The 49,237-nt window shown below is 70.2% G+C and carries 37 protein-coding genes and 4 pseudogenes; 32 read left to right on the plus strand and 9 right to left on the minus strand.

What is annotated here, in order from left to right; translation table 11 throughout:
* Positions 1 to 1,824: 1,824 nt before the first annotated feature.
* Complete coding sequence (locus ACZ60B_RS26475) at positions 1,825 to 2,367, plus strand: DUF6882 domain-containing protein (protein ID WP_469391046.1); 543 nt, start codon at positions 1,825 to 1,827, stop codon at positions 2,365 to 2,367.
* Here ACZ60B_RS26475 and ACZ60B_RS26480 read toward each other — a convergent pair.
* From ACZ60B_RS26480 to fxsT (ACZ60B_RS26495), 4 genes and pseudogenes are all read right to left on the minus strand, one after another.
* Complete coding sequence (locus tag ACZ60B_RS26480; RefSeq protein WP_469391115.1) at positions 2,364 to 3,674, minus strand: IS701 family transposase; 1,311 nt, start codon at positions 3,672 to 3,674, stop codon at positions 2,364 to 2,366. The two genes, ACZ60B_RS26475 and ACZ60B_RS26480, sit on opposite strands and share 4 nt — an antisense overlap.
* Positions 3,675 to 3,792: 118 nt before the next feature.
* Entirely contained in the window at positions 3,793 to 4,230 is a 438-nt protein-coding gene (locus ACZ60B_RS26485) for a hypothetical protein (RefSeq protein ID WP_469391048.1), read from the minus strand.
* Positions 4,231 to 4,502: 272 nt separating this feature from the next.
* Positions 4,503 to 4,757, minus strand: a pseudogene (locus ACZ60B_RS26490) (YdcF family protein); the annotation flags it as partial.
* 535 nt (positions 4,758 to 5,292) lie between these two features.
* On the minus strand, positions 5,293 to 8,319 hold the full coding sequence (gene fxsT, locus ACZ60B_RS26495; protein ID WP_469391050.1) for an FxSxx-COOH system tetratricopeptide repeat protein: 3,027 nt from the start codon (positions 8,317 to 8,319) through the stop codon (positions 5,293 to 5,295).
* Between the two features lie 115 nt (positions 8,320 to 8,434).
* Between fxsT (ACZ60B_RS26495) and ACZ60B_RS26500 the strand changes: the two genes are divergently transcribed.
* Positions 8,435 to 8,968 carry a hypothetical protein gene (locus ACZ60B_RS26500; RefSeq protein ID WP_469391053.1) on the plus strand — a complete coding sequence of 178 codons (534 nt, stop codon included), beginning with the start codon at positions 8,435 to 8,437 and terminating at the stop codon, positions 8,966 to 8,968.
* A gap of 505 nt (positions 8,969 to 9,473) precedes the next feature.
* Positions 9,474 to 12,164 (plus strand): FxSxx-COOH system tetratricopeptide repeat protein, encoded by a 2,691-nt coding sequence (gene fxsT, locus ACZ60B_RS26505; RefSeq protein ID WP_469391055.1) that lies wholly within the window; start codon positions 9,474 to 9,476, stop codon positions 12,162 to 12,164.
* A 179-nt stretch (positions 12,165 to 12,343) separates the two neighbouring features.
* On the opposite strand, the pseudogene ACZ60B_RS26510 reads toward fxsT (ACZ60B_RS26505), so the two are convergent.
* A pseudogene (locus tag ACZ60B_RS26510) lies at positions 12,344 to 12,784 on the minus strand (SAM-dependent methyltransferase); the annotation flags it as partial.
* 9 nt (positions 12,785 to 12,793) lie between these two features.
* On the opposite strand from ACZ60B_RS26510, the pseudogene ACZ60B_RS26515 reads away from it, so the two are divergent.
* Positions 12,794 to 13,087, plus strand: a pseudogene (locus ACZ60B_RS26515) (tyrosine-type recombinase/integrase); the annotation flags it as partial.
* A 31-nt stretch (positions 13,088 to 13,118) separates the two neighbouring features.
* Here ACZ60B_RS26515 and ACZ60B_RS26520 read toward each other — a convergent pair.
* Positions 13,119 to 14,453 (minus strand): CAP domain-containing protein, encoded by a 1,335-nt coding sequence (locus ACZ60B_RS26520; RefSeq protein ID WP_469391117.1) that lies wholly within the window; start codon positions 14,451 to 14,453, stop codon positions 13,119 to 13,121.
* A gap of 334 nt (positions 14,454 to 14,787) precedes the next feature.
* On the opposite strand from ACZ60B_RS26520, the gene ACZ60B_RS26525 reads away from it, so the two are divergent.
* The 4 genes from ACZ60B_RS26525 to ACZ60B_RS26540 all read left to right on the plus strand — a co-directional run bounded on the left by ACZ60B_RS26525 (position 14,788) and on the right by ACZ60B_RS26540 (position 21,162).
* A complete protein-coding gene (locus ACZ60B_RS26525) occupies positions 14,788 to 15,069 on the plus strand; it encodes an acylphosphatase (protein WP_469391057.1) in 282 nt (93 codons plus the stop codon).
* A gap of 380 nt (positions 15,070 to 15,449) precedes the next feature.
* Positions 15,450 to 15,653, plus strand: coding sequence for a hypothetical protein (locus tag ACZ60B_RS26530; protein WP_020942469.1), 204 nt, complete (start codon positions 15,450 to 15,452; stop codon positions 15,651 to 15,653).
* Between the two features lie 243 nt (positions 15,654 to 15,896).
* A complete protein-coding gene (gene smc, locus ACZ60B_RS26535; RefSeq protein ID WP_469391059.1) occupies positions 15,897 to 19,493 on the plus strand; it encodes a chromosome segregation protein SMC in 3,597 nt (1,198 codons plus the stop codon).
* Between the two features lie 250 nt (positions 19,494 to 19,743).
* The gene (locus tag ACZ60B_RS26540; RefSeq protein ID WP_469391062.1) at positions 19,744 to 21,162 is read left to right on the plus strand and encodes a sugar porter family MFS transporter; all 1,419 of its coding nucleotides are present in this window, start codon (positions 19,744 to 19,746) and stop codon (positions 21,160 to 21,162) included.
* Between the two features lie 84 nt (positions 21,163 to 21,246).
* On the opposite strand, the gene ACZ60B_RS26545 is transcribed toward ACZ60B_RS26540, so the two are convergent.
* Positions 21,247 to 22,218 (minus strand): LLM class flavin-dependent oxidoreductase, encoded by a 972-nt coding sequence (locus ACZ60B_RS26545; RefSeq protein WP_469391064.1) that lies wholly within the window; start codon positions 22,216 to 22,218, stop codon positions 21,247 to 21,249.
* Between the two features lie 156 nt (positions 22,219 to 22,374).
* Here ACZ60B_RS26545 and ftsY point away from each other — a divergent pair, with 156 nt between their 5' ends.
* The gene (ftsY, locus tag ACZ60B_RS26550) at positions 22,375 to 23,574 is read left to right on the plus strand and encodes a signal recognition particle-docking protein FtsY (RefSeq protein ID WP_469391066.1); all 1,200 of its coding nucleotides are present in this window, start codon (positions 22,375 to 22,377) and stop codon (positions 23,572 to 23,574) included.
* Between the two features lie 242 nt (positions 23,575 to 23,816).
* Here ftsY and ACZ60B_RS26555 read toward each other — a convergent pair whose 3' ends face one another.
* Positions 23,817 to 24,482: a bifunctional DNA primase/polymerase gene (locus tag ACZ60B_RS26555; protein WP_469391068.1), complete on the minus strand. Its 666-nt coding sequence runs from the start codon at positions 24,480 to 24,482 to the stop codon at positions 23,817 to 23,819.
* Between the two features lie 455 nt (positions 24,483 to 24,937).
* Between ACZ60B_RS26555 and nsdA the strand changes: the two genes are divergently transcribed.
* The 5 genes from nsdA (at position 24,938) to ffh (ending at position 32,825) form a co-directional block, all read left to right on the plus strand.
* Complete coding sequence (gene nsdA, locus ACZ60B_RS26560; RefSeq protein WP_469391071.1) at positions 24,938 to 26,419, plus strand: transcriptional repressor NsdA; 1,482 nt, start codon at positions 24,938 to 24,940, stop codon at positions 26,417 to 26,419.
* Between the two features lie 313 nt (positions 26,420 to 26,732).
* Positions 26,733 to 28,076 (plus strand): ammonium transporter, encoded by a 1,344-nt coding sequence (locus tag ACZ60B_RS26565; protein ID WP_469391073.1) that lies wholly within the window; start codon positions 26,733 to 26,735, stop codon positions 28,074 to 28,076.
* Positions 28,073 to 28,411 (plus strand): P-II family nitrogen regulator, encoded by a 339-nt coding sequence (locus ACZ60B_RS26570; protein ID WP_450661906.1) that lies wholly within the window; start codon positions 28,073 to 28,075, stop codon positions 28,409 to 28,411. Before ACZ60B_RS26565 ends, ACZ60B_RS26570 begins: the two co-directional genes overlap by 4 nt.
* A 26-nt stretch (positions 28,412 to 28,437) precedes the next feature.
* A complete protein-coding gene (locus ACZ60B_RS26575) occupies positions 28,438 to 30,891 on the plus strand; it encodes a [protein-PII] uridylyltransferase (protein ID WP_469391076.1) in 2,454 nt (817 codons plus the stop codon).
* Positions 30,892 to 31,274: 383 nt separating this feature from the next.
* Positions 31,275 to 32,825 (plus strand): signal recognition particle protein, encoded by a 1,551-nt coding sequence (gene ffh / locus ACZ60B_RS26580; protein ID WP_450661908.1) that lies wholly within the window; start codon positions 31,275 to 31,277, stop codon positions 32,823 to 32,825.
* A 95-nt stretch (positions 32,826 to 32,920) separates the two neighbouring features.
* On the opposite strand, the gene ACZ60B_RS26585 is transcribed toward ffh, so the two are convergent.
* Positions 32,921 to 33,784, minus strand: a complete 864-nt coding sequence (locus ACZ60B_RS26585) for an SAM-dependent methyltransferase (RefSeq protein WP_469391079.1) — start codon at positions 33,782 to 33,784, stop codon at positions 32,921 to 32,923.
* 198 nt (positions 33,785 to 33,982) lie between these two features.
* Here ACZ60B_RS26585 and proS point away from each other — a divergent pair, with 198 nt between their 5' ends.
* The 18 genes and pseudogenes from proS (at position 33,983) to ACZ60B_RS26675 (ending at position 48,786) form a co-directional block, all read left to right on the plus strand.
* Positions 33,983 to 35,398, plus strand: coding sequence for a proline--tRNA ligase (gene proS, locus ACZ60B_RS26590; protein WP_469391081.1), 1,416 nt, complete (start codon positions 33,983 to 33,985; stop codon positions 35,396 to 35,398).
* Positions 35,399 to 35,658: 260 nt separating this feature from the next.
* Entirely contained in the window at positions 35,659 to 36,258 is a 600-nt protein-coding gene (locus ACZ60B_RS26595; RefSeq protein WP_469391083.1) for a hypothetical protein, read from the plus strand.
* A gap of 273 nt (positions 36,259 to 36,531) precedes the next feature.
* Positions 36,532 to 36,951 (plus strand): 30S ribosomal protein S16, encoded by a 420-nt coding sequence (gene rpsP, locus ACZ60B_RS26600; protein WP_469391085.1) that lies wholly within the window; start codon positions 36,532 to 36,534, stop codon positions 36,949 to 36,951.
* 2 nt (positions 36,952 to 36,953) lie between these two features.
* Positions 36,954 to 37,193 (plus strand): RNA-binding protein, encoded by a 240-nt coding sequence (locus tag ACZ60B_RS26605; RefSeq protein WP_095579114.1) that lies wholly within the window; start codon positions 36,954 to 36,956, stop codon positions 37,191 to 37,193.
* A 141-nt stretch (positions 37,194 to 37,334) separates the two neighbouring features.
* Positions 37,335 to 37,892 (plus strand): ribosome maturation factor RimM, encoded by a 558-nt coding sequence (rimM, locus tag ACZ60B_RS26610; protein WP_469391088.1) that lies wholly within the window; start codon positions 37,335 to 37,337, stop codon positions 37,890 to 37,892.
* Positions 37,889 to 38,722, plus strand: a complete 834-nt coding sequence (gene trmD, locus ACZ60B_RS26615) for a tRNA (guanosine(37)-N1)-methyltransferase TrmD (RefSeq protein WP_469391090.1) — start codon at positions 37,889 to 37,891, stop codon at positions 38,720 to 38,722. The genes rimM and trmD overlap by 4 nt, the downstream gene beginning before the upstream one ends.
* Before the next feature lie 134 nt (positions 38,723 to 38,856).
* Positions 38,857 to 39,207: a 50S ribosomal protein L19 gene (gene rplS, locus ACZ60B_RS26620; protein ID WP_152892233.1), complete on the plus strand. Its 351-nt coding sequence runs from the start codon at positions 38,857 to 38,859 to the stop codon at positions 39,205 to 39,207.
* A gap of 45 nt (positions 39,208 to 39,252) precedes the next feature.
* Positions 39,253 to 39,969: a signal peptidase I gene (gene lepB / locus ACZ60B_RS26625; protein ID WP_469391092.1), complete on the plus strand. Its 717-nt coding sequence runs from the start codon at positions 39,253 to 39,255 to the stop codon at positions 39,967 to 39,969.
* Entirely contained in the window at positions 39,962 to 41,062 is a 1,101-nt protein-coding gene (lepB, locus tag ACZ60B_RS26630) for a signal peptidase I (protein WP_469391095.1), read from the plus strand. The genes lepB (ACZ60B_RS26625) and lepB (ACZ60B_RS26630) overlap by 8 nt, the downstream gene beginning before the upstream one ends.
* Entirely contained in the window at positions 40,950 to 41,942 is a 993-nt protein-coding gene (gene lepB, locus ACZ60B_RS26635; protein WP_469391097.1) for a signal peptidase I, read from the plus strand. The genes lepB (ACZ60B_RS26630) and lepB (ACZ60B_RS26635) overlap by 113 nt, the downstream gene beginning before the upstream one ends.
* Positions 41,943 to 42,060: 118 nt before the next feature.
* Positions 42,061 to 42,837 carry a signal peptidase I gene (gene lepB, locus ACZ60B_RS26640; RefSeq protein ID WP_469391099.1) on the plus strand — a complete coding sequence of 259 codons (777 nt, stop codon included), beginning with the start codon at positions 42,061 to 42,063 and terminating at the stop codon, positions 42,835 to 42,837.
* The gene (locus ACZ60B_RS26645; protein ID WP_469391101.1) at positions 42,827 to 43,336 is read left to right on the plus strand and encodes an NUDIX hydrolase; all 510 of its coding nucleotides are present in this window, start codon (positions 42,827 to 42,829) and stop codon (positions 43,334 to 43,336) included. Before lepB (ACZ60B_RS26640) ends, ACZ60B_RS26645 begins: the two co-directional genes overlap by 11 nt.
* A gap of 56 nt (positions 43,337 to 43,392) precedes the next feature.
* Positions 43,393 to 43,701, plus strand: coding sequence for a DUF2469 domain-containing protein (locus ACZ60B_RS26650; RefSeq protein WP_003965949.1), 309 nt, complete (start codon positions 43,393 to 43,395; stop codon positions 43,699 to 43,701).
* 77 nt (positions 43,702 to 43,778) lie between these two features.
* A pseudogene (locus tag ACZ60B_RS26655) lies at positions 43,779 to 44,177 on the plus strand (YraN family protein); the annotation flags it as partial.
* A 5-nt stretch (positions 44,178 to 44,182) separates the two neighbouring features.
* Positions 44,183 to 45,805, plus strand: a complete 1,623-nt coding sequence (locus ACZ60B_RS26660; RefSeq protein ID WP_469391104.1) for a YifB family Mg chelatase-like AAA ATPase — start codon at positions 44,183 to 44,185, stop codon at positions 45,803 to 45,805.
* Positions 45,802 to 46,992, plus strand: coding sequence for a DNA-processing protein DprA (dprA, locus tag ACZ60B_RS26665; RefSeq protein WP_469391106.1), 1,191 nt, complete (start codon positions 45,802 to 45,804; stop codon positions 46,990 to 46,992). Before ACZ60B_RS26660 ends, dprA begins: the two co-directional genes overlap by 4 nt.
* A 279-nt stretch (positions 46,993 to 47,271) precedes the next feature.
* Positions 47,272 to 48,114 carry an RNA polymerase sigma factor WhiG gene (whiG, locus tag ACZ60B_RS26670; RefSeq protein ID WP_351604635.1) on the plus strand — a complete coding sequence of 281 codons (843 nt, stop codon included), beginning with the start codon at positions 47,272 to 47,274 and terminating at the stop codon, positions 48,112 to 48,114.
* 114 nt (positions 48,115 to 48,228) lie between these two features.
* Entirely contained in the window at positions 48,229 to 48,786 is a 558-nt protein-coding gene (locus ACZ60B_RS26675; protein WP_469391119.1) for a TetR/AcrR family transcriptional regulator, read from the plus strand.
* Positions 48,787 to 49,237: the final 451 nt, after the last annotated feature.

Genomic DNA, 49,237 nt, shown 5'->3' on the forward strand with positions numbered 1-49,237 from the left:
GCCAAGTGATGTGGGGCACCTCTACGAGTGTGGAGATTGGGGCAGCCATCCAACCGCAAGACACCAAGGCGAGCATTACGACGCGCCCTGCTCGCCCAGGGAACCGGGACACATCCGCCATACCGTCCTCCATGCCTTGCGTCTCGGGCCGCGAGCGGCAGTGTACGCGCGGTCGGCGGAACGGCTTCAAGGTCTGACTTCATCCTTATCAGGTCAATCGCAAGAGACCGTCGACGTCGGCCTATCGGTCCTACGCTTCGACTGACTGTCCGTTGTGATCCAGCATCAACCGCCGCTGTTCGCGCTTGTTGGTGTCAGCCGCTGATGTCAGCTGCCGTACGCGGCCTTGGTGGAATGGACGGCCCCGCTAATCGCTGGCGGACGCAGAGCGGGTACGGATCGACTTCCTTGATCGACGGTAGCGGCGCCACCGTGGGCCGAGCTCCCCGAACGCCATCGCGAACAAGGCGAAGCACGCAGATTCCGTCCAGCCCTGCGGTTCGTCGGTCACCTTCCCCAGCAACCAGAAGGCCAAGGTACTCATGACCCATCCAGCGAGCCACGCACCACTTTGCGTTATCCAGGGAGTTTTCACGCGCGTGACCATACATCTTGCGCCCTGGGCGCCTCGGTCGGCGGCGTCTCTATGAGCGAGTCAAGCCGCACACGGTCTTGAAAACCGTCGTGGCAGCGATGTCACCGTGGGCTCAAATCCCACCACCTCCGCTCTGTGAGCAGTGAGAATGGCCCCCGACCTGGGTGTTTGGTCGGGGGCCACTCTCATGTCCAGTTGCCGTGACTGCCCGGTGTTCCCCGCGGCTTCCCGCCGGACCGGGCACGCGGAGGGCACGGGCCCGTCAACCGCCGCATTAGGAGCGAGGTTGGGCGATCATGGGCGTGGCCTGGGGATTCCCTGCCTTGGGGGCGTGGGTCGGTGCGCACCCGGCGAACTCCGATTCCCCGTGAGTCCCCGTCCGTTCTGGCACGGGAGTGGCACGACACCTTGCCGCGTCATCAGGGCCCGTACAGGAAGAGCGTGATCACCTTCGCGAAGAACCAGATAGAGAACACCAGACACGCAAGCCACAGCCCCCACAAGACCCAGCGAGCCTCTCGTCGTATTCGCATGAGCGGATCATCCCTCGTCGCGTCCTGGCCTGTCACCGGCCCAGTCTTCCCATCCCACCACTCACCCCGGCTCCCATCCCGTCTGCCGTCGACCCACACGTCTGTGGAGCGGGCGTGGTTCAGGGCGTCCAAGTGGAGCGCGCCGCTGTACGAATGATCTTGACGCCCTGGGCCGCGTCTGCTCGGCTCTGCCTGGGGCGACGGCAGACGGGATGGAAGCACCCACGCACGCCACTGACTCGTCGGCACCCGCGAACGGCGCCCCCGCCATCTCGGAGCCTGAGCGCCCCCGCCGGAGGCACGTTCTGACCCAGGCGCTCCATGCCGCGGGTCTCTACTCGTGGGCCGTAGCCTGCTGCGGCCCCAGGGTCCCGGCCCCGGCGTCGAAGGCGTAGAGGGGTCGGGCCCCAGGGGCCAGCCCGCGCTCCCGCGGGCACTTGATGAGGTAGAGAAATCTGTAACAACTTGCCTGGGACTACGGGGTCACTGCGGTAGCCGCACCGCCGTGTGGTCCAGCGAATCAGGCATCCAAGGGGCGGCGCCGACTCGGTCTTGCTGGGATCGGTGGACGCGTTGTGGACGATCACGCAATTCCCCGGCCCAGCGGTCACGCAATTCCCCACCCTGTCGGTCGCGAGGTGTCAGGTGTGAGGGGCCATCGTCGGCTAGCCAGTGGCCCCTGGCAGACTCCGCGGCATGGGAATGTTCAAGCGGGCAAAGAAGACGGAGAGTGCTGGTCAGTCTGCAGAGCCGGCTGACCTGAGTGTGCTGATCCTGCAGGGCGAAGACATGATCGAACAGCTAGGTCGTGCGCACATGTCCTGGGGTCTGGGATCAGCGGACCGTTGGGATCTCGACCAGACGACAGGCATGATCACCTGGACCTTCCCCGACAAGACAGCCACGGCACCGGCACAGATCCTCGGCAGCTTCAGCCCAGGCTCGAGCTCGTGGCTGTGGGCCTGGGCCAATCAGAGCCTCCTTCCCAATATGAGCCGAGACGCGCGCCTCTTCCGGGACTGGGCAGAAGCCAACGGGCATCCCGCTCTCGCGCAGCCGAGGATGGAGGCCGATGAGACGGCCGCTTCGACGATCGTGGCCTTGGCTGTTCGGGTAACCGAGGCGACCGGCTATTACCGGGGAACGGGAGGCAACTCCGCCGTGATCATCACGTTCGGCCCGGTCACCCTGACTGCCGCGGACGGCAGTGTCTCCGACTTCAACATCAGTGTCGGCTAGTACTCCAGTGCATCTTCGTGATCTATGCGATGGAGGGGGGCGGAAAGTCGGCGCCGGTAGTGGCTGCGACGGGCTGTGGCCTGGTGCTGCCGACGCCAGGCTGACCAGGCCAGTAACATGCTCGCGGCTGTTCTGGGCGGGTTGAGCAGTGCCCCGAGCAGGCGGCGGATCTCGGGGACGGTCAGGTCGATGGGGTCGCTGCTGCGTGCGGGACGGTTCGCCTGGGCGGGTCTTGATGGTGTCGCGTCGGCGGCCAGGACGGCGAGAAAGGCCAGCGCGAGCATGGCCAGGGTGATGTGCCGGTGCCAGGCGGTCCAGTGGCGGACTTGGTAGTGGTCCAGGCAGACCTGGCCCTTCGCGGCCTGGAAGCATTCTTCGATGCACCACCTCGTGCCTGCGACCCGAACCAGCTCCGACAGCGGCACCCGTTGTGGGGACCAGCACAGGTAGAAGGCGAGCTCGCCGCTGGCGGGGCTCCGGCGGATCAGCAGGTGCCGGTGGCTGTCCGTGTCGGTCTCGATCCAGGCCCAGTCGTAGTAGCGGGGCCCCTTCGCCCCGGCTCCGGCGCTTTGCCGGTGCCAGGCGACATCGGGCAGATGGTCAGCAACGGTGTCCGCTCGGACAGGAGTGCGCCCGTGGTTGATCCGCACCCGGGTGCTGTAGGCGACGGCCAGGACGTAGCCGATCCCGCGGGACACCAACAGGACTCGTAGAAACGGGTCTTGGCCGTAGGCCTCGTCGCCGGTCGCCCACAAGGCGGTGACCCCGGCATCCAGTGCTGCCGCGATCATCTGCCCGGCCAGCGTGGGCTTGGTCGCGAACTCCGCCTGGTCGGGGACGCCCGCGCGGGTGCGAAGCTCGGCGTCCTCGCACCAGGCCTGCTCTGGAAGATAGAGCCGGCGATCGATCAGGGCCCGCCCGTGGTGGGAGGCGTAGGCGAGGAACACGCCGACCTGGCTGTTCTCGATCCGTCCGGCCGTGCCGGTGTACTGCCGCTGGACGCCCGCCGAACCGCGGCCCTTCTTCAAGAACCCGGTCTCATCGACAATCAGCACGCCGTTGTCGGCGCCCAGGTGCTCGACGACGTAGGCACGGACGTCGTCGCGGACGTCATCAGCGTTCCAGCGTGCGGTTCGCAGCAGCCGCTGCATCGGCCCGGGACGGGTGTGGCCGGCCTGTTCGGCCAGCTGCCAGCAGTTCTTCCGCTCGACGGCGGAGAGTAGTCCGAACAGGTAGGCACGGGCCGTCGCCTGGGGCTCGACCCGGCGGAACCTGCCAGCGATTCTCGACACCGCTTGGTCGAACATCGCCCGCCATCGGGCGGCGTCTATGCTGAGGCTCGCGGCCACCGCACGATCATCATGAGTCCACACAACCCTTGATGATCACGCGGCGGCCGTTCCGTTCCCGCCATCGGACCGCATCTCAACCCCGCCATCTGTCACGGAGCAGCCAGAGCAATCGCTGGCCGGCGTGATGGCACGAAAGCCACCACGGCAGCAGCCGGTGGTCCACGAAAGACCACAGGTCATCGTCGGCTTCGTTGCCACGAGGGAAGCCGCGCAGCAGATTGAGGCACCGCTGATCCACGCAACGGTGCAGCCGGGCTACGTGGGCGAGGGCGACAACGCCCTGGCGGCGGATCTCCGGATCATCAGCTGCCATCGCCCGAGCGACTTGCGGCAAGATCGCATCGGCGTTGTCGTGGTTCAGCGCCAGAGTGACGGCCACCCCGACGAGGGGCTCGCCCCGGCGGAAGGCGGCGTCGACGTCCTCGGGCCGCTCGACCCATCGCAACGTCGACGCGTCCTGCCAGTTCAGAGCAGGTGCCACGTCGGCGGAGCCACTCTCGTCGGTGTTCATGATCCGACCCTACCGAGCGCTGTTCAGCCAGACTCCCAGCTCGCCGTCGCTCCCGTAGATCCATCGCAGACCAACAAGATCGCAAAGTCACACTGGAGTACTAGAGCCGACGAGCCGGACCCGAGCCCGGCGCCGGGATTGGTGCCTTCAGCCCCTGTCCGCGGTCGCTGTCCCCTTGGGGAATCGTGATCGCGGGGTGGGGAATTACGTGACGCTGAAACCGCACAGAGCGGGGAATTGCGTGATCGCTGACACGCGTTAGCGCGCGGCACTTCCAGTGCGACCAGGCGACCGGTGAACCCTTCGCGGCACAACCGCTCATAGGCGTCCATGACGTCCGGCGGTATGGGCTGGCTGATCATGAACCCTTGCTCCGGGTAGATCAGCAAGCGCTGAAGCGCGCCCACGAGCATGTCGATGACCAGACGCACGTCCTGGACACTCTCCACGTACTGCTCAAAGGTCACGGGCGTCGACGCGCTGACGAACTCCACCTCCGGCCAAAGCTTGCAGGCCGTGGCGTACGCTGCGGACGTACACCCACCTGATGCCGTCGAGCGGTACCCGCACCCGGGCCGCCGTGGACCGCGTCCTCCCGTATGAACCTACGGCTGACGGCCCGGGACGGCCCCAGACGGTTTCTAGGCCCCTGAACTGCGGTTATCTCAGTAGCCGAAGAAGTGATGACCTGGCTCGGCTACCTCAGTGGATTCCCAGCAGTACGTGTCTGACCAGCAAGGATGCCGTTGTTACCCGTCGTCGTTGGTCGTTGCAGGCTCCCCTCGGACGGCCCGTGGGCGGCCCCGTACTGGTGCGTCGTTCGTGGGGTGGCGCCAGTAATGCAAGCGGACAGAGCAGGCCCGGCAGATTTACAGACCGCGCGTGCGCCTGTCTCCGGCCAGAGATTTGAGTCACTGCTGGGTGAAGCTGTCCCACGCTCGCCCCATCAAGCCGAGATCTGTAAGCGCCGTCAACTTTCATGCTCTGTCCGTCTGTGCCGGGGGCTGATTACGGCGTGAGCACGATCCTGCATTGCGCATTGGAGACACTAGCCATGCTTTGCTAACGGCGTTTGCGGCCAAATCGGCGTTTGCCCTTGTTCGGTTTCCGACTAGTGAGCTGCTGCGCTTCATGTGCCCGTCCCATCGAGGTCAGTGCAGCGGCGAGATTCCGGGTAGCGCGCTCAGTGTCGGGATGCGTCGCGCCGAAGAGACGTACATAGCTGGTATGTACATGCTTCAAGAGTTCGACCGCCTCCGGGTATTGACGGAGAGCGTGCAGGGTGTTGGCGAGGTTGCCGGCGGAAGCGAGGGTGTCGGGATGGTCCTTACCCAGTACACGGCCGCGACGCGTAAAAACATCCTCATGTATGCGGCGGGCCTCCGCGTGCTCCCCCAAGGAGTTCAGGGTGGTGGCGAGATTACTGGCGAAACTGAGGGTGTGGGGATGGTCCTTACCCAGTACACGGCCGCGACGCGCAAGAACATTCTCATGCATGCGGCGAGCCTCCGCATACTCCCCCAAGGAGTGCAGGGTGCTGGCGAGGTTGCCAACGGAACTGAGGGTGTCGGGATGGTCCTTACCCAGTACACGGCCGCGACGCGCAAGAACATCCTCATGCATGCGGCGGGCCTCCGCGTGCTCCCCCAAGGAGTTCAGGGTGGTGGCGAGATTGTTGGCGGAAGTGAGGGTGTCGGGATGGTCCTTACCCAGTACACGGCCGCGACGCGCAAGAACGTCCTCCTCCATGCGGCGGGCCTCGGCGTGCTCCCCCAAGGAGTTCAGGGTGCTGGCGAGGTTGCCGGCGGAAGCGAGGGTGTCGGGATGGTCTTCACCCAGTACACGGCCGCGACGCGCAAGAACATTCTCATGCATGCGGCGGGCCTCGGCGTGCTCCCCCAAGGAGTTCAGGGTGGTGGCGAGGTTGCCGGCGGAAGTGAGGGTGTCGGGATGGTCTTCACCCAGTACACGGCCGCGACGCGCAAGAACATTCTCATGCATGCGGCGGGCCTCCGCATACTCCCCCAAGGAGTGCTGGGTGCTGGCGAGATTGTTGGCGGAAGTGAGGGTGTCGGGATGGTCTTCACCCAGTACACGGCCGCGACGCGCAAGAACATCCTCCTTCATGCGGCGGGCCTCCACATGCTCCCCCGTGTAAGTCATGGTGATGGACGCATCGTTGGCTGACTGGAGGGTGTCGGGATGATCCTCACCCAGAACACGGCGGCGACGGACAAGGGTGTCCTCGACGATGAGGTGGCCTTTGACGTAGTCGCCGAGCCCGACGGTCGCGTGCCCCAGGAACTGTGCGCAGGTAAGGGTGTCGGGGTGATCTGGCCCCACATCGGTGCTCCATGCCTGATGCAGTACTGCGCTGAGGTCATGGGCGGCGCGCGGCAGGCCGCTGCAGATGAGAAAGTGAGCCGCTTTCGAGAGGGTGGGGCGCAGTGCAGGCCGGTTGGTGATCGCGGTGGTGACGTGGGGGGTGGTGAGGTGGGCGGTGAGAGAGGCCCACGCTGGCCAGTCAGCTGGAGATTGCGGGTCACCCGGGCTGATTGCTGCTAGGACAGCGGTGACGTCGTCGCGGATTGCTGCGACCAGTTCGGGACTGGTCTGGGTACGGAGGATGGCCTGGGTTACTCGGTGGATCTGGAATGTGTCGAAGTCGGTGCGGGCCAGTCCGAAGCGACCGAGGGGCTGGAGGGCGTTGCGCAGCCACATCGGGTCGTCAGGGTCGCCGGGAATGGTGGCCAGTCGGGGGCGGGCCGTTTCCAGCCAGGCGGTAGGGATGGGTTCGGGGCCGAGGAACGCGCCGAGACGGAGCATGGCGGTGGCATCGGGGTGGCCGTCGTCCACGAGGCGCGTAACGGCGATGTTGACCGCCGCGGCCAGCGACGCGGGATAGTCGCGCACGTCACTCTCCTGCAGGAGGCGTGCAGTGTCGCTGTTGAGAAGTTGACGGTAGCGGTCCAGGGTCATACCGCTGCGCAGAACTCCCGCAGCCTGGGCGAGCGCAAGGGGTAGGTCGCCGAGATCCTGCGCCAAGAGGTCGGCGTGCTCGGTAGTCATTCCCGAGATACGACTTTTGAGGTAGGCCAAGGAGTCGGTGCGGGTGAACACGTCCAGGTCACTCTGGTGAGCGATCCCGTGCCAGTCGGGGTTGCGTGAGGTGATCAGAACATGGCCTGGCCCCTCGGGGAGCCAGGGCTCGATCTGATCAGGGTGTTCAGCGTTGTCGAGAATGAGAAGCCAGCGGTGCCGCGTCCGCAGATGCTGGAGAAGAGCATGGGCGTTGGGCTCGGAGCCGGCGTCGGATTTGGCAATGCCGAGGCGGTCGGCGAGTTCGGTATAGCGGACGGGCAACTGGTCGGCCTGCTCGGCATCGACCCACCACACGAGGTCGTACTGGCTGGCGAAGCGGTGAGCGTACTCCAAGGCAACCTGGGTCTTTCCGATGCCGCCCATGCCGTGGAGCGCCTGGACCACTGCTTGGTGTCCGCTGAGCAAACCGGTACGAAGCTGCCCCATAACAGCCTCGCGGCCGGAAAAGTCGGGGTTGCGGCGACGGACATTCCACACCTCAGGAAGACCGACGCTGCTGGGCAGCCGAGGACGCTGTGTATCAGGTTCCGTAGTCGTATCGGCGGAGGCGGCGCCGGGGAAGGTAACCGGACCGGCAGGGGGAACCGGTCCATGAACGGCTTCGAGCAGGGCAGCAGTAGCGGCGGTCTCGTCCAGACCGTAAACGCCTGTGCGCAGCATCCCGACCAAGAGGGCGGGGATGTCGTCGTCGGCCAGTTGCTCGATCGCCACCGGAACGAGGCGTCCCCGCAGCGCCAGGGTGGCCGACCACTCCTCCTGAGTCCACCGTTTAAGGGCGAAGTATTGCCTGGAGAACAGGGCCACCACCGCGTCGGCCCTGTCGAGAGCCAAGTTCATCTTCTGGATGAAGTCGTCCCCGGTGCGCCAGTGCCACCGGTCCAGCTCAACCTGGTGCCCAGCCTGCTGAAGCTGCCAGCTGACCCACTCCGCCCAGGCCCGGTCCGGACCTGCATAGCTGACAAAAATTCGTTGCGCGATGTCGGTCACCGTTGACCCCCGAATCCACTGACGCTCGTAATGTGGAGCACCGGCCATGATCTCGTGTATAGCGTGGGACAGGGCGGAGAACGCCGAGATCTCATAGGTAGGAAGGGGCAGGGGCATGGCCCAGGCGCCGAAGAACGTGGAAGTCAGACTGAAGCTGCCGATGCTTGAGATCGCAGGCAGCTGGGAGCCAAACGACGCGGAGCGACGAGCTGCCTGGGAGCTGTATGTAGAGCTGATCACCCGAGTGTCTGTTGTGCCGCTGCGGGAGGACGAGGGCCTGCTGCGAGAGGCGCTGACGAGCCTGTACTCGCTGTTTGGCACCACTCGTGAGATCCTGCGCCGTCACGGGCCACAGGTCGCCGAACCGAAACGGAACGGCGAGTACAACTTCGGGTACCTGGCGGTGGCAATGCTCAACTACGGCGTACGCCCGCTCCTTGCCGCCTGGCACCCTGCGTTGGAGGACTGGGAGAGCCGCCGCCCTGCGGACCGCTCCCGTCGCGACCATGAGCGCGCTTGGCCCCAGTCGGTTCAGCTGCGAGCCGCCTTGAACGACACCCGTCCCATCCTTGCCGCGTACGCCGACCTCCTAGCCAGCGCCTGCGGCGTGCCCAACCTCCTCGGCGCCTATCCAAACCCCGGATCCTGACGCACCACGAGGCGAGAGGCGGGCGTTCTTCGCGGTCGCGGAATCGCGGGTGAGGATGGCACCCGTTGCCCTCGGCTCGGCAGCACATTTACAGCGGGCTAGGTCCAGCATCTGTGACCTGCGGATTCACCCCTTCCCACCGGCCTTGGGGGACACCTGGAGGTCGTGGCGGCGTCACCGAGGGGCTATATGCGACCACACGCCGCTGCGGCCATAAGCAGCGGGCACGGAAGAGGGAGTAACGCTAAGATCCTGTCCTACGTGGCATCAGCATGCGACCGAGGCCCGCAGAAAGGGACTTCGGCCGACGAGCCCGCAGACCACGCCATCGACTACTGCCGAGGCGGGCTGTCTACAAAGATCCATTCCTGCCTTCGTCGCTTGTGGTCGGCGTGGTCGGGGATCGTGGCTGTTTCCTGGCTTGTGTGGGTGAACGCGGGTCGGTTGGGGGCGGGGGGTTCTAGGCTCGGAGGCTCAGTGCGGTGACTGGTCTCGGGGGATCGGTATGGGCGGCGTTGAGGTGTCTGACGGGGCGTGGTTCGTCAGTCATGCGGGGGCGGATCGGGCCTGGGCGGAGTGGGCGGCGTGGCAGTTGCTCGACGCCGGCTTTCACGTGGAGTTGGACTACTGGGACTGGGGTGCGGGTGACAACTTCGTCCTGAAGATGGACGCCGCTTTGGAACGGGGGCGTTTACTGGCGTTGTTCTCCCCGGCCTACTTCGAGCCGGACCGGTTCACCACGCCCGAGTGGACCTCCATCGTGGCGATGAAGGAGAAGATCACCCCGGTTCGTGTGTCCGAGGTCGTCTCGCCGGCGATCCTGCGCCCCGTCCTCGCCCGGGATTTGTTCGGGCTGGGCGAGGAGGAGGCCCGCCAGGTCCTGCTGGAGGCGGTCAGCGGCCCGCGTCGGCCGACCGTTGCGCCGGCCTTTCCCGGGGCGTTGCGGCAGCTGGGTGGCAGCGGCCCGCGTCTGCCCGGGTCGCTGCCGCGGGTGTGGAACGTGCCTGCCCGTAACGCCTCCTTCACCGGCCGGGACACTCTCCTGGTCCGGCTGCGTCAGACACTGATGGTCAGTAGTTGCGTGACGGTCCAGGCGCTGCACGGACGGGGCGGGGTCGGCAAGACCCAGCTCGCCGTCGAGTACGCGCACCGCTTCGCCGGCGAATACGAACTGGCCTGGTGGATCGCCGCCGAGGATCCCGCCCTCATCCCCGATCAGCTCGCCACCCTCGCCACCCGCACCGGCGCCGCGCCTGCCGGCGCGCCCCCCACCGACGCCGTCGACGCGCTGCTGGCCGAGCTGCGCACCCGTTCCCGCTGGCTGCTGGTCTTCGACAACACCGAAGACCAAGCGGTCCTGGCCCCCTATCTGCCGGGGGGCGGTGGCCACGTACTCGTCACCTCCCGCAGCCCTCGCTGGCACGCCCACGCCAGCCCGCTGAACGTCGACGTCTTTACCCGTGCCGAATCGGTCGCCCTGCTGCATGCCCACGGCGCCGTTCTGAGTGAGACCGACGCCGACCAGCTCGCCCGCGCCCTCGACGACCTCCCCCTCGGCCTCGCCCAGGCCGCCGCCCTGCTCACCGACGGTCTGTCCGCCGCCGACCTGACCGCCGAACTGGCCCGCAACACCGCCGAGGTCCTGGCCCAGAGCCACCCCGCCGACTACCCCGTCTCCCTGGCCGCGCAGGTCCGTCTCACTACCACCCGCCTGAAATCCGACCATCCCGGCGCAGCCGCCCTGCTCTCCGCCCTGACCCTGCTGGCTCCCGAACCCTTCCCCGTTACCACCTGTGCCGGCCACCTCCCCCCAAGCGCCTCCACGCCCCTGGCGGAGGCCCTGGCCACCCGGCTGACCGGCACTACAGCGCTGCGCGCCATCACCCGGCACAGCCTGGCCCGAGTCCAGGACGGCACCATTCAGCTCCATCGCCTTACCCAGACCGTGGTACGTGACCAGCTCACGCAAGACCAACGCGAGCAGGCGGGCCCGAACGCTGAAGCGCTCCTGACTGCGGCCCGTCCCGGAGACGTCAAAGATCCCTCAACGTGGCCCGCATGGCGAGTGCTGCTGCCCCATCTCCTTGCCGTGGAACCAGCCCTCATCACCAGCGAAGCGGGACGGAATGTAGTCCGCAGTGCCTGCTGGTACCTGATGGACCGCGGCCAGGCCCGCACCGCTCGAGACCGCCTCCAGCGGCTGCACCACACCTGGTCCCGGCAACTCGGTCCAGACCACGAAGGCACCCTCTGGACCGCCCAGTACCTCGCCCGCGCCCACGACGACACCCAGAACCACGAGGGCGCCCGCGTCCTGGACGAGGACACTCTCCAGCGCCGCCGCCGCCTTCTGGGCGAAGACCACCCCCACACCCTGTCCATCGCCTCCAACCTGGCCATCCGTCTGGCGGCGCTGGGACGAACGGAGGAGGCCTACGCCCTGGGCGAAGACACCCTGACCCGACGGCGCCGGATACTGGGCGAAGACCACCCAGACACCCTGAACACCGCCTCCAACCTGGCCATCGATCTGGCGGCGCTGGGACGAACGGAGGAGGCCTACGCCCTGGGCGAAGACACCCTGACCCGACTACGCCGAGTACTGGGCGAAGACCACCCCAACACCCTGAACACCGCCTCCAACCTGGCCACCGATCTGGCGGCGCTGGGACGAACGGAGGAGGCCTACGCCCTGGGCGAAGACACCCTGACCCGACGGCGCCGGATACTGGGCGAAGACGACCCAGACAGTCTGACCACTGCCTCCAACCTGGCCATCCGTCTGGCGGCGCTGGGACGAACGGAGGAGGCGTGCGCCTTGGGTGAAGACACCCTGACCCGACGGCGCCGGGTACTGGGCGAAGACCACCCCAACACCCTGAACACCGCCTCCAACCTGACCATCGATCTGGCGGCGCTGGGACGAACGGAGGAGGCCTACGCCCTGGGCGAAGACACCCTGACCCGACTACGCCGAGTACTGGGCGAAGACCACCCCCACACCCTCAACACCGCCTCCAACCTGACCATCGATCTGGCGGCGCTGGGACGAACGGAGGAGGCCTACGCCCTGGGCGAAGACACCCTGACCCGACGGCGCCGGGTACTGGGCGAAGACCACCCAGACACCCTGAGCGCCGTCAGGTTCTTGGAGCAGTTGGATGCGGCACGAAACGATGCCGATATCGGTGAATGATCAGTCAGCACACCAGCGACCCTCGCTACGAGCTGTCCGGGCTTGCTCCGCAGTGGTCCGGGAACATCCACCAACGGGTTCGCTGCGCAGGTCAGGCGACGTGCTGAACGCCCACGGACACATACGCACCGCACCGGATTGAGCAGCAATCGAGACTGGCCCATGTTGGCCCGTTGGTGTCAGTCGTTGATGTCAGCGGGATTCCTACCGACCGCCAACAGATGCGAGCTGGCGGCGAGCAGTTCCGGGTACGGCTCCGCCATGCGCGCTGCGTCCAGAGCAGAGGCAATCAGCTCCTCCGTGGGGCCCTCGCCCGGCTGTTGTTCAGCCGCCTTCACGAGGGACCAGGCGGGCCCCTCGATGCCGAAGACCTGGACGTCCGTCAGTCCGGAAGCCTCCAGCTCCGCCACAAGCTCTGCGGCACGGTGTAAGTACGACAAGGCGAAGCCTCGGGCACTGCCATAGACAGCCGTATCAAGAATCTTGGAGACGGAGTTATCAATCCGTTCGGTATGGAGGTGGGCGTACGTGACGTGCTCGAAGAGTGATGCGTAGCGGTTGATTGCGGCCGCAGCGACCAGACCACCCGGCTTCACCACGCGGAAGGCTTCCGACAGGGCGCGGGACGGCCGCTCGACCGTAACCGCTTCAACGACCGGGTATGGCGGCCGGCGCTCCGGGCGGCCGAGGTCGAGACAGGGCGGGACAACGGGATGCACGCGCTGAGGCACTTCTACGCCTCGGTGCTCCTGGACGCGGGGGAGAGCATCAAGGCACTCAGTGAGTACCTCGGTCACCACGACCCTGGGTTCACGCTGCGGACGTACACCCACCTGATGCCGTCGAGCGGTACCCGCACCCGGGCCGCCGTGGACCGCGTCCTCCCGTATGAACCTACGGCTGACGGCCCGGGACGGCCCCAGACGGTTTCTAGGCCCCTGACCTGCGGTTATCTCAGTAGCCGAAGTCCTGGGTCCACCAGGGGCCGCCCTCGCCGAGGTGCACCCCCACGCCCAGCGTGTTGAAGTCGCAGTTCAGGATGTTGGCCCGGTGGCCGGGGCTGTTCATCCAGGCTTCCATGACGGCTTCGGCGTCCGCCTGGCCCCGTGCGATGTTCTCGCCGCCGAGGTTGCTGATGCCCGCCTTCGCCGCCCGGTCCCACGGCGTGGCGCCGTCCGGGTCGGTGTGGTCGAAGAAGTTGCGCTGGGCCATGTCCTCACTGAAGGCCTCGGCCAGCTTCGTCAGATCGCCGCTCGCCGTCACGGCGCTGCAGCCGACCTTCGCCCGCTCCTCGTTGACGAGCCTCAGCACCTCCGCCTCGGCCTGCGCCTCGGCGGACACCGTCACCGCGGAGCTGGACTCCTTAGGCGCCTTGGTGGCCGTCGTCGGCTCCTGCGACGGGGTGGTCTCGGCGGTGCCGGGGTCCGCCGTCGGCGTCTTCGAGGGCGTGGTGCTCGGCGTCGCGCTGGGCTTCGGGGCGGCCGGCGTCGTCGGGGCGGACGCCGACGGCGTGCTCGCCCGCTGGGAGTCGCGGCTGGTCGCCGTGGAGTCGTCGCGCTCGGCCGCGGTGCCGGACGTGCCGCCCTGCTCCGTCGCGGAGTTGGACGGGGAGCCGGCGGCCTGCACGTTGTCGCTGCCGCTGGTGCCACCGCCGAGCCGGTAGTTCTCCAGGCCGGGCACCACGCCGGTGGCGACCGCGACGGTACCCAGGGCCACCGCGGCCGAGACGCCGAGCAGCCCACTGCGCACCGGGGTCGCGGCGCGCTTCTTGCGGCGGCGCCCGGAGCGTCGTACGCCCTCGTCGGGCGTGAAGCCGTCGGACAGGAAGCTGCGGGTGAAGGCGGCGTCGCGGGGGAAGCGGGGGTCGCGGACCTGGCGGCCTTCGGGGGCGAGGCGCTCCTCGTGGACGGGGCGCTCGTCGCGGACGGGACGGTCCTCGTGGACCGGACGGCCGGCGTGGGCGACGCGTTCGTCCAGGACGGGGTGGCTGTACGTGTTCCCGTACGTGTTTCCGTACCCGTACTCGGGCCCGTACCCGTACTCGGGCCCGTACCCGTACCCGTGCCCGTTCCCGTCAGAGGTGCCCGACGGGAACGTCATGGTTTCGCCGGGCCACGCGCCACCGTCCTGCGGCCCGTAGGAATAGGCGTCGCCGTGGGCGGTGGTCTCGGTGTAGGAGGTGGGGTTCAGGTAGGGCGCCGTGCCCGTCGCGGCCGGGGCGCCCCCGTAGGAGTCGTACGAGCCGTACGAGTCGTACGTGTCACGGCCGAGGTAGGGCGCCGTGCCCATGGTCGTCGGGGCGTCACCGTACGAGGCCTGCGGGCCGCGGTCGCCCCAGCCGGCTATGGAGGGGTCGTGCGCCTCCATGACCTCCGCGGCGTGGCCCGGGGCGGAGCGTCCGTGGCGTCCCATGTCCTAGCCTTCCTCGTCCTTGCTCGTCCATCCGGCCGACCCGAGCCTGTCCCGAGTCCAGGCGGCCGACCTGGCGGTTTCCCGCAGTTCCTGGACGGCCAGACTCACTCCAACGAGTGAGTTTCATATGAGATTCATTGGGTGGGGACGGTACCGCATGACGCGAGGGGAGGAAGTGCCCCCAGGGACATTGGCCGGTTAGGTTGCAGTCATGAGCGAGGACGTGCGGCTGGTCGCCTGGGTGCGTGGGCGGGTACAAGGTGTGGGTTTCCGATGGTTCACCCGGGCCAAGGCCCTGGAGATCGGCGGTCTGAGTGGCTTTGCTCTCAATTTGGGCGACGGACGGGTGCAGGTCGTGGCGGAAGGGTCGCGTCCGGGGTGCGAGGGACTCCTCGACTGGCTCCGCGGAGACGACACGCCCGGGAAGGTCACCGGTGTCACCGAGATCTGGGACACACCCCGCGGCGGCTACGACGGTTTCGCCATCCGCTGACTCCGCTCACACGGAAGCCCAGGTGGAAGCGGAGTGATATGCCACGGGCACCTGCCCGAAGCAGAAAGCTCCTGGTGGTTGCCAAGAACGGCTTGTGGTGGCAAGCTCCGCACCTAAGGATGATCGCCACGCCCCGAGGGGCCCGCAGGAGTCGCAGCGCCGCCGTTCCCAGGCCGCCTGCCGCCGGGATGCCCGCCAATACGGGGCGTGATCGTGTTGACCGTCAAACTTTTTGGTGAGACGCTGAAAGCCCCGCGCACCTTAGCTGTTTGGCATGGATGAACGGCAGCACCAACTCAAGAGTGCCAAGCACCGCGGGTGCGAATCCCTCACGACCCACACCGCTTCGGTCGGTCACTCAGTGTGGAGGACCATCCATCATGGCAAAGGCGCTTCTCGGTTACGTCGGCGGCTCCGACCCTCGACTCCTCGCCGAGATGCGACGGCTCCAGCAGCGCGTACAGGACCTGGAATCCGAGCTCGGACGGATCCAGGCCGAGAACGAGGCGCTGACGGCTGCCGCTTCTCACGACAGGATCATGGAGAGCATCGACGCACACCAGGCGGAGCCTGCGCTCACCTGATCGCTGCACTGCTCCACAAAAGCGCACGCAGTGGTTGGGCTGCCCGTATCAACCGCTAAGTTGTCAGAGTTTGCAAGGGACGCTTCGGCGTCCCTTCTTTCTTCCCCCGGTCCCTGCCTGCCCCCGCATCCCTGCCCCCGCGCATCCTTTCACCGTCTTTAACGTCTGGTGTGCCCTGCACGTTCATGGGTGAAACCGCGGGTTCATGGAGTGAGACATCACCGGAAGGTAGAGTCCAGCGGCGTGCACCTCAAGGCGCTGACCCTCCGCGGCTTCAAGTCGTTCGCCTCGGCGACCACGCTCCGGTTCGAGCCGGGCATCACGTGCGTCGTGGGGCCGAACGGCTCGGGCAAGTCCAATGTCGTGGACGCGCTGAGCTGGGTCATGGGCGAGCAGGGCGCCAAGTCGCTGCGCGGCGGCAAGATGGAGGACGTCATCTTCGCCGGCACCACCGGCCGCCCGCCGCTGGGCCGTGCCGAGGTGTCCCTGACCATCGACAACTCCGACGGCGCGCTGCCCATCGAGTACGCCGAGGTCACCATCACGCGGATCATGTTCCGCAACGGCGGCAGCGAGTACCAGATCAACGGCGACACCTGCCGTCTCCTCGACATCCAGGACCTGCTGTCCGACTCCGGCATCGGTCGTGAGATGCACGTCATCGTCGGCCAGGGCCAGCTCGACTCCGTCCTGCACGCCGACCCCATGGGCCGCCGGGCCTTCATCGAGGAGGCCGCGGGCGTCCTCAAGCACCGCAAGCGCAAGGAGAAGGCGCTGCGGAAACTGGACGCGATGCAGGCCAACCTCGCGCGCGTGCAGGACCTGACGGACGAACTGCGCAGGCAGCTCAAGCCCCTGGGCCGGCAGGCCGCGGTCGCGCGCCGGGCCGCGGTGATCCAGGCGGACCTGCGCGACGCGCGCCTTCGGCTGCTGGCCGACGATCTCGTACGGATGCGTGAGGCGCTCGACGCCGAGGTCGCCGACGAGGCGGCGCTGAAGGAACGCAAGGAGGCCGCCGAGCACGAGCTGAAGAAGGCGCTCCAGCGCGAGGCCCTGCTGGAGGACGAGGTACGGCGACTCTCGCCACGGCTCCAGCGCGCGCAGCAGACCTGGTACGAACTCTCCCAGCTGGCCGAGCGGGTACGCGGCACCGTCTCCCTGGCCGACGCGCGCGTGAAGAGCGCGACCTCCGCGCCCCCGGACGAACGGCGCGGCCGCGACCCCGAGGACATGGAGCGCGAGGCCGCCCGGATCCGCGAGCAGGAGGCCGAGCTGGAGGCCTTCCTGGAGGCGGCGCAGCACGCCCTGGACGACACCGTGGCCCACCGCGCGGAACTGGAACGCGAACTCGCGGTCGAGGAACGGCGCCTGAAGGACGTCGCGCGCGCCATCGCGGACCGCAGGGAGGGGCTGGCCCGGCTGAACGGCCAGGTCAACGCGGCCCGTTCGCGTGCCGCCTCGGCCCAGGCCGAGATCGACCGGCTCGCCGCCGCGCGGGACGAGGCGCAGGAACGGGCCGTCACCGCGCAGGAGGAGTACGAGGCGCTCAAGGCGGAGGTGGACGGGCTCGACGCCGACGACGCCGAACTCGCCGGTCGGCACGACGCGGCGAAGGAGCAGCTCGCGGGAGCCGAGGCCGCCCTGACCGAGGCCCGCGAGGCGGCCGGCGCGGCGGAACGCAGCCGGGCCGCGACCCGGGCCCGCCACGAGGCGCTCGCCCTGGGGCTGCGCCGCAAGGACGGCACCGGCGCGCTGCTGGGGGCGAAGGACCGGCTGACCGGCCTGCTGGGCCCGGCCGCCGAACTGCTGACGGTCGCCCCGGGACACGAGGTCGCGCTCGCCGCCGCCCTCGGCGCCGCCGCCGACGCCCTCGCGGCGAGCGGCCCCGCCGCGGCCGCCGACGCCATCCGCCTGCTGCGCGAGCAGGACGCGGGACGGGCCGCGCTGCTGCTCGGCGGCGCCCCCGACGACGTACCACCGCCCCACGACGACGTACCGACGGCCGCCGACGACGTACCACCGTCCCCCGCCACGGACCGGCCGCCCTTCGCCGCCGACCTCGTCCGCGCCCCCGCGGACCTCATGCCCGCCGTACGGCGGCTGCTGCGCGGGATCGTCGTCGTCGCCGGCCTCGACGAGGCCGTGGACCTGGTCGGCGCCCACCCCGCACTCACCGCCGTCACCGCCGAGGGCGACCTGCTGGGCGCGCACTTCGCGCACGGCGGGTCGGCCGGCGCGCCCAGTCTGCTGGAGGTGCAGGCGTCGGTGGACGAGGCGGCCGCCGAACTGGAGGTGCTGGCCGTACGGTGCGAGGAGCTGACCGGGGCGCAGCGGACGGCCGTCGCCCGGCGCGCGGAGTGCGCCGCGCTCGTCGAGGAGCTGGGGGAGCGGCGCCGGGCCGCCGACCGGGAGAAGTCGGCCGTGGCGCAGCAGCTAGGCCGGCTGGCCGGCCAGGCCCGGGGCGCCGCCGGGGAGGCCGAGCGGTCCACGGCGGCCGCGGCCCGGGCGCAGGACGCGCTCGACAAGGCCGTACTGGAGGCGGAGGAGCTCGCCGAACGGCTCGCCGTGGCGGAGGAGATGCCGGTCGAGGAGGAACCGGACACCTCCGTGCGCGACCGGCTCGCCGCGGACGGGGCCAACGCCCGGCAGACCGAGATGGAGGCGCGGCTCCAGGTCCGTACGCACGAGGAGCGGGTCAAGTCGCTCGCCGGGCGGGCCGACTCCCTGGACCGGGCGGCCCGCGCCGAACGCGAGGCACGCGCGCGTGCGGAGCAGCGGCGCGCCCGGCTGCGGCACGAGGCGGCCGTCGCGGAGGCCGTCGCCTCGGGCGCCCGGCAGCTCCTGGAGCACGTCGAGGTCTCGCTGCGGCGGGCGGACGAGGAGCGCATCGCGGCCGAGGCCGCCAAGGCCGAGCGCGAGCAGGAACTGGTCGCCGCCCGCGCCGCCGGACGTGACCTCAAGGCGGAGCTCGACAAACTGACGGATTCAGTTCACCGGGGTGAGGTACTCGGCGCCGAGAAGCGGCTGCGGATCGAGCAGCTGGAGACCAAGGCGCTGGAGGAACTGGGTGTGGAACCGGCGGGACTCATGTCCGAGTACGGCCCGCACCAACCGGTGCCGCCCTCGCCCGCCGCCGAGGGCGAGGAGCTGCCGGACGATCCGGAGCACCCGCGCAACCGGCCCAGGCCGTTCGTCCGGGCGGAGCAGGAGAAGCGGCTGAAGGCCGCCGAGCGGGCCTACCAGCAGCTCGGCAAGGTCAATCCGCTCGCCCTGGAGGAGTTCGCGGCGCTGGAGGAGCGGCACAAGTTCCTCAGCGAGCAGCTCGAGGACCTGAAGAAGACCCGTGCCGACCTCCTCCAGGTGGTGAAGGAGGTCGACGAGCGGGTCGAGCAGGTCTTCACCGAGGCGTACCGGGACACCGCACGGGAGTTTGAAGGCGTCTTCGGCCGGCTGTTCCCGGGCGGCGAGGGACGGCTGCTGCTCACCGACCCCGACAACATGCTCACCACGGGTGTGGACGTCGAGGCACGGCCGCCGGGCAAGAAGGTCAAGCGGCTGTCGCTGCTGTCCGGCGGTGAGCGGTCGCTGACGGCCGTCGCGCTGCTGGTGTCGATCTTCAAGGCGCGGCCGAGTCCGTTCTACGTGATGGACGAGGTCGAGGCCGCGCTGGACGACACCAACCTCCAGCGTCTGATCCGGATCATGCAGGAGCTCCAGGAGGCTTCGCAGCTGATCGTGATCACGCACCAGAAGCGCACGATGGAGGTCGCCGACGCGCTCTACGGCGTGTCCATGCAGGGCGACGGTGTCTCGAAGGTCATCTCCCAGCGCCTTCGCTAGTTGCGTGCACGCTACATCAGCGTACCCTGGTATCCCCAATCAGTTCACTACTTGAACACTTGGTGGGTACGCCTTGTCCATAAGCTCACACTCTCAGGATTATTAACTTCGAAACTTGAAGGCATAGTCTCTGCGACATTGCTTTTACCTTCAGGTGGTGGCAGGCGTGAACTTGTGCGCCACTGGAACCATCACCCAAGGGCTTGCCCCCACATCCCGGCAGCGAGGCCGGTGGCCCGAGGAGTCAGACGTGACCAGCACAGCGCAGGTGCCCCCACCCGGAGCCAGAACGGCTCACCCCGATCATCTCGGGCATGTCATCTTCATCGCGGCCGCCGCCGCGATGGGCGGCTTCCTCTTCGGCTACGACAGCGCCGTGATCAACGGTGCCGTCGAGGCCATCCGCAGCCGTTACGACATCGGCTCCGCGGCGCTGGCCCAGGTCATCGCCATCGCCCTGATCGGCTGCGCCATCGGCGCGGCGACCGCGGGCCGGATAGCCGACCGCATCGGGCGTATCCGCTGCATGCAGATCTCCGCCGCCCTGTTCACGGTCAGCGCGGTCGGTTCCGCACTGCCGTTCGCGCTGTGGGACCTCGCCCTCTGGCGGATCGTCGGCGGCTTCGCCATCGGCATGGCCTCCGTCATCGGCCCCGCCTACATCGCCGAGGTCTCCCCGGCCGCGTACCGCGGTCGGCTCGGCTCCTTCCAGCAGGCCGCGATCGTCGTCGGCATCGCCATCTCGCAGCTGGTGAACTGGGGCATCCTGAACGCCGCGGGCGGCGACCAGCGCGGTGAGCTGCTGGGCGTGGAGGCCTGGCAGGTCATGCTCGGCGTCATGGTCGTCCCGGCCGCCCTGTACGGCCTGCTCTCCTTCGCGATCCCCGAGTCGCCGCGCTTCCTGATCTCCGTGGGCAAGGAGGAGCGCGCCCTTGAGGTCCTCAGGGAGGTCGAGGGCGACAGGAGCGACCTGAAGGCCCGCGTCGCCGAGATCGAGCTCGCCATGAAGCGCGAGCACAAGTCCAGCTTCAAGGACCTGCTCGGCGGTTCCTTCTTCTTCAAGCCGATCGTCTGGGTCGGCATCGGCCTGTCGGTCTTCCAGCAGTTCGTCGGCATCAACGTCGCGTTCTACTACTCCTCGACGCTGTGGCAGTCGGTCGGCGTCGACCCGACGGACTCGTTCTTCTACTCCTTCACCACGTCGATCATCAACATCATCGGCACCGTGATCGCGATGATCTTCGTCGACCGCATCGGCCGCAAGCCGCTGGCCCTCATCGGTTCGGTCGGTATGGTCATCGGCCTCGGACTGGAGGCCTGGGCGTTCTCGTTCGACCTCGTCGACGGCAAGCTGCCGGCCACCCAGGGCTGGGTCGCCCTGATCGCCGCCCACGTGTTCGTCCTCTTCTTCGCCCTGTCCTGGGGCGTGGTCGTCTGGGTCTTCCTCGGCGAGATGTTCCCGAACCGGATCCGCGCCGCCGCCCTCGGCGTGGCCGCCTCCGCGCAGTGGATCGCCAACTGGGCCATCACCGCGAGCTTCCCGTCGCTGGCCGACTGGAACCTCTCCGCGACCTACGTGATCTACACGGTCTTCGCCGCGCTCTCCATCCCGTTCGTCCTGAAGTTCGTGAAGGAGACGAAGGGCAAGGCGCTGGAGGAGATGGGCTGACCGCCCTTCTCCCCGTGAGCTCGGGGAGAAGGGCCAAGTCCCCGCTGCCTCTCTCCTCGTTCCCGTAGGAGGTGCCGCCCCGGCTCAGCCGTCGAGCCGGGGCAGCACCTCCTCGCAGAACAGCCGCAGACTGCGCCGGCCCTCCTCGACGGGCATCCCTCCGGCCAGCGGGTGCAGGACCAGGTTGTCCAGGCCCTGCGCCGCACACTCCTCCGGTGTCAGGACCCGGTACACGCCCTCGGCGCGCAACTCCTCCACCGTCGTGGCCGAGGACCGCACGGCCGACCGGATGTCACCGGACTGCCAGGAGGCATAGGTACGGGCCTCGTGCAGGAAGTGGTTCCCGTACGCGGCCCAGACCCGGTCCGGGTCCTCGGCGATGTGCAGCAACGGGGTCTCGGCCGCGGGCATCATGGTCCAGCCCTCGGTGCCGTACTCCGCGAGCCGGTCCTTGTAGTACGCCTCCAGCTCCGGCAGATGCGCGCTGGGGAAGAACGGCAGCCCCAGACGCGCGGCCCGGCGCGCGGCGGCCCGCGACGAACCGCCGACCAGCAGCAGGGGATGCGGTGCGGTGAACGGGCGCGGGGTGACCCGCACGGTACGGCCCCGGTAAGTGAACTCCTCGCCGGTCCACGCCTTCAGGACCGTCTCCAGCAGCTCGTCCTGGAGCCGGCCGCGCCGCCGCCAGTCCACCCCGAACATGGCGTACTCCTCGGGCCGGTACCCGATCCCGGCGACGGTCACCAGCCGCCCGCCGCTCAGCAGATCCAGTACCGCGATGTCCTCGGCCAGCCGCAGCGGGTCGTACAGCGGGCCGATCACCGCCGAGACCGTCACCGCCAGCCGTCGGGTCGCGCCGAGCAGGGCGCCCGCGAAGGCGAACGGCGACGGCAGCCAGTTGTCGGCGACGCCGTGGTGCTCCTCGGTCTGCATGGTGGTGATCCCGTGGTCGTCGGCGTACCGCGCCATCTCCAGGGCCGCCGCGTAGCGCTCGTGCAGCGCGGCGGGCGTGGCGTCGGGGGCGACGAGATTGAGGCGTACGACGGTGACGGGCATGGGTCCCCCTTCGGGTCGGCGAGGAGGACGGTAGCTGACGGCTCGTCAGATTGCTATGTCGCGGCTCGCCGGGCCGGGTCCGCCGGGCGGCGCGCCGGGCTGGAGGAAACCACAAGCTGGGCCCTGCCTGGGTCCATGACAGATACTGGACGGGTTATGGAAACCGTCATCCTTGCTGTAGTCATCGCCGTGGTCGCGCTCGCCGCGATCGGCGCGCTCGTCGTCGGCAGTCGACGGACGAAGTCGCTGCCCCCGCCGCCGCCCTCGGCGCCCGACATCACCGCGCCTCCGGCCGAACCGCAGGTCGGCGAAGAGGCCGAGACGCCGCGTGAAGAACCGCGCCGCACGATAGAGGAGGTGGATCTTCCGGAGGCCTCGGCCCCGGTGGCCGTCGAGGAGCCTCCCGTCGAGGCTCCGGTCATCGAGATCCCGGAGCCCACCGCCGGGCGACTCGTCCGCCTGCGCGCCCGCCTCTCCCGCTCGCAGAACGCCCTGGGCAAGGGCCTGCTCACCCTGCTGTCGCGCGAGCACCTCGACGACGACACCTGGGAGGAGATCGAGGACACGCTGCTCACCGCCGACGTCGGCGTGATGCCCACCCAGGAGCTGGTCGAACGACTGCGCGAGCGGGTGAAGGTGCTCGGCACCCGCACCCCCGAGCAGCTGCGCGGCCTGCTGCGCGAGGAGCTGCTCACGCTGGTCGGCACCGACTTCGACCGTACGGTCAAGACCGAGCCCGAGACCAGCAAGCCCGGCATCGTGATGGTCGTCGGCGTCAACGGCACCGGCAAGACCACCACCACCGGCAAGCTCGCCCGGGTCCTGGTCGCCGACGGCCGGACGGTCGTCCTCGGCGCCGCCGACACCTTCCGTGCCGCCGCCGCCGAGCAGCTCCAGACCTGGGGCGAGCGGGTCGGCGCCCACCTCGTGCGCGGGCCCGAGGGCGGCGACCCCGCCTCCGTCGCCTTCGACGCGGTGAAGGAGGGCAAGGACATGGGGGCGGACGTCGTCCTCATCGACACCGCCGGCCGGCTGCACACCAAGACCGGACTCATGGACGAGCTGGGCAAGGTCAAGCGCGTGGTCGAGAAGCAGGCCCCGCTCGACGAGGTGCTGCTCGTCCTGGACGCCACCACCGGGCAGAACGGACTCGTGCAGGCCCGGGTGTTCGCGGAGGTCGTCGACATCACCGGCATCGTGCTGACCAAGCTGGACGGCACGGCCAAGGGCGGCATCGTGGTCGCGGTCCAGCGCGAGCTGGGCGTGCCGGTCAAGCTGATCGGGCTCGGCGAGGGCGCCGACGACCTGGCGCCGTTCGAGCCGGAAGCGTTCGTCGATGCCCTTATCGGGGAGTGATCCCCACCCGGCCGTCCGGCCGGTGAACGACGGGCCGCCCGGCCCCTGGGCGAACGCCCGGCCGGGTCCCCGGACCGGGAAGGGCCCCACCGCATGGTGCAGATGCGGCGGGGCCCTTCGTCGTGGGCGGTCCGGCCACGGGCGGTCCGACCCCTCGGTCCGGTTTCCGGCTCGGGAGCACGTCACTCCCGGAACGCCTCGGACCGGTTCACGCGGGGGACCGGTTCACGTGCTGTACCGGTTCACGCGCGGGACCGGTGGGCCACGTACGCCAATGTGCCGAGCAGCAGCCGGGCCGCGGGCGGCCTGCTGGCCGAGTCCAGGCCGGGCGGGCGCAGCCACCGCACCGGGCCGAGGCCGCCGCGGTCGGAGGGCGGCGCGGTGACGTACGTACCCGGGCCGAGGCCGCGCAGGTCCAGGGCGGTCGGGTCGTCCCAGCCCATGCGGTAGAGCAGGGCGGGCAGCTCGGCGGCGGCGCCGGGGGCGACGAAGAACTGGGCGCGGCCCTCCGGGGTGGCGGTGACCGGGCCGAGCGGCAGACCCATGCGCTCCAGCCGGACCAGGGCGCGGCGCCCGGCGGCCTCGGCCACCTCCACGACGTCGAACGCGCGGCCGACCGGAAGCATCACGGCGGCCCCCGGGACGTCGGCCCACGCCTTGGTCACCTGGTCCAGCGTGGCCCCGGCGGGCAGCGCCGGCGCGAAGTCGAGCGGATGCGCGCCCGGCGCCCGGCAGTCGGGGCGGCCGCAGGAGCAGGCGCCCCCGGCGGCCCTGGCGCCGGGCACGACGTCCCAGCCCCACAGTCCGGTGAACTCGGCCACGGCGGTGCACTCCGACGAGCGGCCGCGGCGGCGCGAGGCGGACCGGATGTCACGGATACCCAGACTGCTGCCGATCGTGAAGCCCATGCCCCCTCCAACGGGTCCGACGCACCGGTGGTTACGAGACGAACAGCATTCATCACTCTGCGTGACTTTGCGCGTTCCCGCTCCCTGGTGCCGCGCGATGCGGACGGCGCTTCGAGGCGTTCGGGGTTGCGTGTGCGGCGACGCGCGCCCCCGTGTGCACCTCTCTGCTCACTTCCGGCCGTCCTGTGTCAAGTGAATCGCGTAGAGGCCGTCGTGAGTTCATTCGAAGGGGTGGCGAATGGTGGCGTTTGAGGGATCCTCGTGGTGGGCGGGTGATCGTAGGATTACTTTGTGTGCACGAGGCCTGAAGGCGCATGCGCTTGTGGGTATGCCGGAGGCAACCCGGCTTTCCGTTCGAAGGGTGGCAACCCCGGGACGGACGGCCGCATCCACCGGCATTCTGATAGGGCTTGGCGCAGTCAGTGACAAGTGGTCTCAGGGATGGGGGCGTTCCAGTGGGCGGCAACGGCGGAAGCGGAGCGAACGCTGAGAAGCGCCCCAACGACATGCTCGGTTCGTGGTTCGTGCGCAGCGGCTGGTCAAAGGGCGAGCTCGCGCGCCAGGTCAACCGCCGGGCTCGCCAGTTGGGCGCCAGTCACATCTCGACCGACACCTCGCGGGTGCGCCGCTGGCTGGACGGCGAGAACCCCCGTGAGCCCATCCCCAGGATCCTGTCCGAGCTGTTCTCCGAGCGCTTCGGCTGTGTCGTCTCCGTCGAGGACCTCGGCCTGCGCACGGCACGCCAGTCGCCGTCCATGTCCGGCGTCGACCTGCCCTGGACGGGCCCGCAGACCGTGGCCCTGCTCAGCGAGTTCTCGCGCAGCGACCTGATGCTGGCCCGGCGCGGCTTCCTCGGGACCTCGCTGGGCCTGGCCGCGGGCCCGGCCCTCATCGAGCCCATGCAGCGCTGGCTGGTGCCCACGCTGCCCGGTCCGCGCCAGGAGCCCGAGCCCGACCCCACGCCGGCCGCCCGCGCCCGCGGCCGGCTGTCCGGGCCCGAGCTGGAGCTGCTGGAGTCCACCACGGTGATGTTCCGGCAGTGGGACGCGCAGTGCGGTGGCGGTCTGCGCCGCAAGGCCGTCGTCGGCCAGCTGCACGAGGTGACCGACCTCCTCCAGGAGCCCCAGCCCGAGGCCGTCGCGCGGAAGTTGTTCAAGGTCGCCGCCGAACTGGCCGAGCTGGCCGGGTGGATGAGCTACGACATCGGACTCCAGCCCACCGCCCAGAAGTACTTCGTCCTCGCCCTGCACGCGGCACGGGAGGCGGGCGACAAACCGCTCGGCTCGTACGTCCTGTCCAGCATGAGCCGTCAGATGATCCACCTGGGGCGGCCCGAGGACGCCCTGGAGCTGATCCACCTCGCGCAGTACGGCAGCCGTGACTGCGCGAGCCCGCGCACCCAGTCGATGCTGTATGCGATGGAGGCCCGCGCGTACGCCAACATGGGCCAGCCCGGAAAGTGCAAGCGGGCGGTGCGGATGGCCGAGGACACCTTCGCCGACGCCGACGAGTGGGACGAGCCGGACCCCGACTGGATCCGCTTCTTCTCCGAGGCCGAGCTGTACGGCGAGAACTCCCACTCCTACCGCGACCTCGCCTATGTCGCCGGCCGCAGCCCCGCCTACGCCTCCCTGGCCGAGCCCCTCATGCAGCGCGCCGTCGAGCTGTTCGGCCAGGACCGCGAGCATCAGCGGTCGTACGCGCTCAACCTGATCGGCATGGCCACCGTGCACCTGCTGCGGCGCGAACCCGAGCGGAGCACGGGCTTCGCCGAGGAGGCGATGGCCATCGCGAAGAAGGTCCGCTCCGAGCGCGTCAACACACGTATCCGAAAGACCGTCGACACCGCTGTACGCGATTTCGGGGATCTCGCCGAGATCGTCGATCTGACGGAGAAGCTCGCCGTCGAGCTGCCCGAGACCGCGGAAGCGGTCTGAACCCGCACGGCCCCGGCCGCGGCCGGCCTTCCCGAACTGCCCGACTCGGCTCCCCCACGCCAGGTCATCGGAAGGCCGACCGCGGCCGGTTTCTTTCCTTCATCGAAGGTTGCGCCAAGATAACGATCCCCGCGCCCGTAATCCGGCGGTTCATCGAGGCGTAACACACAAGGTGCCTTCGTCACCGCGGCGAAACAACGAGGGGCGTCGACCGAAACGGCGCTGCGTCAATCTCATGGCGCATAACCGGCCCACCCCTCATTCAGTTCAGGCTTCGCCCGCACGGGTCCGTACCAACGACGAGGAGACGCCGATGGCACCAGCCATCACGCTTGCGGCAGACGCGCCCACGCTGTCGTCAGCCAACACAGGCTTCATGCTCATTTGTTCCGCCCTGGTGATGCTCATGACTCCGGGCCTGGCCTTCTTCTACGGGGGCATGGTCCGCGTCAAAAGCACCCTGAACATGCTGATGATGAGCTTCATCAGCCTGGGGATCATCACCATCCTGTGGGTCCTCTACGGCTTCTCCGCCGCCTTCGGCACCGATTCCGGCGGATTCATCGGCTGGAATTCGGACTGGGTGGGCCTCAGCAACATCGGCCTGACGGAGCTGTGGGACGGATACACCATCCCGATCTTCGTATTCATGGTCTTCCAGCTGATGTTCGCGATCATCACGCCCGCCCTCATAAGCGGTGCGCTCGCCGACCGCGTCAAGTTCAGCGCCTGGGCGCTGTTCATCACCCTGTGGGCCACGGTCGTCTACTTCCCGGTCGCGCACTGGGTCTGGGGCGCCGGCGGCTGGGCCTACGAGCTCGGCGTGATCGACTTCGCCGGTGGTACGGCGGTCCACATCAACGCGGGCGCCGCGGCGCTCGGCGTGATCCTGGTCATCGGCAAGCGGGTCGGCTTCAAGAAGGACCCGATGCGTCCGCACAGCCTCCCGCTGGTCATGCTCGGCGCCGGTCTGCTGTGGTTCGGCTGGTTCGGGTTCAACGCCGGTTCGTGGCTCGGCAACGACGACGGCGTCGGCGCGCTGATGTTCGTCAACACGCAGGTCGCCACCGCCGCCGCGATGCTGGCCTGGCTCGCCTACGAGAAGATCCGGCACGGCGCGTTCACCACGCTGGGCGCCGCCTCCGGCGCGGTCGCGGGTCTCGTCGCCATCACCCCCTCGGGCGGTGCGGTCTCCCCGCTCGGCGCGATCGCCGTCGGCGCCATCGCCGGTGTGCTGTGCGCCATGGCCGTCGGACTGAAGTACCGGTTCAACTACGACGACTCCCTCGACGTCGTCGGTGTCCACCTGGTCGGCGGTGTCGTGGGCTCCCTGCTCATCGGCTTCTTCGCCACCGGCAAGGGCCAGTCGACCGCGACCGGCGTCTTCTACGGCAACCACTCCTTCGACCAGCTCTGGAAGCAGTGCGCGGGTGTCTTCGCGGTCCTCGGCTACTCGCTGGTCGTCTCCGCGATCCTCGCCTTCGCCCTCGACCGGACGATCGGCATGCGCGTCTCCGAGGACGACGAGGTGGCCGGTATCGACCAGGCCGAGCACGCCGAGACCGCATACGACTTCAGCGGTGCCGGCGGCGGCGCCGCCCGGACCGCCGTCCCGGCCGGGGTGGCCGACACTGCCAGCAAGAAGGTGGACGCATGAAGATCATCACCGCCGTCGTGAAGCCCCACCGGCTGGACGAGATCAAGGAGGCCCTCCAGGCCTTCGGGGTCCACGGACTGACGGTCACCGAGGCGAGCGGCTACGGTCGGCAGCGGGGACACACCGAGGTCTACCGGGGTGCCGAGTACACCGTGGACCTGGTACCCAAGATCCGCATAGAGGTGCTGGCCGAGGACGAGGACGCCGAGCAGCTGATCGACGTCATCGTCAAGGCGGCCCGGACCGGCAAGATCGGTGACGGCAAGGTCTGGTCCCTGCCGGTCGAGACGGCCGTACGGGTGCGGACCGGCGAGCGCGGGCCGGACGCGCTCTGAAACAGAAGACGGACAGGAGTCGCCGGGTGACGAGTACGGACGTGCGCAAGGAAACAGAGGACTCGGGACCCAGCGGCTACGCGGCGGCCCGGCTGCGCCTCCTCACCGAGGGGGCGCGGTCCGGGCCGCCGCGCCGTGCCGCCCTCGCCGAGCTCACGGACGACTGGCTGACCGGCCTGTTCGACGCGGGCGCCGGGGCGATGCGCGGCGTGTCCCTCGTCGCGGTCGGCGGTTACGGACGCGGGGAACTGTCCCCCCGCAGCGACCTCGACCTCCTGCTGCTGCACGACGGCGGCGACCCGGCCGCGGTCGCCGCGCTGGCCGACCGCCTCTGGTACCCGGTCTGGGACCTCGGCCTCGCCCTCGACCACTCCGTGCGCACCCCGGCGGAGGCCCGCAGGACGGCGGCCGACGACCTCAAGGTCCAGCTCGGCCTGCTGGACGCCCGGCACCTGGCCGGCGACCTCGGTCTCACCGCCGGTCTGCGCACGGCCGTGCTGGCCGACTGGCGCAACCAGGCGCCCAAACGCCTCCCCGAACTCCGGGACCTGTGCGCCGAACGGGCCGAGCGCCAGGGCGAGCTCCAGTTCCTGCTCGAACCCGACCTGAAGGAGGCGCGCGGCGGGCTCCGCGACGCCACCGCCCTGCGCGCCGTCGCCGCCTCCTGGCTCGCGGACGCCCCGCGCGAGGGCCTCGCCGACGCCCGGCGCCGACTGCTCGACGTACGCGACGCCCTCCATCTGGCCACCGGGCGCGCGACCGACCGGCTCGCGCTCCAGGAGCAGGACCAGGTGGCGGGCGAACTCGGTCTGCTCGACGCCGACACGCTCCTGCGGCAGGTCTACGAAGCGGCGCGGGTCATCGCGTACGCGAGCGACGTCACCTGGCGGGAAGTGGGACGCGTGCTGCGCTCGCGCGCCGTACGGCCGCGCCTGCGCGCCATGCTCGGCGGCGGCAAGCCGGTCGCCGAACGCTCCCCGCTGGCCGAGGGCGTGGTCGAGCAGGACGGCGAGGTGGTGCTCGCCCGCACCGCGCGCCCCGAACGCGACCCCGTACTCCCGCTGCGGGCCGCGGCCGCCGCCGCACAGGCCGGCCTGCCGCTCTCCCTGCACGCCGTCCGCCGTCTGGCGGCCACCACCCGCCCGCTGCCCACGCCCTGGCCCGCCGAGGCGCGCGAGCAGCTGGTGACCCTGCTCGGCTCGGGCGAGCCGACCGTCGAGGTCTGGGAGGCGCTGGAGGCCGAAGGCCTGATCACCCGGCTGCTGCCCGACTGGGAGCGGGTGCGCTGCCGTCCGCAGCGCAACGCCGTGCACATCTGGACCGTCGACCGGCACCTCATCGAGACCGCCGTGCGCGCCTCCGAGTTCACCCGCCGGGTCAGCCGCCCCGACCTCCTGCTGGTCGCCGCGCTGCTGCACGACATCGGCAAGGGCTGGCCCGGCGACCACTCGGTGGCCGGCGAGATCATCGCCAAGGACGTCGCCGCACGGATCGGCTTCGACCGCCAGGACGTGGCGGTGCTCGCCACCCTCGTACGCCATCACCTGCTGCTCGTCGAGACCGCGACCCGACGCGACCTGGACGACCCGGCCACCGTGCGCTCCGTCGCCGAGGCGGTCGGCAGCCAGGGCACGCTGGAACTGCTGCACGCCCTCACCGAGGCGGACGCGCTGGCCACCGGCCCGGCCGCCTGGTCGTCCTGGCGCGGATCACTCGTCGCCGACCTGGTCAAACGGGTGGCGGCGCTACTGGCCGGGGACGAGCCCGCGGAACCCGAGACGGTCCTCGCCACCGCCGAGCAGGAGCGGCTCGCCATCGAGGCCTGCCGCACCGGCGGTCCGGTGCTGTCGCTGCGCGCGCAGCCCGAACCGTCGGCCGACGAGGAGCCGTCCGGCGCGCAGGAGCCGGAACCGCTCGGGGTCGAGCTGCTCATCGCCGTACCCGACCAGCCGCGGGTGCTGCCCGCCGTCGCCGGGGTGCTGGCCATGCACCGCCTCACCGTCCGCACCGCGGAACTGCGGGCCCTGCCGCTGCCGGACGGCGTCGGCGGCTTCGTCCTGCTGCTGGACTGGCGGGTGGCCGCGGAGTACGGCTCCCTGCCGCAGGCCGCCCGGCTGCGCGCCGACCTCGTACGCGCCCTGGACGGCTCGCTGGACATCGCGACCCGGCTCGCCGAACGCGACGCCGCCTACCCGCGCCGCCGGGGCGTCGTCGCGCCCCCCGCGCGCGTGACGGTCGCCTCCGCGGGCTCCCGCCTGGCCACGGTGATCGAGGTACGGGCCCAGGACGCCCCTGGGCTGCTCTTCCGGATCGGCTCGGCGCTGGAGGACACGGGCGTGCGGATGCGCAGCGCGCACGTCTCGACGCTCGGCTCGAACGCCGTGGACGCCTTCTACGTCACCGGCCCCGAGGGCGCGCCCCTGCCGAGCGAGGAGGCGGCCGGCGTGGCGCGGAAGCTGGAGGAGACGTTGCGGGGGTGAGGGGGATCGCCGCGCGGGGGCCGACCGCGCGGAGCCGGCGCGTCGACCGTGCCGGGGCCCGGCCCGGCGGACCCGGCATGTCCACCGCCCCGGGGGTGGTCGGCGGGCGGACCACGGGCCGGCCGCCCCGCGACGGCCGGGTGCTCGCCGCCGGGGTGCGGCCGGCCGCGTACGGACGGCCTGTGCGGTGGTCTGTACGGAGCCTCGACTGCCGCCCGTGCGGCGGCTTGTGCGCTGGTCGACGAGGTGGTCGGACCCGTCGGCGGGTTCCGTGGGGAGCGCGCCCCCGCTCGCCCATTCGACGGGCGGGGACGAATTTCCTGCGGGGCCGGATACCCTGGAAGGCACTCACATCGCCCCCGACCCCGAGGACCGACGTCGCCGTGTTCGATACCCTCTCTGACCGCCTCAGCGCCACCTTCAAGAATCTGCGCGGCAAGGGGCGCTTGAGCGAAGCGGACATCGACGCCACGGCGCGCGAGATCCGCATCGCCCTGCTCGAAGCCGACGTCGCCCTCCCTGTCGTCCGCACGTTCATCAAGAACGTCAAGGAGCGCGCCCTCGGCGCCGATGTCTCCCGGGCCCTGAACCCGGCCCAGCAGGTCCTGAAGATCGTCAACGACGAGCTGGTGACGGTCCTCGGCGGCGAGACCCGGCGCCTGCGGTTCGCCAAGCAGCCCCCCACCGTGATCATGCTGGCGGGTCTGCAGGGTGCCGGTAAGACCACCCTCGCGGGCAAGCTCGCCCACTGGCTCAAGGGGCAGGGCCACTCGCCGCTGCTCGTCGCCGCCGACCTCCAGCGCCCCAACGCCGTCAACCAGCTCAGCGTCGTGGCCGAGCGCGCCGGTGTCGCGGTCTACGCGCCCGAGCCGGGCAACGGCGTCGGCGACCCGGTCAAGGTCGCCAGGGACTCCATCGAGCACGCGCGGACCAAGGTCCACGACATCGTGATCGTGGACACCGCCGGCCGCCTCGGCATCGACCAGGAGATGATGCAGCAGGCCGCGGACATCCGGGACGCGGTCTCGCCGGACGAGATCCTCTTCGTCGTCGACGCGATGATCGGTCAGGACGCGGTCAACACCGCCGAGGCCTTCCGCGACGGCGTCGGCTTCGACGGCGTGGTGCTCTCCAAGCTCGACGGTGACGCCCGCGGTGGTGCGGCCCTGTCGATCCGCCAGATCACCGGCAAGCCGATCATGTTCGCGTCGAACGGCGAGAAGCTCGACGACTTCGACGCCTTCCACCCTGACCGGATGGCCTCCCGCATCCTCGACATGGGTGACCTGCTCACCCTGATCGAGCAGGCGGAGAAGACGTTCAGCCAGGAAGAGGCCGAGAAGATGGCCTCCAAGCTGGCGTCCAAGAAGGGCCAGGACTTCACCCTGGACGACTTCCTGGCCCAGATGGAGCAGGTCAGGAAGATGGGCTCCATCTCCAAGCTGCTCGGCATGCTCCCGGGCATGGGCCAGATCAAGGACCAGATCAACAACCTGGACGAGCGGGACGTCGACCGCACCGCCGCGATCATCAAGTCGATGACCCCGGCCGAGCGCCAGGACGCGACGATCATCAACGGCTCGCGCCGCGCCCGTATCGCCAAGGGTTCCGGCGTCGAGGTCAGCGCGGTGAAGAACCTCGTCGAGCGGTTCTTCGAGGCGCGCAAGATGATGTCCCGCATGGCCCAGGGCGGCGGCATGCCGGGGATGCCCGGGATGCCGGGCATGGGCGGCGGGGCCGGCCGGACGAAGAAGCAGCCGAAGCAGGCCAAGGGCAAGCAGCGCTCCGGCAACCCGATGAAGCGCAAGCAGCAGGAGCTGGAGGAGGCCCAGCGCCGCGAGGCGGCCGCCCAGGGCGGCGGCGCCTTCGGGCTGCCGCAGCAGGGCGGCAAGGACTTCGAGCTGCCCGACGAGTTCAAGAAGTTCATGGGCTGACCGAGCCGGTCCACGGACCGCAGGCCACAGCGATACGGCGTCGGGGTACCCACCCCGACGCCGTACGTGTGTGTACCGGCTTACGGCGTGCGGACCTACGGCGTGCGGGCGATCAGGTACCGGAAGACGTTCGGCATCCAGACCGTTCCGTCCGCGCGCCGGTACGGGTGCAGCGCCTCCGTCAGCTCCTTGTCGACCTGGGCCTGGTCGGTGGCGGCGACGGCCGCGTCGAACAGCCCCGTCGACAGCAGCCCGCGTACCGCGCTGTCCGTGTCGGCGTACCCGAAGGGGCACGCCACGCGCCCCGAACCGTCCGGCCTGAGACCGGCCCGCTGGGCGACCTCCTCCAGGTCGTCGCGCCGGGCGGGGCGCGGGCCGTCCGCACCGCGCAGCGGATCGGCGAGCCGCGCGGCCACCCGCAGCACGGACGACGTGGCGCAGCGCTCCGGCGGCCCCCAGCCGGCCAGTACCACCGGCGTGCCCCGTCCGGCCGACGGCGTCGCCGCGGTGAGCAGCCGGACGAGCCCGTCGGAGTCGCCCGCGAGGCACCCGATGGGCTCGAAGGCGGTCACCAGGTCGTACGGGGCCGTCCCCGCGTCGGCCGCGTCCTTGGGCGATCCGGCCACGAGCCGCGCCCGCGTGCCGGTACGCGCGTGCGTGTCCCACGCGGCCGGCAGCAGCCGTCGGCGGGCGAGAGTCAGCCGTTCGGGTGAAGAGGGTTCGACACCGGTGACCGAGGCGCCTCTGGACGCGGCCATCAGCAGGGCCAGCCCGGAGCCGCAGCCGAGGCCGAGCAGCCGCGTGCCGGGACCCACGTCCAGCCGCTCGTAGGCGGCCTCGTAGAGCGGAACCAACATGCGTTCCTGGATCTCGGACCAGTCACGCGCGCGTGCAGCCAGGTCGACACGGGGCGCCGGGCCCGCGTGAGGAAGGTGCTGCCGCACGAGCGTAGGTGTCATAGGTAAGCGCCCCAATCCGTCGAGAGTTGTCGCCGTGCTCGAATCCGCCATCCTGTGGCGTTCGCGCGCACTCCCTCCGTATGCCAGGTAACTCCCGGCTCGCGATGCCGTCCAGGGGTCTCGGAGTCCGCTTTGCGGGTTGTTGGCGCGGGTGGCGAGAATTCACATCCCGGCAACGTGGGCCCGTACCATCTCGCCATGGCAAAGGCACCCGTACTCACGCCCCGGTCCGACGACTTCCCGCGTTGGTACCAGGATCTGATCGCCAAGGCGGAGCTGGCCGACAACGGCCCGGTGCGCGGCAGCATGGTGATCCGTCCGTACGGCTACGGGCTGTGGGAGCGGATGCAGGCCGAGATGGACGCCCGCATCAAGGAGACCGGCACCCAGAACGCCTACTTCCCGCTGCTGATCCCGCAGTCGTACCTCACCCGGGAGGCCGACCACGTCGAGGGATTCGCGCCGGAGCTCGCCGTGGTCACGCACGGCGGCGGCAAGGAGCTGGAGGAGCCGGCCGTCGTCCGCCCCACCTCCGAGATGATCGTCAACGACTACTTCTCGAAGTGGGTGCAGAGCTACCGCGACCTGCCCCTGCTGATCAACCAGTGGGCGAACGTGGTGCGCTGGGAGCTGCGGCCGCGGCTCTTCCTGCGGACGTCGGAGTTCCTGTGGCAGGAGGGCCACACGGCGCACGCGACGTACGAGGACGCGCGCGACTTCGCCGCCCGCATCCACCGCGAGGTCTACGAGGACTTCATGGTGGACGTGCTCGCCATGGACGTCGTGCCCGGCCGCAAGACCGCCAAGGAGCGGTTCGCGGGCGCCGTCAACACCCTCACCCTCGAAGGCATGATGGGCGACGGCAAGGCACTCCAGATGGCCACGAGCCACGAGCTGGGCCAGAACTTCGCCAAGGCCTTCGACACCCGCTACCTGTCCAGGGAGGGCCGGCGGGAGCTGGTCTGGCAGACGTCCTGGGGTTCCACCACCCGCATGATCGGCGCCCTGGTGATGATGCACGGCGACGACAGCGGGCTGCGCGTGCCGCCCCGGCTGGCGCAGATCCAGGCCGTCGTGCTGGCGGTCAAGGACGACGAGGCCGTTCTGGCCAAGGTCCGCGAACTCGGCGACCGGCTGCGGGCGGCCGGGATCCGGGTCCGGGTCGACGACCGTACGGACGTCCCGTTCGGCCGGCGTGCCGTCGACTGGGAGCTGAAGGGCGTACCCGTCCGCGTCGAGATCGGCCCCCGCGACCTGGCGAACGGCACCGCGACGCTGGTCCGGCGCATCCCCGGGGGCAAGCAGCCGATGGCGATCGACGCCATCGCCGCGGCACTGCCCGGGATCCTCGACGAGGACCAGGCGCTGCTGCTGCGTCAGTCGCGCGAGCGCCGTGAGTCGCGCACCTGTGAGGTGTCGACGTTCACGGAGGCCGTCGAGGCCGCCGTCGGCGGCGGCTGGGCGCGCATTCCGTGGGCGGCCCTGGGCGAGGCGGGCGAGGCCGCACTGGCCGAGCACGCGGTGACCGTACGCTGTCTGGTCGCCGAGGACGGGTCGGTGCCGGACGACGGTGACGCACCCGGTAACGTCGCGATCGTCGCGCGCGCTTACTGAGGTGACGTCCTCGGTCACCAGGGCGACCGAAAGACGTCTTGCGCATCCGCGGACCACAGGGGTTCGGGCGCGTGGACATTGTCTACGCGCCGGGGCGTACGTCAGCCTACGCACCAGCTTGGTACGAGCTGTGCGGCTTCTCCGCAGATCAGCGCACCCGCCCTCGTCGGGACGCATCAGCGGCAACTGACGGGTACGTGCAAATTATTTGAGATGGCCCGGAATCGGAACACACGGGCCCTCAGGCTCGTTGTCATTACGTGAGCACGACACAGACACCACCTGTTCTCGCCGCAGAGCTGGCAGAGGCGTGGGCCGACATTCAGCGGTACCACCCCGAACTGCCCGACCTTGCCGCGCCAGAGTCCCTGATCGGGGAGTCGTCGTCCGCGTGCGGGCACGAACTCTCCTTCGAGCGACTGCTCCATGAAGCAGTCCACGGCATCGCCGCCGCCCGCGGTGTCCGCGACACCTCCCGTGCCGGCCGCTACCACAACCGCAGATTCCTCGCGATCGCCGAGGAGCTGGGTCTGGACCACCCCGAGGAGCCGCACCCCAGCAGCGGATTCTCGCTGGTCACGCTCAGTCCCGAGGCCAAGCGCCGCTACCGCCCGACCATGGAGCGCCTCCAGCGCGCCCTGAAGGCGCACACCGCGGCCACGTCCTCCGACGCGACCCGGACCTTCCGTGGCCCGGCCGCCCGCCACGGCTCCTCGGGCGGCGGGGTGCGCGTGAAGGCGGTCTGCGACTGCGGCCGCAACGTACGGGTCGTCCCCTCCGTCCTGGCCCAGGCGCCGATCGTGTGCGGCGGCTGCGGGAAGCCGTTCCGGATTCCCGAGATCGTGGGTGCGGTGAGCTGACGACGCGGCTGCTCGTGGCAGCCGCGCCGCGCGGCGCGGACCGAGGTGCACCCGGCGGACGGCCCTGTCGGCGCCGGGTGCATCTCAGGCATGCCAGGGAGCCCGCGGACGGACGTACCCCTCGAGGTGTGGCAGAATGTCTAGCTGTACTCGACAGCCGCACAGGACCCCTCTCTCCTCCGGCTGACGCGTCCATCGGGCACTCGGGTACCGCAACCCCACGCGGCCATCTCGCCGTGCCCACCCACGTCAAGACCAGGAGACACCACTTCCGTGGCAGTCAAGATCAAGCTGAAGCGTCTGGGCAAGATCCGTGCGCCTCACTACCGCATCGTCGTCGCCGACTCCCGTACCCGCCGTGACGGCCGGGCCATCGAGGAGATCGGCAAGTACCAGCCGACGTACAACCCCTCGATCATCGAGGTGGACGCCGACCGCGTCGCGTACTGGCTCGGCGTCGGCGCCCAGCCGACCGAGCCCGTTCTCGCCATCCTGAAGAAGACCGGCGACTGGCAGAAGTTCAAGGGCGAGCCCGCCCCGGCTCCGCTGCTCGTCGCCGCTCCGAAGGCCGTGCGTCCGTCGTTCGACGCCCTCGGTGGCGACGACGAGGGCAAGGGTGAGGCCATCACCCAGAAGAAGAAGGCTGAGAAGAAGGACGAGGCCGCGGCCGAGTCCGCGTCGACCGAGGCCTGAGCATGCTCGAGGAGGCTCTCGAGCACCTCGTGAAGGGCATCGTCGACAACCCCGACGAAGTGCAGGTCGCCTCGCGCAACCTGCGTCGTGGGCGCGTTCTCGAGGTCCGGGTCCACCCCGACGACCTCGGCAAGGTGATCGGCCGCAACGGCCGCACCGCGCGCGCTCTGCGCACCGTCGTGGGCGCCATCGGCGGCCGCGGTGTCCGCGTCGACCTCGTCGACGTGGACCAAGTCCGCTGACGCATTCGCAGCACCGGCTCGGGCCGGGGAGGGCCACTGGGCCGTCCCCGGCCCGATGTCGTACCGGCCGACGTCGCCCGGCCCGTCGTACCCGTCGGATGAGTCGTATGGGATGAGTCGTATGACAGGAGAGCAAGCACAGTGCAGCTGGTAGTCGCACGGATCGGCCGCGCCCACGGCATCAAGGGCGAGGTCACCGTCGAGGTACGAACCGACGAGCCGGAACTGCGGCTCGCGCCCGGCGCCGTCCTGGCCACCGACCCGGCCTCGGCCGGCCCGCTGACCATCGAGACGGGCCGTGTCCACAGCGGCCGCCTCCTGCTGCGCTTCGCGGGCGTACACGACCGCAACGCCGCCGAGGCCCTTCGCAACATCCTCCTGATCGCCGACGTCGACCCCGACGAGTCGCCCGAGGACGAGGACGAGTACTACGACCACCAGCTGATGGACCTGGACGTGGTGACGGTGGACGGCACCGAGGTCGGCCGGATCACCGAGATCTCGCACCTGCCCTCGCAGGACCTGTTCATCGTCGAACGCCCCGACGGCAGCGAGGTCCTCATCCCCTTCGTCGAGGAGATCGTCACCGAGATCGACCTGGAGAGGCAGCGGGCCGTCATCGACCCGCCGCCCGGCCTGATCGACGACCGCGCGGAGATCGCCTCCGCCCGCGACGCGGCCGAGGACGACGAGGCATGAGGCTCGACGTCGTCACGATCTTCCCCGAGTACCTCGAACCGCTGAACGTCTCGCTGGTCGGCAAGGCGCGCGCGCGTGGACAGCTCAAGGTGCACGTGCACGATCTGCGTGCCCACACCTACGACCGCCACAACACGGTCGACGACACCCCGTACGGCGGCGGCCCCGGCATGGTCATGAAGACCGGCCCCTGGGCCGACGCCCTCGACACCGCCCTCGCCGACGGCTACGAGGCGGGCGCCCACACGCCCACGCTGATCGTCCCCACGCCCAGCGGCCGCCCCTTCACCCAGGAACTCGCCGTCGAACTCGCCGAGCGCCCCTGGCTGATCTTCACACCGGCCCGCTACGAGGGCATCGACCGCCGGGTCGTCGACGAGTACGCCACCCGGCTCCCGGTGTGCGAGGTGTCCATCGGCGACTACGTCCTGGCCGGCGGCGAAGCGGCCGTCCTGGTCATCACGGAAGCCGTCGCGCGACTGCTGCCCGGTGTGCTCGGCAACGCCGAGTCCCACCGGGACGACTCCTTCGCGCCCGGCGCCATGGCGAGCCTCCTGGAAGGGCCCGTCTACACCAAGCCGCCCGAGTGGCGTGGCCGGGAGATCCCGGAGGTGCTGCTCAGCGGGCACCACGGGAAGATCGCCCGCTGGCGCCGGGACGAGGCGCTGAGGCGCACCACGGCCCACCGGCCCGACCTGATCGAGCGCTGCGACCCCGCCGCCTTCGACAAGAAGGACCGCGAGATGCTCTCCATCCTGGGCTGGGCGCCGGATCCGGCAGGCAGGCCGTACGGCCGATTTTGGCAGCGAACCGAGAGCATGGAAGAATAGGCCGCTGTTGTGCGCCGTCCGGCGTGCGCCCCTGCCACAGGGGGACACGACGCCCGTTCCGACCCGCACGACTTTCGTCCAGAACACCTAACTTCCGCTGATGACCTGTGGCATCACCGAAGAAAGCAGACAAAATGTCTCACCTGCTCGACTCCGTCGACGCCGCGTCGCTGCGCAGCGACCTCCCGGCCTTCCGCCCGGGTGACACCGTCAACGTCCACGTCCGCGTCATCGAGGGCAACCGCTCCCGTGTGCAGCAGTTCAAGGGCGTGGTGATCCGTCGCCAGGGCGCCGGTGTCCGCGAGACCTTCACGGTCCGCAAGGTCTCGTTCTCCGTCGGCGTCGAGCGCACCTTCCCGGTGCACACCCCGATCGTCGAGAAGATCGAGCTCGTCACCCGCGGTGACGTGCGTCGCGCGAAGCTGTACTACCTCCGTGAGCTGCGCGGCAAGGCCGCGAAGATCAAGGAGAAGCGCGACAACTGATCGCGCGTCGGGGTTCACGGCGGAGCCGGATAACATCTGGCTCCGATGGACACCGAAGCACAGCCGACGGAGCGCGACCGCTCCTCCCGCCCTTCCGGATCCGAAGAGATCCCGGACACACAGGGGCCGGAGGAACGGTCGCGTTTCGCGTTGGTGCCGCGGATCACCGAGTGGCTGCCGGGCGGACATCTCTCCCTGGGCGTGCTGCTCTGCCTGCTGTTTTTGCTGCTCCTCAACACGTTCGTGGTGCAACCGTTCCAGATTCCCAGCGGATCCATGGAGAACGGATTGAGGATCGGGGACCGCGTTCTCGTAGATAAGTTGGCGTACCGTTTCGGTGCCCCGCCGCAGCGCGGCGACGTCGTCGTCTTCGACGGCACCGGGTACTTCGGGCACGCCGACTACATCAAACGCGTTGTGGGTGTGGGGGGAGACCACGTGCTCTGCTGCGACAAGGAGGGGAGGATCCAGGTGAACGGCAGGTCGGTCGACGAGTCGACGTTCCTGTACCCCGGCGACAGCCCGTCCTCGGTGGCCTTCGACGTGGACGTGCCCGAGGGCACGCTGTTCGTCCTGGGCGACCACCGCAGCGAATCCAGCGACTCCCGCGACCACCTGGGCTCACCGGGCGGCGGCATGATCCCCGTGGGCGCCGTGATCGGCCGGGCCGACTGGATCGTCTGGCCGGCCGGCCGGCTCACCCGTCTGGAGCGCCCCGGCGGCTACGCGCGCGTGCCCGCCGCGGAGGGCACGCATGGGTAACCGCGGCCGGCCGCGCGGCGTCCAGGGCTCCGCCGTCGACAACCTCCTGCCCACCGGCGCCCGGCGCGCCGCCGGCGGCGGCGCGTCCGCGGGCCGCAGCCGGGCCGAGCGGCGCAAGCTCCAGCGCAAGGTCAAGCGGAAACGCAGACGCAGCGCGGTCAGGGAGATACCCCTCCTCGTCGGTGTCGCGGTCCTCATCGCACTGGTGCTGAAGACGTTCCTCGTCCAGGCGTTCGTGATCCCCTCGGGCTCCATGGAGCAGACGATCCGCATCGGCGACCGGGTGCTCGTCGACAAGTTCACGCCGTGGTTCGGCTCCACGCCGCAGCGCGGTGACGTCGTCGTGTTCAAGGATCCCGGCGGCTGGCTCAAGGACGAGCAGACCACCGTGAAGAAGGACGACCCGGTGGTCGTCAAGCAGGTCAAGGAGGGACTCACGTTCATCGGCCTGCTTCCGTCCGACAACGAGAAGGACCTCATCAAGCGGGTCGTCGGGGTCGGCGGGGACCATGTGAAGTGCTGCGACGCGCAGGGGCGGCTGACCGTCAACGGTGTCCCCCTCAGCGAGTCGGAGTACATCTATCCGGGGAACGACCCGTCGGACATCAAGTTCGACATCACCGTCCCCACCGGGCGGCTGTGGGTGATGGGCGACCACCGGGCCAACTCCGCGGACTCCCGCTACCACCAGAACACCGACTACGGCGGCACGGTCTCCGAGGACGAGGTGGTGGGCCGTGCCATGGTGATCGCCTGGCCGCTCGGACACTGGAACCGGCTCAAGGAGCCACAAACCTTCTCTTCCGTGTCCGACTCGGGGTCCGGGACGACTGCTGCTCCCCGGCTGTCGCATAGGGTTGCTTCAGAAGGTCCGAACGGATCGATCCAACTCCCGACCCCTGCGGAACTCCCGCTCGTTATGGGAGTGGTGGGCCTGTACCGCATACGGGACAGGCGGCGGCACGGAGTAAGGAGTTGGCGTGGGGGATGTGGCGGTTGGCGCACGGTCCGGACACGACGGCGAGGAGCATCGCGGGCGTCCCGCGGGAGCCGATGTCCCGGCCGCGGACAGCGCCGTGCCCTCCGGGAATGACGCCGGAACGGCCGAGGACGGCATGATGAGCGACGAGCGGGACCAGACCGAGGAACGCGGATCGGGCGGCGGCTCGGCGCCCGCGCAGCGCAAGCAACGCTCCTTCTGGAAGGAGCTGCCGATCCTGATCGGCATCGCCCTGGTCCTCGCCCTGCTGATCAAGACGTTCCTGGTGCAGGCGTTCTCCATCCCCTCCGACTCGATGCAGGACACCCTCCAGCAGGGTGACCGCGTCCTGGTCGACAAGCTGACGCCCTGGTTCGGCTCGAAGCCCGAGCGCGGCGAGGTCGTCGTCTTCCACGACCCCGACGACTGGCTGGCGGGCGAGCCCACGGCCAACCCGAACGCCCTGCAGACCGTCCTCAGCTGGATCGGCCTGATGCCCTCGGCGGAGGAGAAGGACCTCATCAAGCGGGTCATCGGCGTCGGCGGCGACACCGTCGAGTGCAAGGGCACCGGCCCGCTCACGGTCAACGGCAAGCCGCTCGACGACAAGTCGTTCGTGTACCCCGGCAACACCCCGTGCACGGTCGACGACGTGGGCGGTCAGTTCAAGGTGAAGGTGCCCGAGGGCTACATCTGGGTCATGGGCGACCACCGGCAGAACTCCCGCGACTCGCGCTACAACCAGAGCGACAAGAACCACGGCATGGTCCCCGTGGACAAGGTCGTCGGCCGTGCCATCGTCAAGGCCTGGCCGATCACCCGCTGGGGCACGCTGCCGATCCCGGACACCTTCGACCAGCCCGGTATCAACGACCAGACCTCGGCGGCCGCCGCCCTGACGGTCGCCCCGCAGGGCATCGCCCTGGTCGGGGTGGTGCCGATCGCGGTGTGGCGGCGCCGGCGCGGCCTGAAGGCGGCGTCCGAAGCCCGCTGAGGCCGACCGGGACCCGCCCCGTGTCCGAACCGCCCCGCGAAGCCGCGGTGGAGCTCGTGACCTCGGTGGCCGGAGAGGGGCTGCCCCGGTTCGGTACCGCCGGGTAGGGTGCGGGTCCATGGGTGGCGAGAGCATTACACGTACGGCCCCGCGCAGCGGCGGCACCAGCACGGGCCCGGTGGGCAGCCGGACCGGACAGCGTCTGTCCGGCCTGGCCGTCGCGCTGGGCCTCGTGCTGTTCCTGGCGGGATTCGCCTGGGCGGCGCTGATCTACCGGCCGTACACCGTCCCCACGAGTTCGATGACCCCGACCATCGGCGTCGGCGACCGCGTGCTGGCGCAGAGCGTGGACGCCGGGGAGATACGCCGGGGCGATGTCGTGGTCTTCCGCGACAGCGCCTGGGTCGACAACTCCGCCGTGGTCAAGCGGGTCGTCGCGGTCGGCGGGGACAAGGTCGCCTGCTGCACGAACGGCAAGCTGACGGTCAACGGCAAGCAGATCGAGGAACCGTATCTGCCCGAGGGCAGCCTGGCCGAGATCACGGACTTCCCGACCGTGACGGTCCCGGCGGGGCGTCTCTTCCTCCTCGGCGACGAGCGGCTGGGCTCGCTGGACTCCACCGCCCACCTCACGGACGCCGCCCGCGGCACCGTGGCGAGCAGTGCGGTGAGCGCCCGCGTCGACGCCGTCGTCTGGCCCATGCGGGGCATGCTGAAGCGTCCCACGGGCTTCGAGACGCTCGGCGCTCTCTCCGAGCCGGGTCCGCTGCGCACCATCGGGTTCATGATCGTCGTCGGCGGTGCGCTCGTCCTGGCCGGAGGCGCCTACGGGCCCGTGGCCAAGCTGCTGGGCCGCCTCGGACGCTCCCGGAGGGAGCCCGCCGGTGTCCGCTGACCCGGAGGGCCCCGACGACGGACCGCGCCGCGTGGCCCGGGTCGTGCTGCTCGATCCCGAGGACCGCATCCTGCTGCTGCACGGTCACGAGCCGGACGATCCGGCCGACGACTGGTGGTTCACCCCCGGCGGCGGTCTGGAGGGCGACGAGACCCGTGAACAGGCGGCGCTGCGGGAACTCGTCGAGGAGACCGGCATCACCGAGGTCGAGCTCGGCCCGGTGCTGTGGCGGCGCCGGTGTTCCTTCCCGTTCGCCGGCCGCCGCTGGGACCAGGACGAGTGGTACTACCTGGCCCGTACGACCCAGACGGCGACGCGGGCGGTGGCGCTCACCGAACTGGAGCGGCGCAGTGTCGCCGGAGCACGCTGGTGGACGTGTGAGGAACTGAGCCAGGCGCATGAGACGGTGTATCCGACCAGGCTTGCCGAGTTGCTGCGCAGGGTGCTCGACGAGGGTCCCCCGCCCGGACCCGAGATCCTTGACACGGAAATCGTCTAGGTGCACCCGGCGCTGGCGCACAATGGTGGGATCGCACGGCTGAAGGGGAACATGCCATGAGCGCCGAGGACCTCGAGAAGTACGAGACCGAGATGGAGCTGAAGCTCTACCGGGAGTACCGCGATGTCGTCGGTCTGTTCAAATACGTGATCGAGACCGAGCGGCGTTTCTACCTGACCAACGACTACGAGATGCAGGTGCACTCGGTCCAGGGTGAGGTGTTCTTCGAAGTGTCCATGGCGGACGCCTGGGTCTGGGACATGTACCGGCCGGCCCGGTTCGTGAAGCAGGTCCGCGTCCTGACATTCAAGGACGTGAACATCGAGGAGCTGAACAAGAGCGACCTGGAGCTGCCGGGAGGCTGACGGTCCCCCACAGGGGTGACGCGGATATCCACAACCGCCGAGTGGTCAACGAAGATCCACTTCGTTGGGGCGGACGCGTGACCGTGGGTGCCGGAGGTGGTGCCGACATGAGCACACAGCAGGCACGCAGCGCACTCGGCAGGTACGGCGAGGGACTGGCCGCGCGGCGGCTGACGGAGGCAGGACTGACCGTCCTGGCACGCAACTGGCGCTGCGGCAGGACCGGCGAGATCGACATCATCGCCAGGGACGGCGACGTCCTGGTGATCTGCGAGGTCAAGACCCGCAGGGCAGGCCTCTTCCAGCACCCCGCGGACGCGGTCACCCCGGCCAAGGCGCAGCGCCTGCGCGGACTGGCCCAGCGGTGGACGCAGGAGCACGGGGGAGCGCCGCCCGGCGGGGTCCGCATCGACCTGGTCGCCGTGCTGCTGCCGCGCCGTGGCGCACCCGTGGCCGAGCATCTGCGGGGGGGTGGCCTGACATGGGCTTCGCGCGTACGTGCTCCGTGGCGCTGGTGGGCGTCGAGGGCGTGGTCGTGGAGGTGCAGGCCGACCTGGAACCCGGCGTCGCGGCCTTCGCCCTGGTCGGACTGCCGGACAAGAGCCTGACCGAGAGCCGTGACCGGGTACGGGCGGCGGTGGTGAACTCGGGCGGCGAGTGGCCGCAGAAGAAGCTCACCGTCGGGCTGAGCCCGGCGTCCGTACCGAAGGCGGGCTCGGGGTTCGACCTCGCCGTCGCCTGTGCGGTACTGGGGGCCGCCGAGCGCATCGACCCCCGGGTGCTCGCGGACGTCGTGATGATCGGCGAGCTGGGCCTGGACGGGCGGGTCCGGCCCGTACGGGGCGTCCTGCCGGCCGTGCTCGCCGCGGCGGACGCCGGATTCGAGCAGGTGGTCGTGCCCGAGTCCGCCGCCGCGGAGGCCTCCCTGGTCCCCGGTGTCTCGGTGCTCGGCGTCCGCAGCCTGCGGCAGCTCATCGCCGTCCTGACCGACGAACCGGTCCCCGACGAGGACCCCGACGAACCGGGACGCCCGGGCCCGCTCCTGGCCGGCCTGCGCATGCCCGGAGCGGGAGCGGTCACCGGGGTGCACAGCCTGCACGCCACGTACGGCCAGGGGCACGACCTCGCCGACGTCGTGGGCCAGATCTCCGCCCGCACCGCGGTGGAGGTGGCCGCCGCGGGCGGACACCATCTGTTCCTGGAGGGCCCGCCGGGCGCGGGCAAGACCATGCTCGCGGAGCGGCTGCCCGCGGTGCTGCCCGAGCTGGTGCGGGAGGAGTCGCTGGAGGTCACGGCCGTCCACTCGGTGGCCGGGCTGCTGCCCCCGGGCAAACCCCTGATCGACGTCCCGCCCTACTGCGCACCGCACCACTCGGCCACCATGCAGGCCCTCGTCGGCGGAGGCCCCGGCATCGCACGGCCCGGCGCGGTCTCGCTCGCCCACCGCGGCGTGCTCTTCCTCGACGAGAGTCCCGAGTTCAGCAGCCGGGCCCTCGACGCCCTGCGCCAGCCCCTGGAGTCGGGCCATGTCGTCATCGCCCGCAGCGCGGGGGTGGTGCGGTTCCCGGCGAGGTTCCTGATGGTCCTCGCGGCCAATCCTTGTCCCTGCGGACGCTTCTCGCTGCGGGACACGCTGTGCGAGTGCCCTCCCTCGGCCGTCCGGCGCTACCAGGCCAAACTCTCCGGTCCGCTGCTCGACCGGGTCGACCTGCGTGTCGAGGTCGAACCGGTCGGCCGGGCCGAGCTCGCGCGGAGCGGTGCGGCGGGCGAGTCCACGGCGACCGTCGCCGACCGGGTGCGGGCGGCGCGCGAACGGGCCGCCGCCAGATACGCGGGCAGCCCCTGGCGGACCAACGGCGAGGTGCCGGGACGGGAACTGCGCTTCCGCTTCCACGCCGTGGCCGGAGCGATGGACGAGGCGGAACGCAACCTGGAGCGGGGCGTGCTCACGGCCCGTGGAATCGACCGTGTCCTGCGTGTCGCCTGGACCGTCGCGGACCTCGTCGGCCATGACCGGCCCGACGCGACGGACGTCGCACTCGCCGTGCAACTGCGCACGGGCGTGCCGCGCGGGGTGCCGATGGCCATCGGGGCCCTGGCATGAGCGGCGGTGCGGACCCGGACGGTGCCGTACCCGGCACGACGGGCGGCACGGACGACGAGCTGCTCGCCCGGGTCCTGCTCACCCGGGTCATCGAGCCCGGGGACGAGATCGGGGGAGGGTGGGTGCGGGAGCACGGGGTGCGGGAGGTGGCGCGGCGACTGCGGGACGGCCCACCGCTGCCCGGGGTGAGCGCGCAGCGGTGGACGGGGCTGTGGGCGCGGGCCGAGCGGGCCGAGCCCGCGCGGGACCTGGCCGTCGCCGGGGCGGCCGGGGTGCGGTTCGTGGCGCCCGGCACGGGGGAGTGGCCCGGCCCGCTCGACGACCTCGGCGACGCCCGTCCGCTGGGACTGTGGCTGCGCGGCCGCCCCAGCCTGCGGATATGGGCACTGCGCTCGGTCGCCGTGGTCGGAGCGCGCGCCTGCACCCAGTACGGCGCCCACATGGCGGCCGACCTCGCCGCCGGGCTGGCCGAGCGCGGCTGGGTGGTGGTCTCCGGCGGCGCCTACGGCATCGACGGCGCCGCCCACCGGGGAGCCCTCGGCGCAGGCGGGGCCACCATCGCCGTCCTCGCCTGCGGTGTCGACCGGCCCTATCCGCGCGGACACACCGCATTGCTCACAAGGATCGCGGAACAGGGCCTGGTCGTCGGGGAGTTGCCGCCCGGCGACCACCCGACACCGAGCCGCTTCATCCTGCGCAACCGAGTGATCGCCGCGCTGACCAGGGGCACCGTGGTCGTCGAGGCGGCCTGCCGCAGCGGCTCGCTGGTCACGGCGCGGGCGGCGCAGCGGCTGGGCCGGCACGTCATGGCGGTACCTGGGCCGGCCACCAGCGGGCTCTCGGCCGGGGCGCACGAACTGCTGCGCGGCGACGCCGTCCTGGTCACGGACGCGGCGGAGATCGTCGAACAGGTGGGCGAGATGGGGGAGCTGGCGCCGGTCCGGCGCGGCCCGGTGCTCCCGCGCGACCTGCTGGAGCCCGCCGCCCGGCGGGTGCTGGCCGCGCTGCCCGCGCACCGCGCCGCGGCCGCGGGTGAGATCGCACGCGGCGCGCTGACGACCGAGGATGACGCGATCGCGAGACTGTACGAACTGCGCGCACTCGGTCATGTCGAACGACACGGCGACGGCTGGAAGTTGACACGCGGGTCGACGACCTCCGCCGGGGGCGGTCGCCGTCCGCGCTGACCTGGGGGGTTCGGCCGTCCGGGGGATGCCCGAAGCCCTTGGGAATTCACGTAGTTGATGCTTTCCGGCGACTCGCCGGGGCGACCGGCGCGCCTCGGTGGAGCGTCCGGAAGAACGTATCTGCGCACGGCGTCGGCCCCGTCCTTCGCGCACCGCGACTGCCCAGTCACGCTACGCTCACAAGGATCCGGACACGGACCATCAACTCGTACCAGCCCGTCCTCTCACCCAGTCACTCCCGGTTCACCTCTTCCACGGCAGAACGGCACAAGGCGACGAATGCCCCAGCACACCTCCGGGTCCGACCGGGCGGCGATCCCCCCAGCCGCCCGCGACGGTGGCAGCGTGCGGCCGCCGGCTCCCTCGACACTCGACGAGCTGTGGCGGTCCTACAAGACGACGGGGGACGAGCGGCTGCGCGAGCAGCTGATCCTGCACTACTCGCCGCTGGTCAAGTACGTGGCGGGACGGGTGAGCGTCGGGCTCCCGCCCAACGTCGAGCAGGCGGACTTCGTGTCGTCGGGGGTGTTCGGGCTGATCGACGCGATCGAGAAGTTCGACGTCGACCGCGAGATCAAGTTCGAGACGTACGCGATCACGCGGATCCGGGGCGCGATGATCGACGAACTGCGCGCGCTGGACTGGATCCCGCGGTCGGTACGGCAGAAGGCGCGCAACGTGGAACGGGCCTACGCGACCCTGGAGGCCCGGCTGCGCCGCACCCCGACGGAGACCGAGGTGGCCGCCGAGCTGGGCATCGCGGTGGACGAACTGCACGCGGTCTTCGGCCAGTTGTCGCTGGCCAACGTGGTGGCCCTGGAGGAGCTGCTGCATGTGGGCGGGGAGGGCGGCGACCGGCTGAGCCTCATGGACACCCTGGAGGACACCGCCGCCGACGATCCCGTGGAGGTGGCCGAGGACCGTGAGCTGCGGCGGTTCCTGGCGCGGGCGATCAACACCCTGCCCGACCGCGAGAAGACCGTCGTCACGCTCTACTACTACGAGGGCCTCACCCTCGCCGAGATCGGGAACGTGCTCGGGGTGACCGAGAGCCGGGTCAGCCAGATCCACACCAAGTCCGTGCTCCAGCTGCGGGCGAAGCTGGCGAGCTTCGGACGCTGACCCGGCCGCGGCGGGCCGGGACGGGCCGCAGCGGGACGCGTCAGGGGGAGTCGCTCCCGCCGACGGTGGTACGTCCGTACAGTGGTTGACGTGCCAAGGATTCGAGCGGCCTCTGTGGCCGAGCACCGGTCGATGCAGCGAGCCGCCCTGCTGGACGCCGCACGGTCCCTGCTGTCCGAGGGCGGGACGGAAGCGCTGACCTTCCCGGCCCTCGCCGAGCGGACGGGCCTCGCGCGTTCTTCCGTGTACGAGTACTTCCGCTCCCGGGCCGCCGTGGTCGAGGAGCTGTGCGAGGTCGACTTCCCGGTCTGGGCGGCCGAGGTGTCGGCGGCGATGGCGGCGGCCGACACGCCGGAGGCCAAGGTCGAGGCGTATGTCCGGCAGCAGCTCGCGCTGGTCGGCGACCGCCGCCACCGGGCCGTGGTGGCGATCTCCGCGAGCGAGCTCGACGCGGGCGCCCGGGAGAAGATCCGGGCCGCGCACGGCGGGCTCGTGGCGATGATCGTCGAGGCGCTGGCCGAGATGGGGCACGCCCAGCCGCGGCTGGCGGCGATGCTGCTCCAGGGCGTGGTCGACGCGGCGGTGCGGCGGATCGAGCTCGGCGCCGCGGAGGATCCCTCGGCGATCACCGAGACGGCGGTGGGCATGGCACTGCGGGGCGTCCGGGGCTGAACCCGCAGGGCACGCGGCGGACCGCGTACGGCTGCCGTCACTGCTCCGGGTGCTTACCGGCCTCGCGCCCGCGCGGGCTTCCGGTGCTCGACGGTCCCGCACCCGCGCGGGGCTCCCGGTACTCGTGCCCGCGCCTGCGCGTGCTTCCGGTGCTCGTGCCCGCACCCGCGCGGGCTTCCGGTATTCGTCGGCCCGCACGCGTCCGTGCTCCCGGTACTCGACGGCCGCACGCGTCCGCGCTCCCGGTACCCGCCGGCTCGCACCCGTCCGTGTCGCGCCGGCCCGTGCCGCACCCGTCCGTGTCGCGCCGGTGTCGCGGGTGCGCGCCGGTCAGTGCCGGTCCGCCCGTGCGGATCAGGGCAAGGTGGGTCGGGGAGGCAGCGGGACGCCCAGTACCGGCAGCAGTCTCGACGGGCCCCGGCGCAGCAGCCGGGGTGGCAGCAGGGACAGG

The sequence above is a fragment of the Streptomyces sp. NPDC104096 genome (assembly GCF_055584385.1).

Bases quoted from the DNA above. Each gene is read 5' to 3' on its own strand.
- ACZ60B_RS26500 (WP_469391053.1), top strand. From the start codon at position 8,435: ATGGCCCAGGCGCCGAAGAACGTGGAAGTCAGACTGAAGCTGCCGATG.
- ACZ60B_RS26555 (WP_469391068.1), bottom strand. From the start codon at position 24,482: ATGGGCTTCACGATCGGCAGCAGTCTGGGTATCCGTGACATCCGGTCC.
- lepB (WP_469391095.1), top strand. From the start codon at position 39,962: ATGGGTAACCGCGGCCGGCCGCGCGGCGTCCAGGGCTCCGCCGTCGAC.
- trmD (WP_469391090.1), top strand. From the start codon at position 37,889: ATGAGGCTCGACGTCGTCACGATCTTCCCCGAGTACCTCGAACCGCTG.
- rplS (WP_152892233.1), top strand. From the start codon at position 38,857: ATGTCTCACCTGCTCGACTCCGTCGACGCCGCGTCGCTGCGCAGCGAC.
- ACZ60B_RS26475 (WP_469391046.1), top strand. From the start codon at position 1,825: ATGGGAATGTTCAAGCGGGCAAAGAAGACGGAGAGTGCTGGTCAGTCT.
- ACZ60B_RS26485 (WP_469391048.1), bottom strand. From the start codon at position 4,230: ATGAACACCGACGAGAGTGGCTCCGCCGACGTGGCACCTGCTCTGAAC.
- ACZ60B_RS26585 (WP_469391079.1), bottom strand. From the start codon at position 33,784: ATGACACCTACGCTCGTGCGGCAGCACCTTCCTCACGCGGGCCCGGCG.
- dprA (WP_469391106.1), top strand. From the start codon at position 45,802: ATGAGCGGCGGTGCGGACCCGGACGGTGCCGTACCCGGCACGACGGGC.
- ACZ60B_RS26545 (WP_469391064.1), bottom strand. From the start codon at position 22,218: ATGCCCGTCACCGTCGTACGCCTCAATCTCGTCGCCCCCGACGCCACG.
- lepB (WP_469391099.1), top strand. From the start codon at position 42,061: ATGGGTGGCGAGAGCATTACACGTACGGCCCCGCGCAGCGGCGGCACC.
- ACZ60B_RS26520 (WP_469391117.1), bottom strand. From the start codon at position 14,453: ATGGGCACGGCGCCCTACCTCGGCCGTGACACGTACGACTCGTACGGC.
- lepB (WP_469391092.1), top strand. From the start codon at position 39,253: ATGGACACCGAAGCACAGCCGACGGAGCGCGACCGCTCCTCCCGCCCT.
- ACZ60B_RS26605 (WP_095579114.1), top strand. From the start codon at position 36,954: ATGCTCGAGGAGGCTCTCGAGCACCTCGTGAAGGGCATCGTCGACAAC.
- ACZ60B_RS26570 (WP_450661906.1), top strand. From the start codon at position 28,073: ATGAAGATCATCACCGCCGTCGTGAAGCCCCACCGGCTGGACGAGATC.
- proS (WP_469391081.1), top strand. From the start codon at position 33,983: ATGGCAAAGGCACCCGTACTCACGCCCCGGTCCGACGACTTCCCGCGT.
- ACZ60B_RS26530 (WP_020942469.1), top strand. From the start codon at position 15,450: ATGGCAAAGGCGCTTCTCGGTTACGTCGGCGGCTCCGACCCTCGACTC.
- ACZ60B_RS26650 (WP_003965949.1), top strand. From the start codon at position 43,393: ATGAGCGCCGAGGACCTCGAGAAGTACGAGACCGAGATGGAGCTGAAG.
- ACZ60B_RS26525 (WP_469391057.1), top strand. From the start codon at position 14,788: ATGAGCGAGGACGTGCGGCTGGTCGCCTGGGTGCGTGGGCGGGTACAA.
- ftsY (WP_469391066.1), top strand. From the start codon at position 22,375: ATGGAAACCGTCATCCTTGCTGTAGTCATCGCCGTGGTCGCGCTCGCC.
- whiG (WP_351604635.1), top strand. From the start codon at position 47,272: ATGCCCCAGCACACCTCCGGGTCCGACCGGGCGGCGATCCCCCCAGCC.
- ACZ60B_RS26660 (WP_469391104.1), top strand. From the start codon at position 44,183: ATGGGCTTCGCGCGTACGTGCTCCGTGGCGCTGGTGGGCGTCGAGGGC.
- ACZ60B_RS26480 (WP_469391115.1), bottom strand. From the start codon at position 3,674: ATGTTCGACCAAGCGGTGTCGAGAATCGCTGGCAGGTTCCGCCGGGTC.
- fxsT (WP_469391055.1), top strand. From the start codon at position 9,474: ATGGGCGGCGTTGAGGTGTCTGACGGGGCGTGGTTCGTCAGTCATGCG.
- ACZ60B_RS26565 (WP_469391073.1), top strand. From the start codon at position 26,733: ATGGCACCAGCCATCACGCTTGCGGCAGACGCGCCCACGCTGTCGTCA.